63 protein-coding genes, 3 tRNA genes and 2 pseudogenes (2 of these 68 only partly in view) are annotated in these 56,040 nt (G+C 48.3%); 32 read left to right on the top strand and 36 right to left on the bottom strand.

The window, feature by feature from the left end; all coding sequences use genetic code 11:
• The 5 genes from uraD to ACPXXB_RS03090 form a co-directional block, all read left to right on the top strand.
• Positions 1–17 carry the end of a 2-oxo-4-hydroxy-4-carboxy-5-ureidoimidazoline decarboxylase gene (gene uraD, locus ACPXXB_RS03110; RefSeq protein WP_423909210.1) on the top strand. It extends 493 nt beyond the left edge of the window, so the window shows 17 of its 510 coding nt (coding positions 494–510); its start codon lies beyond the left edge, outside the window; the stop codon is at positions 15–17.
• 31 nt (positions 18–48) lie between these two features.
• Positions 49–405: a hydroxyisourate hydrolase gene (uraH, locus tag ACPXXB_RS03105; RefSeq protein ID WP_423909207.1), complete on the top strand. Its 357-nt coding sequence runs from the start codon at positions 49–51 to the stop codon at positions 403–405.
• A gap of 172 nt (positions 406–577) precedes the next feature.
• A complete protein-coding gene (locus ACPXXB_RS03100; protein ID WP_423909204.1) occupies positions 578–1,081 on the top strand; it encodes a Spy/CpxP family protein refolding chaperone in 504 nt (167 codons plus the stop codon).
• A 264-nt stretch (positions 1,082–1,345) separates the two neighbouring features.
• The gene (locus ACPXXB_RS03095) at positions 1,346–2,020 is read left to right on the top strand and encodes a response regulator transcription factor (protein ID WP_423909202.1); all 675 of its coding nucleotides are present in this window, start codon (positions 1,346–1,348) and stop codon (positions 2,018–2,020) included.
• Between the two features lie 8 nt (positions 2,021–2,028).
• A complete protein-coding gene (locus ACPXXB_RS03090; protein WP_423909199.1) occupies positions 2,029–3,375 on the top strand; it encodes a sensor histidine kinase in 1,347 nt (448 codons plus the stop codon).
• A 91-nt stretch (positions 3,376–3,466) separates the two neighbouring features.
• Here the strand turns inward: ACPXXB_RS03090 and ACPXXB_RS03085 are convergent, their stop codons facing one another.
• Positions 3,467–4,300, bottom strand: a complete 834-nt coding sequence (locus ACPXXB_RS03085) for a DUF2797 domain-containing protein (RefSeq protein ID WP_423909196.1) — start codon at positions 4,298–4,300, stop codon at positions 3,467–3,469.
• A 199-nt stretch (positions 4,301–4,499) separates the two neighbouring features.
• Here ACPXXB_RS03085 and folE point away from each other — a divergent pair, with 199 nt between their 5' ends.
• The 8 genes from folE (at position 4,500) to ACPXXB_RS03045 (ending at position 12,770) form a co-directional block, all read left to right on the top strand.
• A complete protein-coding gene (folE, locus tag ACPXXB_RS03080; protein ID WP_423909193.1) occupies positions 4,500–5,060 on the top strand; it encodes a GTP cyclohydrolase I FolE in 561 nt (186 codons plus the stop codon).
• A gap of 32 nt (positions 5,061–5,092) precedes the next feature.
• Positions 5,093–5,911 (top strand): flap endonuclease Xni, encoded by an 819-nt coding sequence (gene xni, locus ACPXXB_RS03075; protein ID WP_423909190.1) that lies wholly within the window; start codon positions 5,093–5,095, stop codon positions 5,909–5,911.
• 150 nt (positions 5,912–6,061) lie between these two features.
• Positions 6,062–6,241, top strand: coding sequence for a hypothetical protein (locus ACPXXB_RS03070; RefSeq protein WP_423909187.1), 180 nt, complete (start codon positions 6,062–6,064; stop codon positions 6,239–6,241).
• Positions 6,242–6,412: 171 nt separating this feature from the next.
• Entirely contained in the window at positions 6,413–6,835 is a 423-nt protein-coding gene (locus tag ACPXXB_RS03065; RefSeq protein WP_423909185.1) for a hypothetical protein, read from the top strand.
• A gap of 263 nt (positions 6,836–7,098) precedes the next feature.
• The gene (locus tag ACPXXB_RS03060; protein ID WP_423909183.1) at positions 7,099–7,557 is read left to right on the top strand and encodes a YHS domain-containing (seleno)protein; all 459 of its coding nucleotides are present in this window, start codon (positions 7,099–7,101) and stop codon (positions 7,555–7,557) included.
• Between the two features lie 234 nt (positions 7,558–7,791).
• Positions 7,792–8,883 carry a TRAP transporter substrate-binding protein gene (locus ACPXXB_RS03055; protein ID WP_423909180.1) on the top strand — a complete coding sequence of 364 codons (1,092 nt, stop codon included), beginning with the start codon at positions 7,792–7,794 and terminating at the stop codon, positions 8,881–8,883.
• 138 nt (positions 8,884–9,021) lie between these two features.
• Positions 9,022–10,080 carry a TRAP transporter small permease subunit gene (locus ACPXXB_RS03050; RefSeq protein ID WP_423909177.1) on the top strand — a complete coding sequence of 353 codons (1,059 nt, stop codon included), beginning with the start codon at positions 9,022–9,024 and terminating at the stop codon, positions 10,078–10,080.
• A gap of 2 nt (positions 10,081–10,082) precedes the next feature.
• Complete coding sequence (locus ACPXXB_RS03045; RefSeq protein ID WP_423909174.1) at positions 10,083–12,770, top strand: TRAP transporter large permease subunit; 2,688 nt, start codon at positions 10,083–10,085, stop codon at positions 12,768–12,770.
• A gap of 404 nt (positions 12,771–13,174) precedes the next feature.
• Here the strand turns inward: ACPXXB_RS03045 and ACPXXB_RS03040 are convergent, their stop codons facing one another.
• The 3 genes from ACPXXB_RS03040 to metK form a co-directional block, all read right to left on the bottom strand.
• Entirely contained in the window at positions 13,175–13,315 is a 141-nt protein-coding gene (locus ACPXXB_RS03040) for a hypothetical protein (RefSeq protein ID WP_423909171.1), read from the bottom strand.
• Between the two features lie 299 nt (positions 13,316–13,614).
• Complete coding sequence (gene ahcY, locus ACPXXB_RS03035; RefSeq protein ID WP_423909168.1) at positions 13,615–15,045, bottom strand: adenosylhomocysteinase; 1,431 nt, start codon at positions 15,043–15,045, stop codon at positions 13,615–13,617.
• Positions 15,046–15,105: 60 nt separating this feature from the next.
• Positions 15,106–16,272, bottom strand: coding sequence for a methionine adenosyltransferase (gene metK / locus ACPXXB_RS03030; RefSeq protein ID WP_423909166.1), 1,167 nt, complete (start codon positions 16,270–16,272; stop codon positions 15,106–15,108).
• Positions 16,273–16,533: 261 nt separating this feature from the next.
• On the opposite strand from metK, the gene argB reads away from it, so the two are divergent.
• Entirely contained in the window at positions 16,534–17,448 is a 915-nt protein-coding gene (gene argB, locus ACPXXB_RS03025; protein WP_423909163.1) for an acetylglutamate kinase, read from the top strand.
• Here the strand turns inward: argB and ACPXXB_RS03020 are convergent.
• The 4 genes and pseudogenes from ACPXXB_RS03020 to ACPXXB_RS03005 form a co-directional block, all read right to left on the bottom strand.
• A pseudogene (locus tag ACPXXB_RS03020) lies at positions 17,386–18,471 on the bottom strand (DNA methyltransferase). The gene argB and the pseudogene ACPXXB_RS03020 sit on opposite strands and share 63 nt — an antisense overlap.
• An 11-nt stretch (positions 18,472–18,482) precedes the next feature.
• Positions 18,483–18,789: pseudogene (locus ACPXXB_RS03015) on the bottom strand (restriction endonuclease); the annotation flags it as partial.
• Positions 18,790–18,868: 79 nt separating this feature from the next.
• On the bottom strand, positions 18,869–19,111 hold the full coding sequence (locus ACPXXB_RS03010) for a hypothetical protein (protein ID WP_423909161.1): 243 nt from the start codon (positions 19,109–19,111) through the stop codon (positions 18,869–18,871).
• Positions 19,112–19,378: 267 nt separating this feature from the next.
• On the bottom strand, positions 19,379–19,720 hold the full coding sequence (locus ACPXXB_RS03005; protein WP_423910908.1) for a DNA methyltransferase: 342 nt from the start codon (positions 19,718–19,720) through the stop codon (positions 19,379–19,381).
• Between the two features lie 12 nt (positions 19,721–19,732).
• On the opposite strand from ACPXXB_RS03005, the gene ACPXXB_RS03000 reads away from it, so the two are divergent.
• Complete coding sequence (locus ACPXXB_RS03000) at positions 19,733–20,044, top strand: hypothetical protein (protein WP_423909158.1); 312 nt, start codon at positions 19,733–19,735, stop codon at positions 20,042–20,044.
• Here ACPXXB_RS03000 and ACPXXB_RS02995 read toward each other — a convergent pair.
• A complete protein-coding gene (locus tag ACPXXB_RS02995) occupies positions 20,041–20,169 on the bottom strand; it encodes a hypothetical protein (RefSeq protein WP_423909155.1) in 129 nt (42 codons plus the stop codon). The genes ACPXXB_RS03000 and ACPXXB_RS02995 overlap by 4 nt on opposite strands.
• 522 nt (positions 20,170–20,691) lie before the next feature.
• Here ACPXXB_RS02995 and ACPXXB_RS02990 point away from each other — a divergent pair.
• Positions 20,692–21,729 (top strand): polyprenyl synthetase family protein, encoded by a 1,038-nt coding sequence (locus ACPXXB_RS02990; protein WP_423909152.1) that lies wholly within the window; start codon positions 20,692–20,694, stop codon positions 21,727–21,729.
• Positions 21,730–21,788: 59 nt separating this feature from the next.
• Here ACPXXB_RS02990 and cysK read toward each other — a convergent pair whose 3' ends face one another.
• From cysK to lpxK, 3 genes are all read right to left on the bottom strand, one after another.
• The gene (gene cysK, locus ACPXXB_RS02985; RefSeq protein WP_423909150.1) at positions 21,789–22,700 is read right to left on the bottom strand and encodes a cysteine synthase A; all 912 of its coding nucleotides are present in this window, start codon (positions 22,698–22,700) and stop codon (positions 21,789–21,791) included.
• Between the two features lie 466 nt (positions 22,701–23,166).
• On the bottom strand, positions 23,167–23,934 hold the full coding sequence (kdsB, locus tag ACPXXB_RS02980; RefSeq protein ID WP_423909148.1) for a 3-deoxy-manno-octulosonate cytidylyltransferase: 768 nt from the start codon (positions 23,932–23,934) through the stop codon (positions 23,167–23,169).
• The gene (gene lpxK, locus ACPXXB_RS02975) at positions 23,934–24,959 is read right to left on the bottom strand and encodes a tetraacyldisaccharide 4'-kinase (RefSeq protein ID WP_423909145.1); all 1,026 of its coding nucleotides are present in this window, start codon (positions 24,957–24,959) and stop codon (positions 23,934–23,936) included. Before lpxK ends, kdsB begins: the two co-directional genes overlap by 1 nt.
• A 245-nt stretch (positions 24,960–25,204) precedes the next feature.
• Here lpxK and ACPXXB_RS02970 point away from each other — a divergent pair, with 245 nt between their 5' ends.
• Positions 25,205–26,737 (top strand): trimethylamine methyltransferase family protein, encoded by a 1,533-nt coding sequence (locus tag ACPXXB_RS02970; protein ID WP_423909143.1) that lies wholly within the window; start codon positions 25,205–25,207, stop codon positions 26,735–26,737.
• 179 nt (positions 26,738–26,916) lie between these two features.
• On the opposite strand, the gene ACPXXB_RS02965 is transcribed toward ACPXXB_RS02970, so the two are convergent.
• The 3 genes from ACPXXB_RS02965 to ACPXXB_RS02955 form a co-directional block, all read right to left on the bottom strand.
• On the bottom strand, positions 26,917–27,150 hold the full coding sequence (locus ACPXXB_RS02965; protein WP_423909140.1) for a DUF2442 domain-containing protein: 234 nt from the start codon (positions 27,148–27,150) through the stop codon (positions 26,917–26,919).
• 32 nt (positions 27,151–27,182) lie between these two features.
• Positions 27,183–27,404, bottom strand: a complete 222-nt coding sequence (locus ACPXXB_RS02960; RefSeq protein ID WP_423909137.1) for a DUF4160 domain-containing protein — start codon at positions 27,402–27,404, stop codon at positions 27,183–27,185.
• Positions 27,405–27,823: 419 nt separating this feature from the next.
• Positions 27,824–28,117 (bottom strand): hypothetical protein, encoded by a 294-nt coding sequence (locus ACPXXB_RS02955; RefSeq protein ID WP_423909134.1) that lies wholly within the window; start codon positions 28,115–28,117, stop codon positions 27,824–27,826.
• 307 nt (positions 28,118–28,424) lie between these two features.
• Between ACPXXB_RS02955 and ACPXXB_RS02950 the strand changes: the two genes are divergently transcribed.
• Together ACPXXB_RS02950 and ACPXXB_RS02945 are read left to right on the top strand one after the other, a co-directional pair.
• Positions 28,425–29,492, top strand: coding sequence for a hypothetical protein (locus tag ACPXXB_RS02950; protein ID WP_423909131.1), 1,068 nt, complete (start codon positions 28,425–28,427; stop codon positions 29,490–29,492).
• 10 nt (positions 29,493–29,502) lie between these two features.
• Positions 29,503–30,453, top strand: a complete 951-nt coding sequence (locus ACPXXB_RS02945; RefSeq protein WP_423909128.1) for a DMT family transporter — start codon at positions 29,503–29,505, stop codon at positions 30,451–30,453.
• 42 nt (positions 30,454–30,495) lie between these two features.
• Here the strand turns inward: ACPXXB_RS02945 and ACPXXB_RS02940 are convergent, their stop codons facing one another.
• The 16 genes from ACPXXB_RS02940 to ACPXXB_RS02865 form a co-directional block, all read right to left on the bottom strand.
• Complete coding sequence (locus ACPXXB_RS02940; protein ID WP_423909125.1) at positions 30,496–32,526, bottom strand: ASKHA domain-containing protein; 2,031 nt, start codon at positions 32,524–32,526, stop codon at positions 30,496–30,498.
• Positions 32,523–32,906 (bottom strand): GFA family protein, encoded by a 384-nt coding sequence (locus ACPXXB_RS02935; RefSeq protein ID WP_423909123.1) that lies wholly within the window; start codon positions 32,904–32,906, stop codon positions 32,523–32,525. Before ACPXXB_RS02935 ends, ACPXXB_RS02940 begins: the two co-directional genes overlap by 4 nt.
• Before the next feature lie 38 nt (positions 32,907–32,944).
• A complete protein-coding gene (locus ACPXXB_RS02930) occupies positions 32,945–33,847 on the bottom strand; it encodes a dihydropteroate synthase (protein ID WP_423909120.1) in 903 nt (300 codons plus the stop codon).
• Between the two features lie 94 nt (positions 33,848–33,941).
• Positions 33,942–34,256: a virulence factor gene (locus ACPXXB_RS02925; RefSeq protein WP_423909117.1), complete on the bottom strand. Its 315-nt coding sequence runs from the start codon at positions 34,254–34,256 to the stop codon at positions 33,942–33,944.
• A 49-nt stretch (positions 34,257–34,305) separates the two neighbouring features.
• Positions 34,306–34,932, bottom strand: coding sequence for a DUF1638 domain-containing protein (locus tag ACPXXB_RS02920; RefSeq protein WP_423909114.1), 627 nt, complete (start codon positions 34,930–34,932; stop codon positions 34,306–34,308).
• A 61-nt stretch (positions 34,933–34,993) separates the two neighbouring features.
• Positions 34,994–35,689, bottom strand: coding sequence for a corrinoid protein (locus ACPXXB_RS02915; RefSeq protein WP_423909112.1), 696 nt, complete (start codon positions 35,687–35,689; stop codon positions 34,994–34,996).
• 299 nt (positions 35,690–35,988) lie between these two features.
• On the bottom strand, positions 35,989–36,552 hold the full coding sequence (locus ACPXXB_RS02910; protein WP_423909109.1) for a phosphoribosyltransferase: 564 nt from the start codon (positions 36,550–36,552) through the stop codon (positions 35,989–35,991).
• Positions 36,553–36,629: 77 nt separating this feature from the next.
• Positions 36,630–36,717: transfer RNA gene (locus ACPXXB_RS02905), tRNA-Leu, on the bottom strand.
• A 27-nt stretch (positions 36,718–36,744) separates the two neighbouring features.
• Positions 36,745–36,818, bottom strand: a tRNA-Cys gene (locus ACPXXB_RS02900).
• Between the two features lie 20 nt (positions 36,819–36,838).
• Positions 36,839–36,914 (bottom strand) — tRNA-Gly (locus tag ACPXXB_RS02895).
• Positions 36,915–37,128: 214 nt separating this feature from the next.
• Positions 37,129–37,506, bottom strand: a complete 378-nt coding sequence (locus ACPXXB_RS02890; protein WP_423909106.1) for a hypothetical protein — start codon at positions 37,504–37,506, stop codon at positions 37,129–37,131.
• A 59-nt stretch (positions 37,507–37,565) separates the two neighbouring features.
• Positions 37,566–37,748 carry a hypothetical protein gene (locus ACPXXB_RS02885; protein ID WP_423909104.1) on the bottom strand — a complete coding sequence of 61 codons (183 nt, stop codon included), beginning with the start codon at positions 37,746–37,748 and terminating at the stop codon, positions 37,566–37,568.
• Between the two features lie 73 nt (positions 37,749–37,821).
• Positions 37,822–38,070, bottom strand: coding sequence for a hypothetical protein (locus tag ACPXXB_RS02880; protein ID WP_423909101.1), 249 nt, complete (start codon positions 38,068–38,070; stop codon positions 37,822–37,824).
• A gap of 106 nt (positions 38,071–38,176) precedes the next feature.
• The gene (pgsA, locus tag ACPXXB_RS02875; protein ID WP_423909098.1) at positions 38,177–38,800 is read right to left on the bottom strand and encodes a CDP-diacylglycerol--glycerol-3-phosphate 3-phosphatidyltransferase; all 624 of its coding nucleotides are present in this window, start codon (positions 38,798–38,800) and stop codon (positions 38,177–38,179) included.
• Between the two features lie 87 nt (positions 38,801–38,887).
• Entirely contained in the window at positions 38,888–40,714 is a 1,827-nt protein-coding gene (gene uvrC / locus ACPXXB_RS02870; protein WP_423909095.1) for an excinuclease ABC subunit UvrC, read from the bottom strand.
• Complete coding sequence (locus tag ACPXXB_RS02865; protein ID WP_423909092.1) at positions 40,707–41,360, bottom strand: uracil-DNA glycosylase; 654 nt, start codon at positions 41,358–41,360, stop codon at positions 40,707–40,709. Before ACPXXB_RS02865 ends, uvrC begins: the two co-directional genes overlap by 8 nt.
• A gap of 143 nt (positions 41,361–41,503) precedes the next feature.
• Between ACPXXB_RS02865 and efp the strand changes: the two genes are divergently transcribed.
• The gene (efp, locus tag ACPXXB_RS02860) at positions 41,504–42,064 is read left to right on the top strand and encodes an elongation factor P (protein WP_423909090.1); all 561 of its coding nucleotides are present in this window, start codon (positions 41,504–41,506) and stop codon (positions 42,062–42,064) included.
• A 139-nt stretch (positions 42,065–42,203) separates the two neighbouring features.
• On the opposite strand, the gene ACPXXB_RS02855 is transcribed toward efp, so the two are convergent.
• Positions 42,204–43,070 (bottom strand): endonuclease/exonuclease/phosphatase family protein, encoded by an 867-nt coding sequence (locus ACPXXB_RS02855; protein WP_423909087.1) that lies wholly within the window; start codon positions 43,068–43,070, stop codon positions 42,204–42,206.
• A gap of 105 nt (positions 43,071–43,175) precedes the next feature.
• Between ACPXXB_RS02855 and ACPXXB_RS02850 the strand changes: the two genes are divergently transcribed.
• The 6 genes from ACPXXB_RS02850 (at position 43,176) to ACPXXB_RS02825 (ending at position 49,038) form a co-directional block, all read left to right on the top strand.
• The gene (locus ACPXXB_RS02850) at positions 43,176–43,994 is read left to right on the top strand and encodes an SAM-dependent methyltransferase (RefSeq protein ID WP_423909085.1); all 819 of its coding nucleotides are present in this window, start codon (positions 43,176–43,178) and stop codon (positions 43,992–43,994) included.
• Between the two features lie 78 nt (positions 43,995–44,072).
• On the top strand, positions 44,073–45,386 hold the full coding sequence (locus ACPXXB_RS02845; protein ID WP_423909082.1) for an ABC transporter substrate-binding protein: 1,314 nt from the start codon (positions 44,073–44,075) through the stop codon (positions 45,384–45,386).
• A 144-nt stretch (positions 45,387–45,530) separates the two neighbouring features.
• Positions 45,531–46,457, top strand: a complete 927-nt coding sequence (locus ACPXXB_RS02840; RefSeq protein ID WP_423909079.1) for a branched-chain amino acid ABC transporter permease — start codon at positions 45,531–45,533, stop codon at positions 46,455–46,457.
• 180 nt (positions 46,458–46,637) lie between these two features.
• Positions 46,638–47,552 (top strand): branched-chain amino acid ABC transporter permease, encoded by a 915-nt coding sequence (locus tag ACPXXB_RS02835; RefSeq protein WP_423910905.1) that lies wholly within the window; start codon positions 46,638–46,640, stop codon positions 47,550–47,552.
• A 7-nt stretch (positions 47,553–47,559) separates the two neighbouring features.
• A complete protein-coding gene (locus ACPXXB_RS02830) occupies positions 47,560–48,291 on the top strand; it encodes an ABC transporter ATP-binding protein (RefSeq protein ID WP_423909076.1) in 732 nt (243 codons plus the stop codon).
• A gap of 15 nt (positions 48,292–48,306) precedes the next feature.
• The gene (locus ACPXXB_RS02825) at positions 48,307–49,038 is read left to right on the top strand and encodes an ABC transporter ATP-binding protein (RefSeq protein WP_423909073.1); all 732 of its coding nucleotides are present in this window, start codon (positions 48,307–48,309) and stop codon (positions 49,036–49,038) included.
• 204 nt (positions 49,039–49,242) lie between these two features.
• Here ACPXXB_RS02825 and pncA read toward each other — a convergent pair whose 3' ends face one another.
• From pncA to ACPXXB_RS02805, 4 genes are all read right to left on the bottom strand, one after another.
• A complete protein-coding gene (gene pncA / locus ACPXXB_RS02820) occupies positions 49,243–49,893 on the bottom strand; it encodes a bifunctional nicotinamidase/pyrazinamidase (protein WP_423909070.1) in 651 nt (216 codons plus the stop codon).
• A gap of 64 nt (positions 49,894–49,957) precedes the next feature.
• Entirely contained in the window at positions 49,958–50,863 is a 906-nt protein-coding gene (locus ACPXXB_RS02815; RefSeq protein WP_423909068.1) for an EamA family transporter, read from the bottom strand.
• Between the two features lie 118 nt (positions 50,864–50,981).
• A complete protein-coding gene (locus tag ACPXXB_RS02810) occupies positions 50,982–51,116 on the bottom strand; it encodes a HalD/BesD family halogenase (protein ID WP_423909065.1) in 135 nt (44 codons plus the stop codon).
• A complete protein-coding gene (locus ACPXXB_RS02805) occupies positions 51,103–51,237 on the bottom strand; it encodes a HalD/BesD family halogenase (RefSeq protein WP_423910903.1) in 135 nt (44 codons plus the stop codon). Before ACPXXB_RS02805 ends, ACPXXB_RS02810 begins: the two co-directional genes overlap by 14 nt.
• Positions 51,238–51,720: 483 nt before the next feature.
• Here ACPXXB_RS02805 and ACPXXB_RS02800 point away from each other — a divergent pair, with 483 nt between their 5' ends.
• The 6 genes from ACPXXB_RS02800 to ACPXXB_RS02775 form a co-directional block, all read left to right on the top strand.
• On the top strand, positions 51,721–53,286 hold the full coding sequence (locus ACPXXB_RS02800) for an ABC transporter substrate-binding protein (RefSeq protein WP_423909063.1): 1,566 nt from the start codon (positions 51,721–51,723) through the stop codon (positions 53,284–53,286).
• A 188-nt stretch (positions 53,287–53,474) separates the two neighbouring features.
• A complete protein-coding gene (locus tag ACPXXB_RS02795; RefSeq protein ID WP_423909060.1) occupies positions 53,475–53,624 on the top strand; it encodes a hypothetical protein in 150 nt (49 codons plus the stop codon).
• Between the two features lie 141 nt (positions 53,625–53,765).
• Positions 53,766–54,401, top strand: coding sequence for a nucleotidyltransferase domain-containing protein (locus ACPXXB_RS02790; RefSeq protein ID WP_423909057.1), 636 nt, complete (start codon positions 53,766–53,768; stop codon positions 54,399–54,401).
• Entirely contained in the window at positions 54,395–54,730 is a 336-nt protein-coding gene (locus tag ACPXXB_RS02785; protein WP_423909054.1) for a hypothetical protein, read from the top strand. The genes ACPXXB_RS02790 and ACPXXB_RS02785 overlap by 7 nt, the downstream gene beginning before the upstream one ends.
• Positions 54,727–55,344, top strand: coding sequence for a hypothetical protein (locus tag ACPXXB_RS02780; RefSeq protein ID WP_423909052.1), 618 nt, complete (start codon positions 54,727–54,729; stop codon positions 55,342–55,344). Before ACPXXB_RS02785 ends, ACPXXB_RS02780 begins: the two co-directional genes overlap by 4 nt.
• A gap of 120 nt (positions 55,345–55,464) precedes the next feature.
• On the top strand, positions 55,465–56,040 hold the 5' portion of the coding sequence (locus tag ACPXXB_RS02775) for an ABC transporter permease (RefSeq protein WP_423909049.1). 411 nt of this gene lie beyond the right edge of the window; the window shows 576 of its 987 coding nt (coding positions 1–576); its start codon is at positions 55,465–55,467; its stop codon lies beyond the right edge, outside the window.

Raw genomic sequence — 56,040 nt, 5'->3', positions numbered from 1 at the left:
TTATTGAAGAAGAATGAAACGCCCTACGAGACAACCGGCGAGATAACCATGAGCCAAATCACAACTCACATTCTTGACACCGCTCAGGGAAAACCCGCATCGGGAGTAAAGGTCGAACTTTATCAAGGCTCTGTATCTGACGAGACCGAAAATCTGTGGCTGCTAATTGGCGATGGGGTGACCGATTCAGATGGACGTGTTGCCAAATTGCTTTCCCAAAATGCCGCCCTCCCCGCCGGTAGGTATAAACTTCGATTCGATACCATGACTTATTTTAACCGCATCAAGCGGTCGTCATTTTATCCTTTCGTTGAAATCGTTTTTCAGATCGAAGGTGATGGCCAGCATTATCATGTGCCGTTACTTTTAAATCCGTTCGGCTATTCAACTTATCGAGGAAGCTAAAAACTTCGCGGTCGGGCTGTTACATCGGGTTACACAATGTTACCAGATAGAAAGGATTGGTTACTCTTCATTTCGTAGAATCAGTTTTCCGCTCAGTTTAATTCGATCAGATTGTTTGATTCGGTAATGTAATTGAGTCATTTTATTCAGTAATTTTATTAGGAGAATTTCAATGCGTAAACGTTCTATCATTCTTATTGCAACATTCCTGTCTTTGGGAATTGTCGGCAGTACTGCTGCTTATTACAGGCACCACGGCGGATATGGCCATGACAGATATGGAAGTCATTTCACGAAACATATTGAGCAAAACCTGGCTGAAAAACTGGCATTAAACGAAACTCAAAAGGTTGAACTTAGCCAATTGACCCAGTCGTTGATGACAACGTTGATGGCGGGCAGGAAATCTTTCGAGGAACAACGGATTTTTGACTTGAATGAGATTTTTTCTCTGCTTGAGGCGGACAAATTTGATCAGGAAAAAGCGCTGAAAATGGTGCGAGAACGCCTTTCAATGATTGAGTCTTATGCCGAAGAAATGATTTTATCGGCATCCGGTTTCACCGATAGTTTGACCGGCGAACAACGCGGAAAACTGAAGGAAATAATTGAACGGCGGATGTCCGAGCGACACCACCACCGCCACAATCAAGAGTCTCATCAACAGGAGTTCTAAATGATAGGGCGAGAATCGGCCAGAATTGATATTAGAGGGGAGGATTCGGGGCCGGTTCTCGCTTATTATCCATCGCCCTAGCCATCGCCCTAGCCATCGCCTTGGCCCGTAGTTCTGTATTAACACTTTTGAGTCACGTACATCTCAACACAGGGTGCCTCAATACAATTAAAAGCTTTTCGCGACTTAATGACTCGTCATCCAACGTATAGCTGATGTGCTGGCTGATGCCGTTTCAGCCCCCCGGCAATGATAAAATGCCCCATGACCTCAATATTAATCATTGACGATGACGACCGTCTCGCAACACCGCTAAAGGCGTATTTCGAGCGATATAATCTGGCTCTGACCTCCGCAACACACCCTAAAGACGGACTTGCCTTGCTTAAAGAAAAAAACTTTGAACTGGTTATTCTGGACATCATGCTGCCGGACCAAGATGGATTTGATGTTTGCAAAACCATTCGTAAACAAAGCGACATTCCCATTGTGATGTTAACTGCGAGAGGAGAAGTAATGGATAGAGTGGTTGGACTTGAATTAGGTGCGGATGACTATTTGGCAAAGCCTTTTGAACCTCGGGAACTGGTTGCACGAATTCAAAATATATTGAGAAGACGTGAGCCATCCCGGAAAACCAACTCGATTCTTGAGTTCAAGAATCTACTTATTGACCAGAGTCGGCAAGAGGTTATTGTTAATGGCAGTAAGGTTAGCATTACCGGTAACGAATATCAGCTATTGGTACTGTTAGCGGCCGCCCCGGGAGAAAAATTCAGCCGCGATGAAATACTAAACAAACTGAGGGGCATTGATGCCGAACTGTTTTCCCGTGCGGTGGACATTCAAATCAGCCGACTGCGGCAGAAACTCAAGCCAACCGACTACATAAAAACGGTGTGGGGTTCAGGTTATCAATTTGTTGCGCCTGATGTTTAACCGCTAACATGCTAAATCGAATACAACATTCGCTGTCCGCAAAATTAATTATATTATTTATATGCGCCGGCGTCGTGTTGTTATTGCTGGTAGGGTCAATCATGGGGAAGGGATTGTCACGCCACTTTCGGTCCAGCATCCAGCCGTTCATGATTCACTATATCAACCTTATGCAGCAGGAACTGGGCTCTCCGCCTGATTTAGAACAAGCGAAAGCAATTACCCGTGATATTCCAGTGGATATCCACGTATTTGGGCCCGAACAAAATTGGTCAACAGCGGACTCGCAACTAGACAGAAGCGAATTAATTGAGACCTTCGAGCAACGCCGAAGCGTTAATCCGAAGACCGGCGCTCGAAACGCTCTGTCACGGCTTGACCGGCGTTTTCGTTTAAAAAGAGTGGATGGCGACCTTATTTTGCATACCGTGGAGGGCGACTACGATATTTATTTTCAAATTCGCCATCGCCGCGATATCAGGCGCGGTGGGTATTTCAGCTTTTTTGTCTTGTTTGCAATACTGGGGGTCTTACTACTCATTTACTATGCGACCCGAGCATTATTCCGACCCATTGAAGACATTGATCGCGGCGTTAAACAATTTAGCGTCGGTAATCTTACCCACAGAATATCAAAGCGCAGAAACGATCAGCTTGGAGATTTAACCGACAGCGTTAACCAAATGGCGGAAGATATCAGCAACATGCTGGAAGCAAAACGTCAATTATTATTAGGCATCAGTCATGAACTTCGCTCTCCGCTCACGCGCAGTAAAATCAACCTTGCGCTTATGGATGACTCCGCCTCAAAGTCGGAAATAGAAAAGGATATACAAGCGATGAATCAGTTGATTAACGAGTTACTGGAAAGTGAGCGATTGAATTCACCCCACAAGATCATTCAACCTGAGATGACTGATTTATATTCGCTCATAGAAGAGGTGATTGAATCAGAATTTGCTAATCAAACAATTTCTGTTGAGCTTCAATCCGTTACCGCAAATGTTGATCCGGTTCGCATTAAGCTGTTGGTACGAAATCTTTTACAGAATGCCATCAAATACAACGACAACAAAAAATCAGCGCCGAAAGTTTCGCTCACCGTGAAATCGCAGCGATTTACAATAGCAGTACGAGATTATGGCACTGGAATTGCTGCGCAACAAATTCCGTTCTTAACCGAACCATTCTATCGTGCAGACCCATCCCGACAACGAATGACCGGTGGATATGGATTGGGTTTGTATCTATGCAGAATGATTGTGGAAGCCCATGGCGGGCATATCGAAATTGAAAGCAAACAGGGGAAAGGCACACGGGTTCGATGCAGTTTTCCATTATCGGGAGAAAATTAAAAGCAACCTGCGGGACACAATCCACCGCGCACGCTCGAACAATAGATTGGCGCTAATTACTTTGGGATTCGCTACAGTTTGTCGGCTCAGATTAAATGACGGATACGTTATAACCCGCAAACTTCCTGATATTCAGAACACCACAATCCAAAATTAGATACTGTCCTTTAATACCCTGCAATTCCCCTGAAATTTTAGCTGTCTTGTCAAAATTCAAGCTGGTGACTTTGTCAGGATAATTTTGAACTGGATAGGTCAAATTGAGCGGCGCTTCATCGAGCTGCTGCCATTCGAGGCCAGGATTCACTCGCTGAATGTTTTCTAAATCCGTTTTCGCGTTATCCAAAATTTCATCTCGCGCAGCCACCAAGTCTGTGAATTCCGCCTCCCCTTTCAGCATTTTTCTCCAATTGGTACGGTCGCTCACGCGCTTTTTCAACGCCACCTCAATCAATCCGGAATGCAAGCGGTTTTTAACCTTGAATACTGCAATCGCCTGAGTGGCGCCCTGGTCAATCCAGCGAGTGGGAATTTGGGTGCCTCGGGTGATGCCCACTTTAATCGCCGAGGAATTTGCGAGATAGACATAATGATCTTGCATACAATGGCGGTCACCCCAACTGGAATCACGGCAGGTTCCTTGGTGGTAATGACAGGTTTCTGGTCGCATGATACACATATCGCATTCGGCCAGCGACTTAAAACAAGGGAAACAATACCCCTGAGCAAAACTCTTGTTGGTGGATCGCCCACATGCGATGCAATTAATTTCTCCAGTGAATTCAAGATTTATTTGTTGCCCCAACTTTTGATCGATTGGAAATTCCGTGTCACCTACGGGGAGTTTATAACTCACCGGATGGGTGGCTTGTACCCGCATTTTGCGCAGCGCACCCGAGCAGGCCGCCGAATAGGCTTCATGCATTTGCACTCATCCGGAATCATTCCGTGGCAGTTTGCCATGCTGGCATCCATTCATCGATATTGTCGATTCTGTCATCGCGTTAACCTTGATGTATTCAATTTATAGACTATGCTCGTTAAATTTTTTACCGATGAACTAATGATACAATATACCACTTGGTCGTGGTTAATATTCAGACAACAGACATCATCTAACAAACATGAGCAATGTTAATAAAATCGCGGATCACTATCATGCTCTGCTGGAATTGGTTGGTGAGAATCCGACCCGTGCAGGGCTTGCCGACACACCCGGACGAGCCGCTAAAGCTCTGGCGTATGTTACCCAAGGGTATCAGCAAAACCTGGATCAGGTGGTGAACGGCGCGATTTTCGAATCCGACAACGATCAAATGGTGATCATAAAGGATATCGAGTTATATTCGATTTGCGAACACCATATACTGCCGTTTGTCGGCAAATGCCATATCGCCTATCTCCCAAATGGAAAAGTGATTGGGCTGTCAAAAATGGCGCGGATAACGGATATGTATGCACGCAGGCTACAAATTCAGGAGAACTTGACCGAACAAATCGCTAAGGCTATTGAGCAAGTTACCGAAGCCCGCGGCGTCGGGGTAATCATTGAAGCACAACATTTTTGCATGATGATGCGCGGGGTTCAGAAGCAAAACTCGGTAATGAAGACCTCCATGATGCTCGGTACATTTCGCACCGACCACCGCACCCGCACTGAATTCCTCACGCTGGTCAGGGACTGATACCGGTCATGCTACTGACAACGCCGCATTGAATGAAAGCGTTATTAGTAGATGGCCTCAACCTGGTACGGCGAATCTACGCCGCAGTCCCGAACAATCCTGAGCAGAGATCCGCTCAGGATGCAGACGCGAATTCAGATGTTGGGCACATAAATAATGTGATTCGCTCGGCATGTGCTTCGTTACATCGCGCGTTAAAAAAGCATAACCCAAGCCACTGCCTGGCAGTTTTTGAGCAAAGCGGTAAAAATTGGCGGCATAAATTATTTCCCGACTATAAAAAAGATCGCTCACCGATGCCGGCGGCATTGCACAGTGCTATGGCGGATTTTGAGTCGGCATTTAGTGACCTCGGGGTCAGGACATTCTCGTTACCGGGCCACAAAGCCGACGATGTTATCGCAACTCTGGCGAATAAAATTGCACTGCGTGGCGGTCATGTTGTTATTCTTTCAACCGACCGAATTCTTTGTCAGCTCCTAAACAGCTGGATTCGGGTTTACGACCATTTCGCCGACCATTATCTCGATAGTGAAATGATCAAGAAAAAGTTCCAGGTCAAGCCCGAACAAATTCCGCATCTGCTGGCACTCGCCGGCGACAGCAGTTTATCGATAACGGGCATAAAATCCATAGGAATACGCACCGCATCTCGGCTCATAAACGATCACGGCAATCTTGAAAAAGTTTTAGCCACCGCAGACAACATGCCGGGAAAACTCGGCAGCAAACTGTATAGCGGAAAAGAGGATGCCCGCCTTGCATACAAATTATTCACATTGAAAACGGATATTGAATTAGGCGTCAATCTAAGCCAATTTCGGTATTCCGCTACGACTGAATCACAATGAAACTGATTCGATTGTTTTCGTATGTGTTATGCTTGATTATTGGTTACGTTTAAGCGAGTAAAAATAAATTCCGCCGACAACATTGACCCCAACACATTGACCAAGCGTCGCATACTCCTTATAACTTATATTGGCAATAAAATACGAAACATGGAAACCTGGGAAAAACTGGTGATCGGCGTTTTCGCCTTGATTATTATATTTTGGTTTTCCCCCGGCATTAAAACCATGCTGGAAAAAAGCAAGGATGCCCCAAAAGATTGGGCCGGCGTACTCATACCCGTTGGCTTGGTCGTCCTGTTTATACTATTTCTTATCTCTACGCTCTAAATATTCCACTCATCGGCGCTCAAGGCTATTATCAAGTGATGTCCGGTTAAATAACCAACGCGCTCGCAAATTAAGAAAATCAAACAAGCAGGTAACATCACCATGTTTGGCGGTGTTGCGTGTACCAGCTCAGATACCTTTGGCACCCCCTCTCCAGCATGAGCGGTAACAATGCTTCTTCACGCGCGCAACTTGCCATATGGTGCTGGAAATGCGGGCGATTTGGTCAAGCACGGTGCGCTTGCGGTGTTTGTCAAGTGGTTTTTGAAAACCCGTAACAATATCCGTTGCGCGGATTCTTTCGGTGGATCTCAGCGCCATAATCTTGTCGGCAAAGAAGAGTTTTGCCGCCGTTTAAAGATTCTCTCTGGTCGAGTGCATGCATTCGCTGACGCGCAACCTGATTGGGAAAGGAAAAATGATTACGGCAGTAGCCGCATGGTGTGGAACATTGCGCATAAATCGCAAAAAACGGCCGATATTTTTGCACCCGACACGACAGGGAACCCCGGCAGATCGTGCGCCGAATCGTACTGGCTAAACCCGTATGGTTTCTTTTCGTCTCCAGTGAACCACTTTAATCAATACGCTTGAGGCGAAAGGCTCGGTTCAAGCGCGGATAAAGGGTGCCATGAGCGTCACCCTTTATCCGAGGATGCGTTTTTACGGTGGCGGCGCCGTCGATGACTGGAGGAGTTAGGCTTGCAGGGCGGGCTCCTTCCATTTTAAAATCAAAACCCGCTGGGGCGAACTTTATGGCATCGAATCGGTCATAGCCGTATAGCTGACGAATTTTATTCGTGATATTCGTGCCAGAAATTATCCACCAACGATTTTAGACAACCGGGAAACCGACCATGAAAAACTATCTACGCAATCTGACTTATTTGTTCATGCTGGCGGCAATGACGTTGCCGGGGCCCGCCTGGTCAGGGGAAGACCCGATCTATACAACCTATTTCAGTAGTGTTGCCGCCGGTGGTTATGATGTTACTTCCTATTTCAGCGAAGCGCAGCCGATCAAGGGGGAAAAGGCGTTCAAGATGGAATACATGGATGCCGACTGGTATTTTGCCAACCAGGAAAATCTCGACAAGTTTATCCAAAATCCACAAAGGTACGCGCCGCAATACGGCGGCTACTGCGCTTGGGCGGTGTCTCAGGGGAGTACTGCCAGCGGCGACCCGCTGTTGTGGACTATCCACGAAGACAAGTTGTACCTGAACTATAATCATGAGATCAATCATCGCTGGAGCAGCGATAAAGAGAGGTTGATCGTGGAGGCTGATAAAAACTGGCCTACGGTATTGAACTAGGTTTTTAGATCACTGGGAGGGTTATAAACCTTCCCCTACAAGGCTCAAAAACGGTGAGTAGTATCTGCCGCAATATCCGCTATTACTTTCCCGCTTTACTGAACATGTAATATGGGTAATAATACCGTTCAAGCGGTTGGCAAATACGTCAATCGCCGCCCTTATCATTTTTTTGGGTAATTTTTTAGACACTAACCAACTGGTTAATCAACACTGTTTGAGGAGAATATTATTATGAAACGTCGTGATTTATTGAAAGGCGGTGCTGCTGCGGCAGTTGCCGCTGGAGCATCCACCCTGGCGGCCCCAGCCATCGCGCAACAGCGCATCGAAATTACCGTTGTTTCCACCTGGCCGCGAGATTTTCCCGGTCTGGGTACCGGCGCTCAGCGTTTCGCCCAACGGCTGATCGACATGAGCGATGGTCGATTTGCAGTGACCTATTTCGCCGCTGGTGAACGGGTTGGCGCGTTTGACTCCTTTGATGAAGTGGCATCGGGTAACGCGCAGATCTATCACGCGGCGGACTATTATTGGAAAGGCAAGCACCCCGCTTGGGCCTACTTCACCTCGGTGCCGTTTGGCTTGACCTATACTGAAATCAATGCCTGGATTCGCTTTGGCGGCGGCCAAGCGCTTTGGGATGAGCTGGCCGCGGATTCTGGTCTCAAAAACCTGATGTGTGGCAACACCGGCGTACAAATGGGCGGCTGGTTCCGTAAAGAAATGAACTCCGCTGATGATTTTAAGGGCTTGAAAATGCGTATCCCTGGTCTTGGCGGCGACGTGTTATCCAAATTGGGCGCGTCACCGGTATCTTTGCCGGGCGGACAGATTTATGAAAACCTGATTTCTGGTGCGATTGATGCGACAGAATGGGTTGGCCCCTGGAACGATGCCGCGATGAAGTTCTATGAAGCGGCCAAGTATTATTACTATCCCGGTATGCACGAGCCTGGCGCTATGTTGGCGGCGGGCATCAACAAGGATTTTTGGGAAGGCTTGTCAACTGCGGATAAGGCAATAATTGAAGCCGCCACGTCCATGGAAAACGATGTGATGATGGCTGAGTATAACGCCAAGAATGGCGCATCATTGGTTAAGCTGATCAATGAACAAGGTGTTCAACTGCGTAAATTCGGTGATGACATCTACGATTCATTCGGCCAGGCTGCCGAACAAGTTTTTGCAGAAACCGTCGCGCATAGCGATTTAGCCAGACGCGTCCACGAGAGCTTTGTGCAAGCGCGCACCGAAGTGGGCGGTTGGACGAAAATTTCGGACCAGGAATATTTACGTCAGCGAAATCGCGTTTTAGGCGTTTAATATCCCTCGTATTTTCAATTGAAACGGAGCCCTTAGGCTCCGTTTCCTTGTTATAGGGGGATTCAGGTTGGGCCGTGGGCACATGGATTGCCGCAGTGGCAGAAAACGCATTCAATAGCAACCACAGAAAGGGCAACCATGAAAGGGCTATCTGTTCTTACAAGTTTCATTATTTGGGACCTCGTCCTTAGAACATTAGCGGCATTGATGGTAGTGTCGCTGTTGCTGTATTTGCTCGATAACACGTTGATTTTCTGGTTCGATTGGCCTGGGATTAGAAAGATGATTACCCATTTCGGCGGGTTAATTAACGCTGGCAACGCTGGTCAATCTTTCAAATCATTGTCAACCGCCGAGGTTGTTCGGGGATGGATTCAATTGTTGGCATTCCTTGGCAGCTTTGTCGTTATCTTTGTGCTGGTAGCGCGCACATATTCCCGCCAGCTGCGCCAAGACGCAAAATTATATTCTCGAATCGCCGCATTTATTGTCAGGGCCGCTTTCTGGTCGGTATTTCTGGTTGGGCTTACCGATATGGTGATCTCGTTCTTGCGCGTGGAAGAATTTCTTACTATTTTTGTTGGCCGCCATTTCACCACGCAGCTTGGAATATCTACCTTTCGTGGCACCTACATTCACTTCCCTTTGATACTACTTTCAATCGTCATTGCCTCATTTACCCGCACTCTGGGATTCATTTGGCTGGCTTTGTTAATTGTTGCTGCGGAGTTTGTCATCGTTATTACCCGCTTCATATTTTCCTACGAACAGGCCTTTATGGGGGACCTGGTCAGGTTCTGGTATGCCGGATTATTTTTATTCGCAAGCGCATATACCTTACTCCACGACGGCCATGTGCGCGTCGATGTGCTGTACACCAACTTCAGCGAAAAAGGCAAGGCGTTATCCAATACATTCGGCTCGCTACTGTTCGGCTTACCGCTTTGTTGGAATATACTTATTCAGGGCATGTCCGGGAAAGGCAGTATTATTAACAGCCCACTACTAAATTTTGAAATTTCCCAAAGCGGGTTTGGCATGTACACCAAGTACCTCATGGCATCCTATTTATTAGTTTTTTCAGCCAGCATGATCGTTCAGTTTGTCAGTTTTATATTGAGCAACGTCGCCAACTATCGCGGCGATACAGATCCGGTTAATCAAGCATTATCCGGGGAATTATCTGAAAGCGATTAGTCATGGAGCTTGTATTTCTGGCGGTACTAATTCTGCTAATGATTATTTCATTAAGCTCAGGATTTCCCGTTGCCTTCGCCCTTCCAGGCTCAGCAATAGGCGCAATCGGGCTGGCCGCAATTTGCGGTTATCTATTCGCCGGCGATGCAAGCGCATACTTCGCTCAGGATGGACCGGTGCAGTGGCTGACTGCGGGGGTAACCAACTTTCGCAGCCTATATTGGGAAGTGGAACGGGATACCTTGATAGCGATACCGCTATTTGTTTTTATGGGTATCATGCTGCAGCGTTCGAAGGTTGCTGAAGATCTCTTGGTTGCTATGGCGCAATTATTCGGGCCAGTTCCGGGCGGACTGGGTATTTCCGTGGTATTTGTAGGCGCGCTTTTAGCGGCAACTACCGGCATCCTCGGTGCCACCGTCATTGCAATGGGCCTGATATCACTGCCAGCGATGCTGCGAAATAATTATTCAAAACCTCTGGCCTCAGGCATTATATGCGCATCAGGAACCCTTGGCCAAATCATTCCGCCTTCCATTGTGCTGATTATTCTGGCCGATCAACTGGCCAATGCCGCTGAGCAGGCGAGGACGTTGCGCGCCGCGGATTACAAGGAAGCGACCGGAGAATTCACCATGCCCGCAGCGCTCGATATCACCTCCGCCAGTGCCGGCGACATGTTTATGGGCGCACTTGTTCCGGGGCTTATTCTGGTCGGCTTGTACATGTTGTACATCTTGATCACCGCGATACTAAAACCGGGGACTGCGCCACCAGTACCCTATACAGGGAAATATGATCGTCAATTCGCATCTAAGATCGGGATTGCTCTGATTCCGCCGTTGACCTTGATTTTTGCCGTACTGGGTTCCATCGTAACCGGCATCGCAACGGTCAATCAGGCCGGTGCCATTGGTGCGGTGGGCGCTATTGTGATGGGCGGTTACCGGTTGTTTGAACCGAACAAACATCGCTATACCCCGCTGTTGATCGCCATCGGCTCGGGCCTGATTATTCTGGTGTTGTACAAATCATTCGATCTGAATATAAAAAATATCAGCAGCCAGCGAGATTTTATCGGTGTGATTTTAGCGGCGGCAGCGGTTTTGATGTTAATCGGCGCCATCGTTTGGAGCGGTTGGCGAACCTTTAAAATCAATGACACTTTAGTCGGGGTGATGATCGATACTGCGAAAACCACCTCCATGGTTTTCATCATCCTCATCGGCGCCGCCATGCTCACCGCCGCGTTTCGCGGATTTGGCGGTGAGCAATTGGTGCGCGAGTTTCTTACCGGGCTGCCGGGTGGATTTTGGACCCAGTTCACGGTCGTGATGATAGTCATTTTTCTGCTTGGTTTCTTCCTTGACTTTATAGAAATTGCAGTCGTAGTGGTGCCCATCGTCGCGCCGATTTTGCTGGCCGACCCAGCCGCAAATATCACAGCGGTTTGGTTGGGCGTAATGATTGGACTGAATATTCAAACATCATTCTTAACCCCGCCATTTGGATTTGCGTTGTTTTATCTTAGAGGCGTGGCGCCCCTGAAAGTCAAGACCACCCATATCTATAAGGGCGCGGCCGCATTTATCGGATTACAGTTGGTGGGCCTGACTATCACCGGGTTTTTCCCGGGCTTGGTCAACTACATGCCAAACCGGACATTTTTAACCGCGGAAACCGCGCCGCCGCCGGTAAATCCAAAACTGCAATTCTGTATCGAGAATCGAGTATTTTCCGAATACGCCAACGATGAAACGAACATACGAAACAGCATTGCCAAGGCGCGCGACAACGATTTCAGCGTATTGCCTGATGAATATCGGCAACCATTAATTGCAAGTTTTGATCTGGCTGAAAATACTTTCGATTTAGTGGCTCAGGTTAATGTCGTGGCTGCTGAACTGGCGGCCTATTCGCTTGAATTCAAGCCACTGCATGCCGATATGCGTAAACTACGCAACCAGCTAAAGTCCATCAATAATATTCTGGAGGAAGCGCGCAAGAAGCATGACCGAATTTCGAGAAACCCCGCAACCACTCGACCACAACTCGACTCTCTCGAAGTCAATATTTTTAAGCTGGAACAGGAACTCAAAGCCGCCGAACAGATTATTCCGTCACATTGGGATGAGGCAAGTACGGCCTACCAGCAATTAGCGATAGCTGAAAAAAGTGCGCGCCTTGCCTATCGACGTAATGTTGATGCCGCATATCAAGCATTGCAAAATACACTATTGGTCATAGGACAACGAAATGATTTAGCCCGGTTTGAAACGCCCCTATTGGATCTGCGTCTGCACATTGAATCCGCGGCGTCTATCGACAAAAATCCAGAGTCGGCTATCGAAAAAATCAAGTCTGTTGAATCTCGACTAAACGAGTTGGCTGGAGTAGCCGAAATCAAGTCGAAATTGTCCAAGTCCCGACGCGCACTGAAAGGCGATTCTCCTGATTTTACCCCGGATTTCAATGACGCCAAAGAATTTCACCGCCAAGCAATCGATCTGCTTAACCTTGAACTTGCTTGGCGAAGCCGTGCAACCGCGCTGCTGGATGAATTAAATCAATACGATAACGCCATCAAAACCAATATCGGTCTTCGACTGCAACCGAGATTAACCAAATCCCAGGCAAAAGATATCGCTGCTTGCCAATCTTCACACCGCGATATTTCGCTTAATTTTTAGCATATCCTTATTTCGTTTCCTGTGAATGATTGACGCAAGTTATCTAGGACTAGCAATCAGGCCACTCGTCGCTACCTTGGGGCAGATAGCTACGACCGCTTAATATAATACCAACCGTGATAATAAATCCCTTTTGTTCCACTCGTTTTCTTCTGACAAGCAAAATGCTCGCCATTAGACAAGTAACCAGATACGTTGTCCAGTTTATCAGTTACAATTTTTAAGAGACCTGAAATTTGAGTCATGCTTCTGAGGCATTCCCGAAGCGTTGTAAATTCTGCGTTCATTGCTTGACCGGGTTCGCCACACCCTACGACCGATAAAACCGCTTACTGCACACAATATGGCATTTCTGCTTGATATGTTCATAACCGCTTCCGCACTCATTTGTTCGGCAAATGACATCAGCCCTCAAGATAGTCCTCATTATTTGGATTGTGGGCATCTGCCCAGTCATCCATATCCGCATCATTGTTCGGGTTGTTAATATCCGACCAAATATCCAGAGCTTCCTGGCTCATGCCATCGGTATTCGGCCCTTTCATTTTTTCCCCCTCTTATCGCCCCGATTTGGGTTAATCTGTTTCCCGCGATTCCCTTGTGCTTGATCATATTGACGATTTGTTCCGTCAGTACCCTTATTTCGATTCTGCTGGTTGGCGCGATTATCGCCGAGTTTAATCTTGGCCATCGTGTACTCCATCATTAGTTAGTGAGTTAGTGAAAACCTGCTAAACACCAGGCATATTGAACGCCCAGCGGGTAACCGATAGTTGAAATGTGCCAGAAATGCCATGGAAAAACAACCCTTATTTTTCAAACAATTTGCCTTTACCAGCACCGCTCAATACCGATAATGCTCGGCCTTGTAGGGACCGTCAATCGGCACGCCGATGTAGTCGGATTGTTGTTGGGTCAATTCGGTCAGGCGGGCACCGATTTTTGAAAGATGAAGTCTGGCAACCTCTTCGTCCAGGCGCTTGGGCAGCACATAAACCTGGTTGTCGTACTTTTCACTATATCGCCACAGTTCGATTTGAGCAAGAACCTGATTGGTAAAACTATTGGACATCACAAAGCTTGGATGACCGGTTGCACATCCCAGATTCACCAATCGCCCTTCGGCAAGCAAGGTTATGCGGTCGCCATTTGGCAGAATGATTTGATCGACCTGCGGCTTGATATTTTCCCATTCATATTTTTTCATCGAGGCAATATCGATCTCATTGTCAAAATGGCCGATGTTACAAACGATCGATTGGTTTTTCATTTGCACCATATGGTCATGGGTAATCACATTGAAGTTACCGGTTGCGGTAACAAAAATATCAACCTCGGAACACGCATCATCCATACGCACCACCCGAAAACCTTCCATTGCGGCCTGTAATGCACAAATCGGATCAATCTCGGAAACCCAAACCGTGGCGCCGAGGCCGCTCAATGATTGCGCACAACCCTTGCCCACATCGCCATAACCCAACACCATGACAATTTTGCCGGCAATCATCACATCGGTAGCGCGCTTGATGCCATCCACCAGCGATTCACGACAGCCATAGAGATTGTCAAACTTGGATTTAGTTACCGAGTTGTTGACGTTTATTGCCGGAAATGGCAACCCGCCCGCCGCCGCCATTTGATATAATCGGTGAACGCCAGTGGTGGTTTCTTCGGTAACGCCCTGAATGTTTGGCAGGCGAGCGCTATAAAAGGTTGCTTCATCCTGCAATTTAGCCTTAATGCTGTTGAATAACGCCACTTCCTCTTCGCTTGAAGGACTATCCAACACCGAAATATCCTTTTCAGCTTTGGCGCCCAGTATCAGCAACATCGTCGCATCACCACCATCATCCAGAATCATGTTGGGGCCACCGCCGTCAGGCCATGCCATAATTCGATGGGTGAAACTCCAGTATTCGTCCAGTGATTCTCCTTTGAACGCGAAAACCGGAATACCTTTGTCAGCCATTGCGGCTGCGGCATGATCCTGAGTAGAAAAAATATTACAAGATACCCAACGCACCTCAGCGCCAAGCGCTACCAATGATTCGATAAGCACTGCTGTTTGGATGGTCATGTGCAGCGAACCGGCGATGCGCGCACCTTTCAACGGCTGCTCTGCGGCATACTTTCCCCTGACCGACACCAGACCGGGCATTTCGGTTTCTGCGATTCCGATTTCTTTTCTCCCCCATTCAGCCAGACTTATATCGGCAACATGAAAATCTTGCGTCATATTTTCAGCGGGGTTTTCAGCGGCTTGTGTGGACATAATAAATTCCTAATAAATAATCGTTACAAAACAGGCACCAACAAAATTTTAATGGGCAAATCAAATATCTGCCGCCGCTTTCAATGCGTCTGCTTGGTCGGTTTTCTCCCAGGTGAATTCAGGCTCGGTACGGCCGAAGTGGCCATAGGCTGCGGTATTGCGATAAATTGGGCGCAACAGCGCCAGCTCTTGAACAATTGCTTTTGGACGCAGATCAAAATGCGCATTGATTAAGGCGCTAATTTTTGCGTCTTCAATTTTTCCAGTGCCAAAAGTATCAACCATGACAGAAACCGGCTGTGCCACACCGATTGCATAGGCAACTTGCACCTCGCATCGGTCCGCTAAACCTGCGGCAACAATATTTTTAGCGACATAGCGGGTGGCATAAGCGGCGGAGCGGTCTACCTTGGAGGGATCCTTGCCGGAAAATGCACCGCCACCGTGATGAGCCGAACCGCCGTAGGTGTCAACAATAATCTTACGCCCGGTCAATCCACAATCTCCTACCGGCCCGCCGATTACAAATCGGCCGGTTGGGTTGACCAGGAATCGCGTATCTTTAGTGACCATATCAACAGGCAGCACCGGTTTGATAATTTCCTCAATGACTGCTTCGGACAGTTTGTCATGGGCGATATCATCATCGTGCTGGGTGGATAACACCACGGCATCGATGGATACCGGGCGAATTCCTTCGTAGCGCACGGTAACCTGGGATTTTGCATCGGGGCGCAGCCACGGAAGCAGTCCGGCTTTTCGGACTTCGGCTTGCTTTGCAACCAGGCGATGGGCGTAGGTAATTGGAAACGGCATTAAAACATCGGTTTCGGTACAGGCATAACCGAACATCAATCCTTGATCTCCTGCGCCCTGGTCGAGATCAAGCCCTTCTCCTTCATTGACGCCTTGGGCAATATCAACAGATTGCTTGTCCAGTGATACCAGAACAGCGCAACTCTTGTAGTCAAAACCCATTTTGGACGAGTTGTAGCCAATTTCGCCAATTGTGCGTCGCGCTACTTCCTGAAAATCCACTACCGCCTTGCTGGTGATTTCTCCAGCAATTACCACCATGCCGGTAGTGATCATTGTTTCACAGGCAACGCGTGACTTCGGATCTTGTGTAAACAGCGCATCGAGCACGGCATCTGAAATTTGATCCGCAACCTTATCGGGGTGCCCTTCTGAAACGGATTCTGATGTAAACAAGAAAGATTTTGACATTATTTTTTAGCCTCAAACTAGTCATCGCTCAGAATCGAATTCGTGACTGAATCGAGCGGCATGAAATAGTGGATATTGGGTTTATTCAGTTCATCTCGCGAACTAATATAAAGATTTCTTTATATGTTTCAATGTTATCATATTTGCGCACTCATAACATAGCGGAGAAACCAAAAATTACGTAGGCCACCGATTTTTCTCACACTCTTTGGGTTAAAATACCGTTGCCCACTAATTTCGCCTCGTTTTGTCTGCAATTCTATGCACCAGAATCACAACAGCGCCCAAAATATCGCTCGGATTCTAACCGAAGCCTTGCCCTACATCCGTCGCTATCAGGGGAAAACCATCGTTATCAAGTATGGCGGCAATGCTATGGTGGACGAGGATTTGAAGAGAAGTTTTGCCCGCGACATAATCATGATGAAGCTGGTCGGCATGAACCCGGTAGTGGTTCACGGTGGCGGCCCTCAAATCAGCGAAGTGCTTGAAAAAATAGGCAAGGAATCAACCTTTGTCGATGGCCTGCGCGTAACCGACAGCGAAACCATGGATGTGGTGGAAATGGTATTGGGTGGATTGGTGAACAAGGAAATCGTTAATCTGATTAACTCTCTGGGCGGACGCGCTGTCGGTCTGACCGGCAAGGACGGCAATCTGATTCGTGCGCGCAAACTGAATGTCAAGAACAATGATCCGGTGCTGCAACGACCGGAAATAATCGACTATGGTCATGTTGGCGAAGTTGAATCCGTTGACCCTGGAATAGTACAACTACTGGAAACTCAGGCATTTATTCCTGTCATTGCACCCATTGGCGTGGGACATGATGGCCAGACCTATAACATCAACGCCGATCTGGTTGCCGGGAAATTGGCGATTACCCTGCATGCGGAGAAACTGATGTTATTGACCAATACTCCAGGAGTTTTGGACAAAAATGAGCAGTTGGTCACTGAACTGAAAGAGCATGAAATTCCTGATTTAATCGCAAACAAAACTATTGCGGACGGCATGATTCCTAAAGTCGAATGCGCGCTGGATGCGATTCAAAACGGGGTGAACTCGGCGCTTATTCTGGATGGCCGGGTCGAACATGCCTTATTGCTCGAGTTATTTACCGATTCTGGCATTGGCACTCAGATTGAGCCTCAGGGGCTCGGAAAGATAATTTAAATTTATCAATTCATATGTTGATTTAGGCATCAAAAGACTGGCTTCCAACCCTTCGATTTTTTTAATCGAGGCTTTAATTGCATATTCTGATTGGTCTATTCCTATCCAGTTTCTATTAAGCAAATGTGCGGATTTTAACGCCGTTCCAGAACCACAAAAACAGTCTAAAACGATACTTCCAGGATTAGAAGAAGTTTTAATTATCATATCCAGCATATCTTGGTTCTTTTCAGTTGGGTAAGCTGGATATTGAGGATCTTTGTATTCCCAAATGTCTTGGACTCTTTTCCCTTCTCGTTCATCGGCGAATATAATTTTTCTTGGGTTGTTAGTTTTTAACCATTCTATCAGGCCATCTCTATCCCATTGCTCTAATGTTTCCACATCTGTTCACCAATGCCTGCCCTGGGGTGGCATTTTCCCTTTGAATGGCTGATTGGATTTCCCGTTTTCTGTTTCACCCGGCGCATGAATTGGCACGGTTGTATATCTTCTGCCCCGCTTATTCTTTGGAAATAATTTTTCAAGATCTTTCTCAGTGTATGTTTCTTTAGGCTCATTCCAAATAGGCTTGGATGACTTAGAGTAAAATAAAATCAAGTCTTTTATATTTTCATATCCGGTTCGCTTGAAGTTTTTAGGGTTACATTTTATCCTTGTGATGTCATTCTTGAAATTTTCGATGCCAAGAACTTCGTCCATCATTATTTTTACATAGCGTCCAATCTTGTAATCAATATGCAAATAAATAGAACCTTGTTTAGATAACAAGTCTTTCAATAAAAGCAATCTTTCTCTTAAAAATTTAATAAATTCCTTGCCTGTGAGTTTATCGGAATAAGCAATATCGCCATGTCGGGAATTGCTTATGGTTGATGCCTTGCCATCCGTAATTGTAAAACGGCCATTCGTGGCAAAAGGAGGATCAATATAAACTAAATCAATCTTGCCTTTCAAGTTGCTATCATTAAGAAGATATTTAAGCCCTTTTATATTCTCGCCACGGATAATTATATTTTTCATTTTCCAACTCTTCATAACTGATACAAAAATTCCCTTAAAACCAATGAACTCATTGTATTATAGTCGTCTGGTTTTTCTGTAATGCTGCGATACATCTTGTTCCTGCCTTTGATGTATAAAACCTCGTCTAAAATGGCAATTGTTACTGCATTAACATCTGTTTTGACTGTGCTTATTGCGTCATTAAACTGTGCGTTTTGATGCTCGCCGAAGTCAGTTAAAAACTTTGCCTCCCCAATTACATATTTACCGTTAAACCTTGCAACAAAATCAAGTCCTTTTATCATGGTTGTAGTTTAAATGCTCCTTTGCAAATTCCATGCTTAGCTTTGTCCAATAATTCATTTATCCCTTGTTGCTAATTTTGACACCTGGCATTTAGTATAAAAAATGGGAATCATACACTTGACACCGGATAGACCGAGCCGGAGAGGGGTATGATTGCGGAGGCGGTCGAGGATTGGCGGGCTTGCAGGCTGGTCGCCAATTCATTGTATTCGCTTTGATTGGCGAGCAGGCGTCCGTCCAATCCCGCAATGTCGCCATCGGCGATGTTGCTTGATACTCCGGCGGCCTCATCGGACAAGGCAGGCAAATGGCATTCGGCATTTCGGCGCACTTGCCGCAGGGCGATGCTCAAGGTCCGCCTGCTTGTATCGCTCCCGCAGCGACGCCTTCATCGACAAGACCACTGGCTGTTTGGGGTCATAACACACAACATTGAAGTCGGCGTTTGGCACAAGCGCAAACCGCGCTTGATAGTGGAAAGGGACAACCCCCGCTCGCGCCAACGTCCCGCAAACCAGACACTCAAACACCCGGCCGTTGACGCTGGGATTGTTCTTGTATGCGTCTAGATAGCGACGACAGGCTTCTCCGATAAACCCGGATGGCGTGATGCAGTCGGTTATATTGTCCAGCAGGGCAGTGTGGCTCGCGCCGCTGTCTCCGCTGATGATGTCTCTAATTTCGCTCCGAATTCCTGGTTTATTCGATTGATTGCCAAGCGGCAGTGTTTAGTCTCCAACTCGATGCCGAGAGCAACGCGCCCATGCGCCATTGACGCAATCATCGTCGTACCGCTCCCGACAAATGGGTCTAGTGCAGTATCGCCGGGGAATGATGGCGGTTTTACCAGGCGGCGGGGCAATTCAAGCGGGAACGGCGCCTCGTGTCCGATGCGCTTGCCGCTCTCGCCGGGGAATGACCAGACGCCCCACGCCCAATCCTTAAACTCGTCCGCGCTGATGTCGCTTGCGCCTTGCCGCTACCGCTTCCATTCGTCTTTGCACAGGATGATGATTGTCTCAACTGGCGCGATAATGCGCGGAGCGCTGGCGGACTTCCAACTCCCCCAAGCTGCGCGGCGACTAATGTTGCCCTGGTTCCATATTACAGTGGCGTGGTATTTCCAGCCGGCGTTAATGGCGGCGACGGTGGTTCGGCGCTCAACGGCTGCTTGCCGTTGCGGTTCTTGTCCAACGACGCATTGACGCATAACCGGCCGGTCAAGCGCGTCCAATGGCAACGGTTCTCCAGCCGCTTCCCGGTGAACTTCAAGTATTCGGCCTAGGATTTCCCGTCATCCTCGCCGTTGCCATTATACGCCTTGCCGATATTGCAGGGCGGACTGGTAATCACCAAGTCGGCGCCGCCGATAACGGTCTGGCCTACGGCAGCAGGTCGCCTTTGACCCACCGATGGTTTTCACGCATAACCCCGTCGTGCCGCCTGCTGATTTGAGCTCGGCATTCAGTGACGGTTTCCTCATTCGATCAATTGCGGGTTCACTGGCGGTATCGGCAATCGCCCAACTGCGGACCGGTTTCCGCTCCTGCAAAACCTGCATTTCCGACATCCTTGACGGTCATATGATTGGATACGCAGGCTGTTGATCTGCATCGGGCGGGCGTCTGTGATGTAAGTGAATTGATTTCACCTCAGACTGCCCGATTTTTTATCCTCTTAATAGTCTCATTTGTGTCTGAGACCGGACAAATTACAAAATGCTTCATAGGCACTGTATCGCAGTACTGTATCGTTTTCTGTTTACAAGAGGTCGCCCTAAACCATAAGAAAATACAGCTTTTTCATGTTTTAGAGCTGTTCTCAAGGCTAACCTCTGACTTAGAGCATACTGGAGGTCTTATATTTCAGGGAAACTGCAAACCACCTGGAATCTCGGCTAAAATCGCCAGTTCAAAATATACATAAGCATTCATGTCCGATCTCAACTTGCCACGGGATTCTGAAAATCTTGAGGCGCCACCAAACTTACCGCCGGCAAAATTGCTGCTGGAATCAGCGTTATCGCTGGTTGGCGAAGATCTGGATGCAGTCAACAATACCATTCAGCAACGACTTCGATCAGACATTGCGCTGATCAATACCCTTGGGGCATATATTGTAAAAAGCGGTGGTAAAAGGCTACGCCCGTTGATTTTATTGCTGTGTGCCCGTTGCTGTGGATACCAAGGCAAAGATCATATTTTACTCGCTGCCGTCATTGAGTTTATTCATACCGCGACTCTACTGCATGACGACGTGGTAGATGCCTCGGCTACCCGAAGAGGACAACCCACCGTCAATGACGTATGGGGCAATCAGGCCAGCGTCCTGGTTGGGGATTTTTTGTATTCCCGCGCTTTCGAGATGATGGTTGAAACTGAAAATATGGATGTCATGCGCATTTTGGCCAACACCACAAATGCGATTGCTGAAGGCGAGGTCTTGCAACTGCTTAACGCCCATTCTCCAGATACATCGGAACAGCAGTATATGGATACTATTCATCGAAAAACCGCAAAATTATTCGAATCCGCCGCCTGGTTAGGCGGCATTATCGCCGGTGAGAACGCCGAAAGATGCAACGCCATGGCAAGTTACGGCATATATCTTGGAACCGCTTTTCAGTTGGTGGATGACATTCTGGATTACAACGCCGATAGCGCAGACCTCGGCAAGGATATTGGAGATGATCTGGCTGAAGGCAAACCGACATTGCCCTTGATTTACGCCCTGGAACACGGAAATACCCAACAAAAAGCAATTATTACCCAGGCTATCGAAAACGGCAAACGTGAAAAAATTTCCGCGATTCTGGAAATTGTGCAATCTACTGGGGCACTGGATTATGCGCTGACCCAGGCAAAAGACCAGGTTAAATTGGCAATATCCGCACTTTCGCCTCTAAACGACAATAAATATAAAGATGCACTGGCACAACTGGCAGAATTTTCAGTGATTAGAGGACACTAAATCACGCTTTGGCGGAACAATGCCGGCGGAATTCCGGTTCTGATAATTTCCCGGCCGAGCTATTTCCAAACATCGGTACTCAGATAACGTTCGCCGGTATCCGCCAAAATCGCCAGTATGGATTTCCCTTTATATTCGCCGCTTGCAGCCAGTTTGACCATTCCAGCTACCGCGGCGCCGCAGGATATTCCGCAGAAAACGCCTTCTTCCTGTGCCAGTGCAGTGGTCGTGGAATACGCTTCCTGCGTGGTGATCTGGATTATCTCCTCATAGGCATTGGTATCGAGAATATCAGGAATAAATCCTGGAGCGGTCCCCATGATTTTATGTTTACAGGCAATGCCCTGGCTCAAAATTGGGGAATCAGCCGGCTCGGTGGCAATGATCTTGAGGCGCGGATGCCTCTGCCTGAGATATTTCGATAACCCTGATATGGTGCCGCCGGTGCCAGTGGTGCAGACAATAGCCGACAACGTGTTACCGAAATCATCCCAAATTTCATCCGCGGTTTTTTTATGGGACCTGGTGTTAGAGGGGTTGTAATGCTGGCCAACGAAAAAATAGCCATGCTCCGCGGCCAACCGTTTTGCTTCTTCGATAGCGCCTACAGTACCTTGCTCCGCTGGCGTGAGCACTACCTCTCCTCCGTAAGCCTTTAATATAAGCTTGCGCTCTTCACTCATATCTTCCGCCATGACAAATACTGAGCGATAGCCCTTGACCGCCGCGACCATGGCCAGGCCAATTCCGGTGTTGCCGGATGTGGGCTCGATAATGGTGTCCCCGGATTTTAATTTACCCTCAACTTCGGCATCTTCAATCATTTTCAGCGCAGGGCGGTCTTTCACCGAGCCGCCTGGATTAAAACTTTCAAGCTTCACCCATAACTCGGCCCCGCTGTCCACGCCCAGACGGTTTAATTTGACAACCGGGGTCTGACCGATTGTTTCGAGGATATTCTGGTATTTCATAATGGATTTCCGCAAGACCTGAAAAACAAGATTATCATACCGTCTGATGAATATGTTGAGCCATGCGTAAACCGCCATGCACAGACCTGGCTCCAATACGCCTTGCATCCACGACGGGCTGGAGGAGCGAATTGCATCCCTTATCAAGTCTTTCTATTTTCTTTACGCTGCCCTGTGAGTTTTTAGGACTGTATTTATTCGAGTTTGACAACCCTTCCCCCCGCTTTTGATCTGCATCGGGCGGCGGCTCCGGTGATTTAAGTGAATGGATTTCACCTCAGACTGCCCGATTTTTTTATCCTCATACAGTCTCATAGGTGTCTGAGCCCGGACATATCGAAACTTATCGCCAATCTGAGGATGGTTAATTAAAAGCATCCTTTTTGAGCTACGTTGCCGAATATTCCGGGCCAGCGGCGACCTAAACAAATATAGCCATAACCAAATATAGCGCGCGGATAATCGGCTAACGCAATAATTTATCCACGTTCTGCCTGGCTCTTTCAAGGTCTGCTTCAGTATCTATTCCCGCTCCCGGCGCTTCCACCGCATCAACGCAACAAATTTTATCGCCATGCCACAGCCCACGGAGTTGTTCGAGTTTTTCCAGATTTTCTAATTCACAACTTTGCCTGGACGCGAATATCCGTATGTATCCTGCGCTATAGGCGTAAATCCCAAGATGCCGTCGGGCATAATGCTGTGCATGGTGCGCGAGATCTAAAGAATTTTCGCCACGCACCCAGGGAATAGCAGCTCGGCTAAAATAAATGGCGTAGCCGCTTTTATTAGTGACCACTTTAACCACCGACGAGTCGGTCAACTGGGACACATTATCTAAGGGGGCACAAGCGGTTGCCATAGCCGCATCGGCATCATTAGCCAACGCTTGTGCGACCTGGTCAATCAACGCAGCGGGCATGTCGGGCTCATCGCCTTGCACATTGACGACCATGGCATGGTCTTTTAAGCCAAGCGCTGTGGCTGCTTCGGCAATACGATCACTGCCTGACCGATGATCCGGAGAAGTCATCACGACTTCGCCGCCAAAGCCAGTCACTGCATCAGCAATACGATCATCATCAGTCGCAACAATGACGCTTTCAGCGGCACTTTGATTACACCTTTCGAGCACATGCTGGAGCATGGGTTTTCCGCCGATATCGAGCAGCGGTTTGCCGGGAAGTCTGCTCGATGCATAGCGCGCAGGGATGATGATATGAAAGCCCGCCATTACCGATAACCTTTGCTGATAAGCGCTTCGATTCGCTGATAGAGATCTTCATCGACGCGGAGTTTAGCGGGTACAACCCAAATATTTTTTGCAACCGACATGCCGCGGCATTTTACCCCATCTTTTTCGGTCATCAGCACCTCGCGGTTATCGGCGAAAGCCAAATCATTCTCGGTAAATTTATGGTGGTCGGGGAAAACTTGGGGGGTGATGTCAATGCCCGCATTTTCAAGTTGGGAAAAAAATCGAATCGGATTACCGATGCCGGCCACCGCATGTACCGGGTAGTTTGAAAATTCCGACAATTTTCGACGGCGTTTATCCATAAGATTATAAGCCTCCTGCAACTCCATGCCCATGCAATAGACCGGGCAACAGCAAGGTATGCCGCGCAGCAATTCTCCGGTTGATGGGCCGTTGATTACCACAATATCTGCGCGCTTGAGCGCGGATTTTGGCTCACGCAATGGGCCCGCAGGTAAACACCAGCCATTTCCGAATCCGTACTGACCATCAACTACCGCGATATCAATGGTGCGCTTTAGTGCAAAATGCTGGTAGCCATCATCGCTTATCAAGATATCGCAATTGCCGTTGCAATTCATGTCATCAATCAAATAATATCCGTTTCGCACTCGGTCTGGACCTGTGACTACTGGAACATCGCACTGCTCAAAAATCAATTGTGGCTCGTCACCAACAAGTTCCGCGGATGTGGTTTGATCCACTGCTCTTGGCCAAAACGCCGACTTACCGCCATAGCCACGGGAGATTACCCCCGGTTTAAAGCCTTTTTCCTTAAGATGATTGACCAGTGCAATCACCAGCGGAGATTTACCGCTTCCGCCTACGCTGATGCTGCCGACAATGATTACCGGCATGGGAAGCGTACTGGATTTGAATATTCCGGCCCGATAGCATTGGTGCCGTAACCTTGCCAACAACATATAACACCACGAGATTGGCACCAGCAAATAGTTCAATAACCGGGGTCGCCGCCACCCCTGTTGTAGTTTATCCCACATTGCGCGACATTCTATTGCGCTAATTTAATTGCCGGCGAGTCAATTTCGGTTGAGGTCTGCTGGGGTTATTGGTATTTTTATCGGGCATCAATCAAGTCATAAACACGAGTGCAACGCCGATTATACATGCCTGACTGGTGGCCTGACTGGTCGCATTCGGTTATACCGAGGTCGCGATATGACCCACGTTGCTTTATCATCCCATCATACTTGCAGATTCCCTCAAAGCAAATTACAATAATTTCATGTCACAACGAGCAAAAAAAAGAGGCGGTCGACGTGGCCGACAGAAAGTCGAAAAAAACGCGGCACCGACAATAACACCGTTCATCACGCGCGAGATTCCTGAGTATGAATTACTCGGAGAGGAAGGGCTATCGTTAATCGAAAAAAATGCAGACACCATACTGCGGGAAATCGGCATCGATTTTAGATATGAACCCGCCTTAAAGCTTTTCAAGGAAGCCGGCGCGGATATAGATGGCCAGCGGGTTCGGTTTCCTGCTGGCATGTGCCGAAAAATCATTCAGGATTCCGCGCCGGCAATCTTTGAGCAAAAAGCGCGCAATCGTGATCGGAATGTCACCATCGGCGGTAAAAATACCGTGTTTGCACCGGTTTATGGCCCTCCATTTATCCGCGATCTGGATAGTGGGAGACGCTACGCCTTGATTGAAGATTTTCGCAACTTTGTGAAATTGACCTATATGCTGCCGACGCTGCACCACTCGGGCGGGACCGTTTGTGAACCTACCGACCTGCCGGTAAACAAACGTCACTTTGACATGGTGTACAGCCACATCAAGTACAGTGATAAACCGTTCATGGGCTCGGTTACCCAACCAGAGCGCGCGCAGGACACCGTAGATATGTGCAAAATATTATTTGGTGAAGCGTTTGTCGATGACCATACCGTGGTGGTCAATCTGATCAATGCAAATTCACCGATGACCTTCGATGAAACCATGCTGGGCGCATCCGAGGTCTATGCCAGAAATAATCAAGCCAGCATCATCTCCCCATTTATACTGGCTGGTGCGATGTCGCCAGTCACCGCAGCCGGCATCATGGCGCAAATCCTGGCAGAGGCGATGGCGGGAATGGCATTCACCCAACTGGTCCGCCCCGGCTCTCCGGTTATATTCGGAACCTTTGCAAGTTCCATCTCAATGCAATCCGGCGCGCCGACATTTGGCACACCAGAACCTTCCTTGGTGCTTAACGGATGTGCTTCTATGGCGCGCCGCCTGGGTGTGCCGTTTCGGAGTGGTGGTTCACTGTGCGGCTCAAAAGTTCCCGATGCCCAAGCCGCCTACGAAAGCGCAAACACCCTTTTACCGACGGTCACTGCCGGGGTGAATTTCGTGCTGCATGCTGCAGGATGGCTTGAAGGCGGATTGGCTTCGAGTTATGAAAAACTGGTGATGGACGCCGATCAGCTGGGCATGATGCAGGTCTTTGCACAGGGCGTTGACCTGTCGGAAAATGCCCAGGCGTTAAGCGCTATTCGGGAAGTCGGGCCGGGCACTCATTTTCTCGGCTGCGAGCACACTCAAAACAATTTCAAGACCGCTTTTTATCGTTCCAATATCGCCGACAACAACAGTTTTGAGCAATGGCAATCCGAAGGCTCAATGGACGCGGTCATGCGCGCAAACAAGTTATGGAAACAAATGCTGAATGATTACGTCGCCCCGGAACTTGACCCTGCGATTGACGAGGCGTTGTTGGAATTTATCGAAAAGCGCAAGAACTCATTCGAGGATTCAAATTTTTAGCGTGCTAATAAAACATGAATTCCGAATTACGACATAGAGTAGAAAGCGGGACTTTAGTCACCGTTGTTGGCACAATCCTTATCGGGCAACTAATTACTCGTCCTATTTGCAAGGATCAAAAATCGGTGACCTATCAATTTAAGGGGACAACAAACCACGAGATAAGTCTGTCCATCTTGTCAGTTTCTCACTTTATCATATAGCGTTTCAGGTGCGACATCTGCGCCATTCGACCATGCTATCGTTCCTCCTTCTATCATCGCTTGCTTAAAAAATGCCTTATTTCCTAAAGGCGAGAATATGTGTCCTTTTTCGATATACTCAGAGAAGTCAATATCGCCCGACACCCCATTGTCGAATGTAATACGGTAGATATACTCGCCTTTATATTCTATTTTCGTCACATCATTCATATTCCACATAACACTTTCCCCAAGCCAACAGATTAGTTCAACGGTTCGATTTTTCTAATTTCCTTGCTCTCCCTTGCAAGCTGCCAATTTTCTTCAAGTTCAGGTATGTGAAGGTCAATCCATTCTCGCACAAGCTTGGTTGCTGTTCTTGATGATAGATTTCCTTTGATTGCATTTCCCTGGAAATCAAATACTGCCTTGTTTCCAGAATATTCCGCATGGAAATGCGGTGGATTATGTTCATCATAAAACATTCTGGTGGTGAGTATCCAAGTTTTCCCGTCAAAGTATCCATAAGAAAGGTATGTCGTGATGCGAGACCGGACGTGAATATCGAGAATCGAGGTTTATTTGCTTCGATGGATTCTAACCCGACGACTTCCAGCGCCCCCCAAGTCGATCCTCTGTCAGAGCCTTTGAGCAACTGATGCACTCGACCAGTGAATCGATCAAGACGAAACGTCCACTTAGCGGCGAGTTCAGATTGCACGATTTCGTATCTAGCATCAAGAGGCGTCGTTGTCGATTGATGCAGGTTATTGGATTCGGCATAGACAAAAAGGGGCACGATGGCCAAAACTACGATTAGTTGAATATATTTCATGGTCTCCAACGACATGGCCCAAACTCAGCGGTGGCGTAGCCGTCTTCAGGAGTGTTTTGTTAGAATTACTTACCATCTGGTTGATTCTTTTATAACGTTTCCTTGATTATCCATAACGCCGATTGTTGTCCCTTCTGTTTTCTCTAGTGCTTTTGACACTGCTTCTTGATTGGTGCCGGCAATGTAGACAGGCTTTTTATGCCCCTGCAATTGTCTAGGCGCATCGCTAACGGTCTCATGAGTCTCAACCTCAACAGCAATATCTCTTGTTTGAATATCAGCACCTTTTCCTTTGTTATATCCAGCATGAAATTTGCTTGCAATTCGATTTGCAGTGGTTTTATGTGATTTGCTTTCAGACATTTGTCTCTCCTAAGGGTAATCATCGTCAACATACCTGTCACTGGCACAATTTTATAATGTGTTCTATCGGTTTTTGAAATTGTGGCCGCTTGGTAATTCAATGCCACATCTGCTTATGCTACAAATAAAGTCATATCATCAATCGCAGATTCAACTCGTAAGTGCAACTCATTATTCGGAATAAAAGGCAATCTCGAAAACAGTTTCCAGCATCAATCATATTGGAAAAGACTGGATGAGCGCATAGAATATCGGTTTGAATGATTGTAGAATAACCTGATGCATACCATCGTAATCCCCCCCCTCTTTGAACGACCTGATAAAGGAACTTGATCAACACGAAACTGACATTAGTTTCGGGCAAGACATTGATGTTGCTCACAAGGAAATATTCTCATCAGGAAACAGCGCCGAATCTACCAAACAGTCATTCCTAAAATGGATTTCCAGATATCAGCCTTGTCTTTTCGGCAGGCTCGGCGCAAAAGGGCAACGAGGAGTTGCTTATGATCTTTGCTGGCTTACTACCGACGATATTGAGCAAGGGGACCACCATTTAATCAGTAAAATTCAACAGGCTCGTCGGGCTTGGAAAGATCGTGCTTATTCAGGACTTACTAGTGGTTTTCTTATAATGTTTTGTGATTTGCGCCTAGCGCGTGCGAAACCTGGCGAAAAACTTCTTGATGTTTGCCAGAAACTCTCCGAGCTATATATTATTGAACACGCTGCGCTCGAACGCGATACCATTTATACAGAAGCTATACCGTTGGAGAACGATGGAAAACTCGGCATATTCAAGGCTGGTATCAATGTCTTCTACCCTTCCGCACACCGTACCCTGAACCATGATCGACGTGTGCCTGGAGGAATACTTATTTCAGTGAACTCGCCGGGACATTTAGCAAATTCATTTGTAAAGCGCGGTATAGCACCTTCTCTAACTCAGGCAGTAGAGCAAATATTTCAACTTGCCATGCATTCTATTGGAAATGGCGGCATTGGGTATAAAACAACTGGAAGTTGTAGTTGGCACAATATTGAAACTGATAAAAAAACTTTGGGGAATCGGCGCCCGATTGCTCATCGCCCTTCCCACATACCAGAAAATTACTCTAACCGGGTTTATTCAGCGGTATATCATACGGATGTGCTTTTACCGACAGAGGTTACTGTTACAGCAAATCTAGATTCCGATACCAGTAAGGCCGAAGTTTGGCAGTGGTTGGTAATTGATTACATTTCTGAAGAATATGTACGGTCAGATCATGTGAACTATGCCTTGTTCCACCCGCATCCGGTTGTAGAGGAAGCGCGTTATCATAATCCATGGCCGCCTCGCCGTGCGCGGAATCCCCCCTTGTTTGACTATTAAGGCGACCAGGATGCTGTTAATGAGGATGCCTGCAACCTTTTCGCCGGGGGCTGTTTTAGCGATCCTGGCAGCACTGTGCTGGGGTATTGCGACGGTGATGTCAAAGAGTCTGCTTGATTCGTTCTCACCGGTTTTTCTGTTGGTCGTGCAGCTTATTGCCAGTGTGGTGTTGCTTTGGGCTTTTATTCTGATACGACAGTGTTCCGTAGCACGGCCGACTTTGACAACGCCGGCGCTTGCGGATGTTGCAAAATTCGCATCGCTTGGTTTGCTTGAACCCGGGCTTGCCTATCTTCTTTCGTTAACCGGTCTGGCAGAGACAGACGCGAGCAGCGCTACGCTTATTCAGGCTACCGAGGCAATCATGATTATCATCGTTTCGGCGTTGCTATTTCGAGAGAGACCCACCATTCAATTTATATTGTGGTCGGTTATGGCAGTAGGCGGTCTGTTCATCGCGCTTGGTGTATTTTCTGGCAACGATGGCGATAGCCGTAGTTTTGTCGGCGATGCCCTCATTTTCGCAGGCACGATGGCGGCTGCCCTATACGTTGTATTGTCCAGTCGATTTGCGACCAGAATCGATCCAGTATATATCGTCGCCTGGCAACAAACCGTGGCACTTGGCTTTGCATTGTTGCTGCTTCCAGTTGAATGGTCACTGCATCCAGAAATTCAGGCGACAGCAATAGCAACAATACCGCTCGGTATTTGGTTGTTGGCTGCTATATCGGGCATTGTGCAGTACGCCTTGGCTTTTTCTCTGTACATCTCCGCACTCAGGACGATAAGCGCAAATTATGCCGGCAGTTTTTTGAATTTGATCCCCTTGTTTGGTCTTGCTGGCGCCTTTGTGTTCCTTCACGAAAAGTTGTCCTTGTTACAGCTTACCGGTGCCGCGATTACCGTTATTGCGGTTACCTATATCAATTTGAGGGAGCAACAACATGGCGTGGAATAAACCTGTTGATCCGGTCGGTGGATTCCACGAGAACTGCGGCAGCTAACGGCGTTTTCGGCGGCGCGCTCGGCCGCCATTTTTATCGTCGTTGCCGACTTGCGAAGGCGCGGGAAGGTCAACCACTTTTTTTAGATTGACGAAGTTATCTGTTTTGTGGGGAATGGCAAGGGCATCAACAAAATAATCCTGGAATTTGGGCTCAACCGCGGTTTCAACCTTCTGAATGCGTTTTACCACGCCTTCTATTTCATGCCGAGCGGCGGTGTCGAGCAGAGCAATCGTAGCGCCGGCACCCGCCGCATTGCCGGCCGAAGTGACGTGTTCCAATTTACAGTCCGGAATCATGCCCAGCACCATCGCGTACTTGACATCAATGTGCGCGCCAAAGGCGCCCGCTAATCGAATCCTGTCAACCGCATCTATATTCAGCTTATCCATCAACAATCGGGATCCCGCATACAATGCGGCTTTGGCAAGTTGGATGGCGCGAACATCGTTTTGGGTGATCACCACTTTTACCTTGCCTTCATCATAAAGGTTGTAACTCCAGGTTTTTTTATCAGCGACTACCCTGGCGGATCTAGCCGCGAGTGAACCGTCGATGACGCCATCGGTTTTAATCAATCCGGCAAGAAACATTTCGGCAATGACCTCGATGATGCCCGACCCGCATATTCCAGTGACACCGATTTTTTCGATCTCCTGTTTGAACCCCGATTCATCCGACCATAGCGCGCTGCCGATCACCCTGAATTTAGGCTCGAGTGATTCATTGTCTATTCGCACTCGCTCAATAGCGCCCGGCGCCGCTCGCTGGCCGCCGCTGATTTGCGCGCCCTCGAATGCCGGGCCGGTGGGGCTGGAGGCGGCGACCATCTTTTTGTTGTTACCCAGAACGATCTCGGCATTAGTGCCGACATCAACCAATAATGTCAGTTCGTCTCTCTCATAAGGTGCTTCGGACAACGTCGCAGCCGCGGCATCAGCACCCACATGCCCGGCGATACAGGGCAAAATATAAGCCCTCGCGCCCGGGTTCATGCCAAAATCATGACCCAAATTCAAATCGCTGGCTTTGATATTCAACGCCTGGTCCGTGGCCAATGCAAATGGCGCGCCGCCCAATTCCACCGGGCTAATCCCAAGCAAAAGATGATGCATGACCGGATTGCCAACCAGCGTCATATCCAACACATCGTTGATATCGATGTCCATTTCTTCGACCAGCTCTTTTATTAACCCGTGAAGCGCTTCCTGGATTGCGCGAGTCATGTCCGTTTCGCCGCCAGGATTCATCATCACGTAGGAAACCCGACTCATCAAGTCTTCGCCAAACCGAATTTGCGGATTCATTCTTCCAGCCGAATTTATCGCTTGACCGCTAATCAGATCACACAGATGGGCCGCAATCGTAGTCGAGCCGACATCAATTGCGACGCCATAGATTTTATTTTTTATTCCCGGCCAAATTGCGATGGCCTGTTTTTCATTGTGAATGGCGAGGGTTGCTTTCCAGTCACCTTCCCGCAATATCGACTGCAATGATCCGAGCAAATGGAAATCAATGTCTATGCCGGTTAATCCCCAGTCAAATTCCAGAGCATCCAGCAGACGTTGCGAATCACCGCTGGGGTCGTGCATGTTGGGTTGCGGGACTTCGACGTAATGCAGCCGAACGGCAGGGTTCAAGGTGATGTTATGCACATCCAGCCGCTTGCGAACCACTTGACGGTGCGCCTGGCTTTCCGGCGGTACATCAATGACCACATCGCCGAACAATTTTGCCTGGCAGCCCAGGCGACGAGTGACAACTGTCCCCTCGGGGAAAAATTCCTGCTCGCTGGCACTCAGCGGCGACAAATGGTCGGGGTTGGAATGAATTTTAAACTTGGCAAACTCGCCGACGCTGTGATCAATCTGACAACGATCACAAATCCCTCGTCCACCGCAAACCGTATCGAGATCGACGCCGAGCTGTTGTGCCGCTTCCAGGACAGACTTTCCGACAGTAATCGCCCCTCGCTTTCCAGACGGGGTGAACACCACCTGGACAGTATTGTCTTGATCGCTCATTTCAAAACCGGAAGGTCGTGATAGTCACTCTTACCTTCGACAAAGATATTGCGGGTTGTCGCAAGGCAGGTCGGTTTGTCCAGTGTCCCCGCAGTAATGCTGATAGTTTGAGCCCCTTTTCTCTGCCAAAACAAACTGCTGCCACAACGATTGCAAAAGCCACGTTTCGCCACATCCGAAGATGCATACCAACTTAAGGTCGCATCATTGACTAATTCAAACTGACTGAGGTCCGCTTCGGTCGCTGCAAAATGATGGCCCGAGGTTTTTTGACACTGGGTGCAAAAGCAATTGGTAACGTCTCGCAGTTCACCGACCGTCTTATACCGAACACCTTCACATAAACAACCACCGGTTCTAACTCGATCGACTTCGGCCATTGTTCAGATCGCTGTTCGGGTGTTGCGTGCGAAAGGATTTACGCCCGACGACGGCGTCTGTTTACGCGCGCTCCGCCGGCGCTCGCATTTTCATCGATCGGTTGCCGATATTTTTTCAACCACTTGGCGCAGTTATTATCATGGCCCATAACCACATCCGCGCTCATTACCCCTTGCATGACTTCCTCGTGCAGCGGATTGGTTATCGCACAAGTCATGCCGGCGCCGATAGCCATGCTCAAGAAATGCCCGTCCATGCCCTTTCGATTAGGGATGCCAAAACTAAAATTCGATGCGCCACAGGTGGTGTTCACTTTCAATTCTTCACGCAACCGCCTGACCAGATGCAAAACCTGCCGGCCTGCACTATTAACCGCCCCGACCGGCATCACCAATGGATCGACAACAATATCGCTATAATGAATACCGTGATCGGCCGCCCGCTCGATAATCTTCTTGGCAACATCAAACCGATCATCGGGGTTTTCTGAAATGCCCGCTTCGTCATTTGAGATAGCCACAACCGCACAGTTGTACTTTTTCACCAACGGCAATACCGCTTCCAAACGCTCGTCTTCCCCGGTCACCGAATTGAGCAATGGCTTGCCCTGATACACTTCCAGCCCGGCTTCCAGCGCCGCAACAATTGATGAATCAATGGACAGCGGCACATCGGTAATCGATTGCACCAGTTGAATCGCTTGTGCAAGAATCCCCGGCTCATCCGCTAATGGAATTCCCGCATTGACATCAAGCATCTTTGCCCCGGCCGCTACTTGTGCAAGCGCATCGCTCTCGACTCGACTGTAATCACCATTTTTCATTTCCTCCGCCAAAATCTTGCGGCCAGTTGGATTTATTCTTTCGCCGATAATCACGAACGGTTGTTCATGCCCGATTTTTAATTCTTTTGTTGCTGAACTGATAACTGTATCTGTCATACTGCTACTCTATAAGAATGATGAATGTCGGCATTAAGATCGTCAAATATTGCCGGTTTTGCACTATCTCAATAACGCTTGAATATATCAGGGCTCAGGCTTGAGATGCGGTTTCGGGCTCATTGCCTTGATTGCGAATGAGCGCCATGAGCCGGTCTTTGTCATAATCTGCTTCCAGTCTAGCGGCTGCGGCTTGCGCTTCAGTACGTAAATCATCTCCGCAATTTACACTAGCCCTGCTCCATTGTTCGAGATACGCATCCGAGCCGATCAATCCAGCACGCATCGCCGCGCGGTCAATGGCATCGGCAAAACGTTCGTTTAATACAATTTTTTCAGATTGACGACGTTCTTTGGCCATCACCTGAGCCGGGATGTCGCGCCAATAAACGGTTATCAGTTTCGCCATTGCAAGTCCTTAAAATAAGTCCTCAAATTTGCTGAGGCATTAAGACATTCTAATGCCGGACACTGCCAATTTGCACCGACAAGGCAGCTTCAAAGTGTTGATCACGGGTCAAAACTCGCTGGTATTCCAGTTCCAGATAATTGGCCGCGTTGCGGGCTTTTTTATCAATTTCCATATCATCGAGTTGTGCCAGATAGACCAGCTTCTTGTAATTGTTGAAAAATTGATCTTTTAGTTGAGGGAATCGATCCAGCGCCAGGCCCTTGATAATCAGGCGGTCGAAATGCGTGACCAAAAAATCAGTCAGATAGAAGGTGCCTAATTCGGCCTCGTGCAGCGCCTTGAATTTCTTTGCGCCAGAAAACATCTCGTAGCAATGCGCTCCGGGCAATCGCTCAATACCGTACTGTTGCAAAACCGCATCCAGCAGTCCGCCCGTGCCGCAGTCCGAATAAGCGACAAAAATACTGTGATATTTGTGCCGGTTTTGTTCGATCTTGTTTCGCACCGCCTCGGGGATTTTCTGAGGATGGTTGTGCAATTCGGCAGGCAGGCATTGGATGTCCATATGCCGCCACTGGTTGAGCGCTTTTACGCGCACCAGATCGTGCGCCAATGCACCACAGGCAATCACTAAAACCGACTGCGCCAAAACCTGCTGAGGGTTGGAGGACATCGCTGGATGTGCCTGCGGTGATTCTGGCAGTTGAAAACGGGGCCGCTTCAATCGAATTAAATCAGGCGGCGCGTTTTTCCGCCATCTTCGCCTGAGCGGTTTCCACCGCCACGGCCGCATCCCGGCAATAGGCGTCAGCGCCGATAGCCGTGCTGAATTCCTCGTTCAGCGGTGCGCCGCCAACCAGGACGATATAGTCGTCGCGCATGCCTTTTTCGACCAGAGTGTCGATGACCACTTTCATATAAGGCATAGTCGTGGTTAATAATGCCGACATACCGATAATATCGGGCTTATGCTGTTCGATGGCTTCAAGATAATTTTCAACCGGATTATCGATACCGAGATTGATGACTTCAAAACCCGCGCCTTCCATCATCATTGCCACCAGGTTTTTACCGATGTCATGAATATCGCCTTTCACCGTGCCGATGATCATTTTACCGATCGGTTCGGCACCGGTTTCCGCCAACAACGGGCGGAGGATTTCCATGCCGCCCTTCATTGCATTAGCCGACATTAAAACTTCGGGCACAAATAAAATGCCGTCACGAAAATCAATGCCGACAATACGCATGCCCTCCACCAATGCGTCGTCAAGGACTTTCGACGCGGTCCAGCCGCGTTCCAGCAAGATAGTGGTGCCTTCTACAATTTCGTCGCGCAACCCGTCGTAAAGATCATCGTGCATTTGTTCGACCAGCTCGTCATTGGGCAACGAGGATAAATCCAGATCGTCGTCGTATTCATCTACCATGGTAAAATCTCGCTAAAGAAAGATGCCTATTCTAGGGTGATTTTTTCTCGGAAGTAGGTTCTACCTGCGACAAAAATTCACTAATTTATTACGTTTAGGTGTAAAAACCGTGGCTAATTCTATTTACTTCTAACGCCAACCGATCAGATGAATGGTATATTGGCATCGTGGCTATTCGCAATCCGAATAGTCATAAAATTGGGTTTGCTGTTAATATTGCTTCAGCGCCATTGATTATTCATAGGCGTATTCGGGGCTGCCATAATAACGAAAAACCGACAACTTTGTTTCTGAAAATTTTAGTTTTGTACGCTTTGGATTATATCGTATAGTTTTCCTTTGCCGGATTTTAATTCTGCCTTGCTCAAACCCTGAACTTCGTGTGGAAACACCAACCATTTGTCAGTGGTATGCAAATAATAATCGGGTTCTCGGTCGGTTTTATTATTACCGGGCTTGAACCACGGTGTGGCTACTTTTATTTGGGATGGGGTGTTACGCCGGGTTCTTTCGCTAAGTTGCTCAATGACTGCCTGGATACTTCGCCCGGAGTCATAAACATCATCAACGATCAACAATGCATTTTCAGCGTTTAGATTTTTGGTCAAATATCCCAAACCATGCACTCGCACCTCGTTGCCGGAAGCGGATATTCCGGTGTAAAGCGAGGTTCGCACACTGATATGGTCGGTAGGGACACCAAAATATTCCAGCATTTCCTGTATTGCTATGCCCACCGGTGACCCGCCACGCCAAATCCCGACTATAAAATCCGGCCGAAATTCACTTTCCAAAATTTCCACACCAAGTTGGTACGAGTCTTCTAGAAGTTGCTGTGCGTTGATATAGTGTTTTTCAGTCATTGCTATTGCCAATTATTTGCCATTACGTCCATGTAAATAACCGATGTTGTATGATGATGCATAATACTGAAAAGGAATGGTACCCGGAGCCGGACTTGAACCGGCACGATGTTGCCATCGAGGGATTTTAAGTCCCTTGCGTCTACCAAATTCCGCCACCCGGGCAAACGACGCCTGCTTAGTTATATGACCTGGAGGCTGAGCCCGGAATCGAACCGAGGTCAACGGCTTTGCAGGCCGCTGCATAACCACTCTGCCACTCAGCCCCTGACCAGAAAATCCTGTATGGAGCGGGAAACGAGACTCGAACTCGCGACCCCAACCTTGGCAAGGTTGTGCTCTACCAACTGAGCTATTCCCGCATATCCGACATACCGCCATAGTGAACTTCATGGGGTGTTGATTCTATTCAAGCATAGGGTGGTGTCAATAGCAAAGTCCAAAATTTCCCTACCGCTTGAGCCTGCGGCGCATTAAACGGAAGCCAAATTGTTAGGAAACATTGTTCAACTGATATTGGATTAGGTATGCTTTGCTAAAGGGCGGCCTTCCCCACTGAATAGGAAACCCTAACATTCAAAAATAGTCTGAAGCGAAAACCTGACTCACAAAATCCTTATCACGGCATTTTTCAAGCAGTTCCCAGTTATTTTTCGCTCCGGGTATTTTACGTATAGATATGCTCTTTTGTTTTATCTGCTCAATATAAAGCGTAGGAACAAAGTAAAAATTGATTTCCTTATCCCCATTGGAGCGGGTAGATCTCACGCCAACCACCACATCAGAAGTTTTTGTGTTTTGAGTATACGATTTAACACCGGACTTATATTCTCTATCCACGCCTCCGCGCGTTCCCCCAGTAAAACGCACGGACCCACTCGGACTAATCGTTTTAACTTGCACCCTAATAATATCGGCATGTTGCGTACTATAGACAGGTTGCGCAAGTTCCACAACAATATCGTAAGTGGAATGAGGTAAATCAACCCGTGAAGCATTGTAGCCACGTTCAATTACGTAGCAAGCAGGCGATGTTCGCAGACAATTTCTGTAGCAGTATCCGCCATATCAACCGACTCGACAGATAAATCTACACAGCACATACCAAACACGCCATGTCTATCAAATTTTAGCAACCAAAAATTTATGCATTGTCCTAACACGGACGATTCAAGATCGGTCGTGTCGCTATCCATGAACGTGTCTAATACCTAATCGTTTTGTTGTGAATAACGCTGTATCAACCAACGCGGCAATTCAGGGAAAAACTTAGACTGTGGGTGCTGGATATTTATGAATATTGTGGGTGAATGATTTTTGGTCCTTGCTAATAAACAAGAACTTGCTACCGTCGTGTACATCTAAATCAACCGGAATATCGCCAACTATTTTGATGGTTTCATGCTTTGTCTTGCGTTTTGTTGCATGCTTTATCAGCGTCGAATCTACAACATCTTTTGATGCTGTCTCAGCAAAAGCCGGGGCTGGTATATTTACGAGGTTATCAAGTGTTGACATGTGATTGGGTTTATGGGGAATGAAAAATTTGGTACCGTACGTGGGGGCAGTGTTGTCCATAAACCACGATATGTCAATAAATCGGGCGAACATTCCAGGATTTACGCTACTCAGGCGGCTTTTCCAGTAGATAGGGCATCGCTGACTTCAAATAAGCCCACATCGACCACAGGGTGAGCAGGGCTGCAAAATAAAAAGCGATCTCACCGACACGAAATATCGGTATTCCCATTATTGGCTTGGCGTACAACAAAAGCCCGATGGACACCATTTGAAATACGGTTTTGACTTTTCCCAATACACCCACCCCCACCATGCCCCGTTCCCCGAGTTCCGCCATCCATTCGCGCAAAGCGGAAATTACAATTTCTCGTCCAATAATGATACATACCGCAACCGCAAACGGCATCGGGTGGAACACTCGGGCAAGCACCCCGGAATCCGAAACCAACAGCACCAGCGCGCTGGAGACGATCAGTTTATCCGCCACCGGATCCAGGAAAGCACCGAGCATCGAGGTCGCATTCAGCTTTCTTGCAAGAAATCCGTCCAGCCAATCGGTTACTGCCGCGAGCACAAATACACTGGTGATTATCAGCTCTCTTTTTTCCGATGACCAAAAGTAAGCAATCACTAATACCGGGATCAGCAAGATTCTCAGCAATGTCAGGCTGTTCGGGATATTTAGCATGGTTGTTTTGCCACTGTCGTTACGCTCTTTCCCAAACATTTTGCCAAATATCTTGGATGCTTGATTTTAAAGCAGCGAGTTTAAGAGATTCTGGCCAGATCGGGAATGGCGCCCTTATTGATGGCGCTAATCATGCAACTGGTTATAAATTCGCTGCGCCAGTGTCGGACTAATTCCCGGAACTTTGGCCAAGTCCTCAATGCCAGCGTGCGTTATCTCGCGCAATCCGCCAAAGTACCTTAACAGATTGCGGCGTCGTGTATCGCCCACACCCTCGATTTGTTGCAATGGCGACTCGGTGCGCGCCTTGGCACGGCGTTGGCGATGTCCAACAAGGGCAAAGCGATGTGCTTCGTCGCGAACGCGCTGTATCAGGTGCAACGCCGACGACGTTCTGCCGGGCATTATAGCGCGAATGTTGCCGAACAGGTGAAGCTGTTCTTCGCCAGGACGGCGGGTGCGGCCCTTGGAGACCGCCAATAACACCACCGAACCCAAAATCTGTAATTCCTCAAATACCCGCGCGGCCACGTCCAACTGACCCTTGCCGCCGTCGATAATGACCATGTCCGGCAGCTTGCCGTCGTCCTGCAACACTCGTTTGTAACGACGTTTCAGGGTCTGTTGCATGGCGGCATAATCATCTCCCGGTTCGATTCCTGAAATATTAAATTTTCGATAATCCGATTTAACCGCGCCCTGATGGTCGAACACCACGCACGACCCTACTGCGCGCTCGCCCATGGTGTGGCTGATGTCAAAACATTCAATCCTGGCCGGAACTTCGTCCAAAGACAATAAATCAGTCAACGCCACAAACTGCGCATCGACCTGGCTTCGCTGGTTGAGATGGCTGCGCAGGCGCTCGACGGTGTTGACGCGCGCCGATTCTATCCAGCGGGCGCGATGGGCGCGACAGAGGTGCTTGATTTTAACCTTACGTTTATTCTCAATTGAAAATACCTGTTGCAAAGAACTTCTGCTTTCAATTTTTTCGCTAAGCAATATTTCCGCCGGCATGACTGTCCCGAAATAATTCTGCGGCAAAAACGCTTCCAGCAACTCAGCGGCGATCAGATCCATCGGGTTTTTTTGGATATGGAAACGGCTGCCGAGATTGCGCCCGTGGCGGATCGATACCACCCCAAAACACACCCTGTCGGACTCAAGCGCCACCGTGACCACATCGGCGTTACCGCTGCCGGAGGAAACATATTGCTTAGCCGTGGCACGTTGCAGTAGCGCGATACGGTCGCGGTAGTGTGCCGCGGTTTCATAATCCAGTTTGGTTGATGCGCTTTCCATTTTACCTGCCAGTTCATCAAGCAGAGCAAAATCCCGGCCGCTCAGCATGGCTTTCGCCTGACGCACGTCTTCAAGATAGTCTGCGCGCCCAATGCGCCCGACACATGGCGCGCTGCATCGCTTGATTTGATACTGCAGGCATGGCCGCGAACGGTTGCGAAAAAAGACGTCGTTGCATTGCCGCAGGCGGAATATTTTGTGCAGTTGGGCGAGCATTTCGCGCACCGCAGTAGCGTTGGGATAGGGTCCGTAATACTGGTGTGGGCGCGCGCGCCGGCCACGATAAAAAGAAAACCTTGGAAACAGATCTCGTTCGGTTAGGCGAATATATGGGAAACTTTTGTCGTCGCGCAAAGAGATGTTGTAACGCGGTTTCTGCTCCTTGATCAGATTATTCTCCAGCAGCAACGCCTCGCTTTCGGTGCGGGTTTGCTGGGTTTCGGCGTGGTGAATTTTCGACACCATCAAGCGCGTCTTCGCACTCAGCCCGGTACTTCTAAAATAACTTTTCAGGCGTTTTTTTAAGTTGCCGGCCTTGCCGACATACAAGGTTTTTTCATCCTGGTCCGAGAAAATATAAACCCCGGGTTTTTCCGATACCGTGTCCAGAAATACTTTGGAGTCAAAATTATTGCCGGCTTCAGTCACGCGCAATTTTCGCTAACTCATAATGGATGCGTTGAAAAACGTCGTCAAACATCGGCTCGGTTAATCGACGGGTGTGCGTATTATAGCGGCTGCAATGATAACTATCGATCAGGATTAGGCCGTTGTCGAGTGCGTGACCGGCGTTGTGGGCAAATTGATATTGGCTTAATTTAAGGTTGAAGGCGCGTAAGATGGCGCGATGAGCGAATTGACCGAGGGCCAGGATTACATGCAAATGCGGTTGCATCACTTCCGCTTGCAGAAAGTGATTGCAGTTTTTTTGTTCCTCTCCGAGCGGCTTGTTTTGCGGCGGTAGGCATTTCACTGCGTTGGTAATTCGGCAATTATATAACTGTAATTCATCGTTCGCATGCGCCGACACAGGCGCTGAAGCGAACCCAAATTTATACAATGTTTGATACAGCAAAATACCGGCATGATCGCCGGTGAATGGTCTGCCGGTGGCATTGGCGCCGTGCTTGCCGGGGGCCAGCCCAACGATTAACAATTGCGCTTCTTCTTCCCCGAAAGGCGGCACCGGTTTACATGTATAATTTTCATGCCGCGCTTTAACTGCCTGTAAATACTGAACCAATCGAGGGCATTGCCTACAGTTTTGGTCATACCATTGTTTTGGCCACTTCACCGTATTCGCCTCATGTTAAATGTTGCGGGCTAATTGTTCCGGGCTAATTGTTCCGGGTTAATTGTTCCGAGCTGATTGTTTTCGGGTAGTATATAATTCATGCTCTTATCAATTCCCATAGTCGCCCACAATTATTTTGCAAAATGAAAATTTCGGCCTTTGATGCGCGCCTCGGCAATCTGTTGGAATATCACGACAAACTATGGCGCGTGCTCAAGAAAAACCATGTCAAACCCGGCAAAGGCGGGGCCTTCGTCCAGCTTGAGATGAAGTGTATCAGTGATGGCACTAAACTCAACGAGCGATTTCGCTCCGAGGATAAAATCGAGAAGGCCCGGGTCGAGCCACGCCGGATGCAGTATTTATATGCCGACGGCGTGTCGCATGTTTTTATGGATGTCAAAACCTATGAACAAATCGGGCTGGCGGCGGAAGATTTTGAAGCCCAGTCGCCTTTCTTGTTGCCGAATACCGAAGTGCACATCAACTTTCACAACGACATTCCCATCGGGGTCGAGCTACCGACCACGGTGGTGCTGCAAGTGAGCGAAACCGACGGCGCGGTAAAAGGCCAAACCGCCTCGGGCGGCGGCAAACCAGCAACCCTCGAAACCGGCCACAAAGTAACCGTGCCGGTGTTCATCAACGTCGGCGAAAAAGTCAGGGTGAATACCGATACCGGCGCGTATATGGAGCGTGCTTAGGCGGGGGGAAATCGCCTGAAGCGATTTTTATTCGTCTCGCCATTGAGACTCATCCCGCGCCCGTTGAAGGCTGGAATAACGGCGGGGGTCGAGACCGTTGCTACTGAGTGAACCGGTGTCGGCCAACCCGGCGGGTCGGTTACAGGTCAATTTCAGTGCACAGCGGAAAGTGATCGGATGCGATGGCGTTGTCATCGACATAACAATCGTGCACCCGGTGTTGTAGCGAGTTGCTGACAAAACAATAGTCCAGCCTGACTGGTTGATCGTTGACACCGCTGGTGAAACCGCCGCCGAGGTCATGCCCGGCGGCGCACCACGCATCGACAAAACCCTGGGGATTGGCAATGCGTCCGCCGTAGTCGCTACTCGGCCCGACTAGTAGATCGTACTCCGGAGAATCCGGCTGAAAGTTGAAATCGCCCAGCATAATCGCCTCGTCCGGGACTATTTGCGAACCGGCGCTCACGTCATTTGCCCAATCGAAACTACGCAAGTCGCCGGAAATTGGCGCGCCTTCAAACACGGCGTTGCGATGAATAGACAACAACGCCTCAACCTGCGGCAACCGGGTGGCACTCGACAGGTGGGTGAGATGAACCGAGTACAAACGCAACAGACGAGTGCCGCATTGCACCGTAGCCTCAATCGTTGAACGCTGAATGCTTAACGCATCGGTGCTGCCGTACTTTGGCAACAGGTGGTGTCGTGAAGTCAGAATCGGCTGGCGACTCAACAGCATATTACCAAACTGGCAGCGCGCGTTTTGCGTCGGCGTGCCGCCGGCAACGTGCAAATCCACCCCGGCCCCATATACCCAATAATAATCGCGCAAGCCCTCGGCGATAACTTGCGCCTGATCGACATTGCCGCGGTGCGGACACAACCGCTCCACTTCCTGCAAGGCGATGATGTCGGCACCGGCGATCTCATTGATGCTGCGTTCGAGATCGACTTGACCGTCCTTTCCCTTGCCGTATTGAATATTGTAGGTGACGAATTTCATCGGTTATTCATGTCTGCACACTTGTCGTCGAAGTGTATATAATATCGGCTTTGGCAGCGCAAATATACAAAAAATATACGGTATCTCGCTGCGAGCATAAAATCCATGAATATAAAATCCATGAAACTGTATTCGCATATTGATCGCGTGTACAACGAGCTCGCGGAACTCGGCAAATCTGGCGACGTTCCATTAACCGCTGCCGAAATCAGCGAATTCGATCAATTGCATTACCATGGTACCGAAGCCGTGGACAATGCCATTCAAATGATCGGCATCGGCAAAAGCACCCGGGTGCTGGAAATTGGCTCTGGTTTCGGCGGGCCGGCCAGGTATATCGCACATAACACCGGCGCGCGGATTACCGCATTGGAATTGCAGCCTAATCAAAATCAGATGGCTTCCGAGCTTACTGAGCGATGTGGTTTATCGACAAACCTGACTCATGTCTGCAGTGACATTCTGACCCACGATTGGCAACAACAACAATTTGATGTCATCGTTAGCTGGCTGGCGATTTATCATATACCTGAGCGCAAGCGACTGTTGGCGCTATCCAGAGATTTACTGCCATCGGGCGGGGTTTTTTACACCGAAGATCTGTTCAGCCGCCAACGGTTCAGCAATGAAGAGCGAGCCGAACTGGCCAGTGGACTTTATGCCAGCCATCTGCCTGATCTGGAAACTTATCAATCAGAATTCAAACAAGCCGGGTTCTCGCTTGAGCGAGTGGATGATATGTCAGACGACTGGACAGATTTCACCACCGAGCGACTGAATGATTATCGTGCCAACCGGGCTCGGCATGTTCGCGTTCACGGAGAACCGACCTACTTGGCCATGGAAGAATTCTATGAATTGGTGAGTCGTCACTTTTGTTCTGGTAAACTTGGCGGTATTATCCTGTTGGCACGAAAGCCTTAAACTATAGACTGAAACGACAGTAGGCACATAAAATATATGTTCCGACAACAGAAATTATTCGCTATGTAGGAGAAAAATATGACCGCCAAACAGAAAAAACCATTGATTGATTCCAATCGCCGCTCTACCCTTAAACAACTTGGCGTGCTGGCAGCGGCCGGCGTTGCTGCACAATTTTCTCTTGGCATATCAAGGTTTGCCCATTCGGCGAGCGGCGAACCGATCAAAATTGGCGCGCAAATTCACCGCACCGGCATTGGCGCGTCCTATGGACGATGGTATGAGCGGGTAACCACTGCGGCGATCAAGCTGATTAACGAACAGGGCGGCATCAATGGGCGGCCAGTGGAATTGATTATTGAAGATGACGGCACCGACCCCAAGCGCGGCGCGGAAGTGGTGGAAAAATTCGCTGCGCTGCACAAGGTTGACGTTGCTTACGGAACTTTGTTTTCCCACGTCGTCATCGGCTCTTCGCCGCGCGCCGGAGAATTGAAACTGCCCTATGTGGTGGTCTCGGAAGGTCACCATGTCGCATCGGGCAGCCTCAATCGATATGTTTTCCAGCCCGGGATTACCGATGTTAAGTCTCAGGTCATTTCCATGGCGCCGTGGATTTCCCGGAACCTCGGGAAAAAAGTGACCATGATTTTTCCTGATTTTGCATTTGGCCACAATCATCGAGATTATTTTTCAGCCGCAATCAAGGCGCAGGGCGGCGAGGTTGTGGAGCGCATCGCCATTCCGCCCACCGAATCATCATTCACCCGTTATTTTCCTCGGATTCCTGCTTCAACCGAAGTGCTGTACCATGTGATGGTGGGTCCCGGCGTGCTCACATTCGTTAAGGAACTGGGCCAGCATTTTGGCAATAATCGACCGGAAATATTCGGATTCATTGATTCCCTGGAAGCGGTTGACCTGGCCACGCCGCAACTCGAATTCCTCGAAGGCACGCACTTTTGGGAAGGCCATCCAAGATATGCTCAGCCCAATCAAACGGTCCATGATAAATTTTATCGAACTGCCGTTGGTGTTGATAACCATGGTGCCAGCATTGCTGAGCCTGAGGATATTTCAACTTACTCACATATGTTCGGCTGCTGGGAGAGTCTTTTTATCATCAAGCAGGCAATGGAAATGAGTGGTTATAACGGTCAAACCGCCGCGGATAAACGGGGCTTTGTCGAGGCCATGGAGTCGTTGACCATCTTTGAAGAAGGTCGCGAGCACCCGCAGGGCAGGAAAATTTTTAACGGTAAAATCCATCAGTGTTTTGGCCATCAACACATTTCCAAAGTCGAAGGCGGTCGTCTTAATGTGGTGCATACCACCGCGATTGAAGACAGCTTGTACGAACCAGAGGCGGATTACACCAAGATGGCCTTATAACCCTGGATTAACTGATTCCAGTGAGTAGTTGATGAGCCATCCCGCTACCCACGCGTGGACTTCTGCTGGATGCCGGATCAAGTCCAGCATGACGCCGCCGGATTGGCCGGATCGCACTGATAAATTTTATACAAGCAATTTTCATTGGATTTCGGCCCTTTCCTTTTTCTAGCAAGCCTTGAAGGGCTGGTACAGGCGGCAGTGCTTTGCCTGACCGCGCTGGGGCTTTGCCTGGTTTTTGGGGTAATGCGGGTGGTCAACGTTGCCCACGGCGAGTTTTTTATGTTGGGTGCGGTATTGGCATGGTGGATTACCAGTCTGATATCCACACATCCCGCCCTGGGATTTGTGGCCGCTTTGATTATCGCGCCTCTGATGGTTGGCATAATCGCATTTTGCGCGGACCGGTTAATACTCAAACGCTTGAGCTACAACCCTGAAGCAACCATTATCGCCACTATTGGCATTTTATATGTCATACAACAAACCGTGTTAATTACATTTGGCGCCGATGCCAGAGCGGTCGATACCCCTTTTTATTTCCGCATACAGTTTCCCTGGTTTGGTTATTCCGGCTATAAGCTGTTGGTCATTGTCGCGGCTGCGATTATTTTACTGGGCGCCTGGTTTGTTATCACCCGCACCCGGGTTGGACTGATGATGCGCGCAACCCAGTATGACCGGGAGATGGCGCAGTCGTTTGGCATTCCGGTGGAACGCGTTTATACCGTGGTGTTTGCCGTCGGCGCCATGTTCGCTGCGGTCGGGGCGATTCTGGTAGTCCCGATACGACAAGCGCACTATCTCATGGGACTCGACCCATTGTTGCTTTCGTTTATCGTGGTCATTATCGGCGGCCTTGGCAGTATTCGCGGTACCGTGGTTGCGGCACTATTGATTGGCATGAGCGACGGGATCATATCGGTATTCTTTTCCCCGACCCTGGCAAAAATGGTATCGACCACACTGGTCGCCTTTATCCTGGTATTCAGGCCGGAAGGTTTGTTTGGTCCTTCTGCTGTCTATTTTAGGATAGGGCATAAACGTCACCTTCGATTAAATAAAAAATAGACTTACAAAGGGTTATGCGTAATACAAAGAGTCAAATGATTGAAGCGGGCTCCAAATCAAGATGACCTCAACATGACACCGGCCAAGATAAACAGCGGCGCAATACACAACGGTAGCAATGGAAAAATAATTGCCGGGAAAATACTTGCCAGAAAAATACTTAGTGTACATTTGGCGGTCATGGTGATTTTGTTTTTATTGCAGTTCATACTGCCTGAATATCATCACCTGACCATGACCAGAATTATGATTCTGGCCATATTTGCCATGGGTTATAACGTGTTATTTGGCTACATCGGTTTGCTCAGCCTCGGACATGCCATGTTTTTTGGCGCCGGGCTTTATGGCGCGGGCTTGACCGCCTATCATCTGGGTTGGAGTGTGCCGCTGGCGTTTGCCAGCGGCATCATCGCCGGTGCGTTGCTGTCATTGATGGTCGGATGTATTGCCTTGCGTACCACCGGGGTGGCGTTCATGATTGTTACCATGATGCTTTCTCAGGTCGCCTACCTGGCGACGCTCTATTTCACAAGTTATACCCGCGGCGATGAGGGATTAGTGCTGCCTGAAGCCGCGCGAAGTTTTGAGTTTTTCGGCGCCACCGTGGATCTCGCCAATCCATCGACCAGATACAACCTGTCCCTCGCATTGCTTGGCATCGCCATGCTGATCATCTATCAATTGGTGCGCGGAAAAACCGGACGCGCGTTAGTCGCTATTCGGGAAAACGAGTCGCGCGCGCAAATGCTCGGATACAACACCTTTGCGATTAAACTGCAAGCGTTGCTGGTATCCGGCACCCTGTCCGCCACTGCCGGAGCCGCCTTTGCATTGCTGTTTGCCTATATTGGATCGTCCTTTGCCACCATCCAATACTCCATCGATGCATTATTGTTCACCTTGTTGGGCGGCCCGGGAACGGTGCTGGGCCCGGCGCTCGGCACATTCCTGATGTTTTACCTGGTCGATATCGCCAGCCAATACACCACCGCGTATTTGCTGGTCACGGGTCTCGCGCTTATTTTTCTGGCGCTTTATTTTCCCAAGGGAATTCTCGGCACGATCAAACACAGGTGGCTGCCGTGGCTGCCGTGAATTTGCCATGAAATTATTAAGGGCGCGCAATTTATCGAAGTCGTTCGGCGGCGTGCAGGCCGTGCAAAATGTGGATTTTGATCTTGAACAAGGTGAAATACGCGCCATCATTGGACCCAATGGCGCCGGCAAAACCACCTTTGTCAGCCTGTTATCGGGGCGCATAACCGCAACCGCCGGCACAGTCGAATTTCGCGGTCAGGATATCACCGGCTTGCCGATTCACAAAAGAGTGCGTAAGGGTATCGCCTATACCTTTCAAATCACTAGTATTTTCCCCAACCTCACGGTGCTCGAAAATGCGGCGATTGCAGCGCAAAATCGTTTCCACGCCAGCCCAGCTGCAATTCCCACGGACGGCCACCCGGATATTTACCGTGACGCTAACGCGGCATTGCAGCAGGTCGGCATCGCCGCTCTGCAAGATGAGTCTGCAGGCGCAATCGCCTACGGGCATCAACGCTTGCTTGAAGTGGCGATGGGGTTGGCATTAAATCCATTGTTGCTAATCTTTGATGAACCCACTCAGGGTTTGTCCGATGCTGAAATCCAGGATTTTTGCACGCTGGTTAAACAGATTAATCAATCTACTACCGTGTTGTTGATAGAGCATAATATGTCTGTGGTCATGTCATTGGCGCATCGTATCACGGTGTTTGATCGTGGTCAGGTATTGGCTCAGGGCAACCGCGACCAAATTCGCAACAATGCCAATGTGCAGGCAGCGTATCTTGGTTGATAATGATAACCGCGCATGATGCTAAAGATTGAACAGCTCAATGCGTATTACGGTGCGGTACAGGTACTGCGCGACTTTAGTCTCAGTCTAAACACCGGGGAAGTGCTTTGCCTGTTCGGACGCAATGGCGCCGGCAAAACCACGGTATTGAAATCGATTATGGGATTGGTGCAACGCACCGGCTCAATCGCGGTGGAGGGTGAAGATATGGTCAATCTAGCGGCGCATTTAATTCCCAGGCGCGGAATCGGTTATGTGCCTCAAGGACGGCGGCTGTTTGCCGAGTTGACGGTGGCGGAAAATATGGCCATTGGTTTAATGGCGCGGGATTTAATGACCACCCGCAGAGCCGCCGAAACCCGCAAAAAAGTGCTGGCATTATTTCCGCCGCTGGCATCCCGCCTGGATCAGGTTGCCGGGACGCTAAGCGGGGGTGAACAGCAGATGCTGGCAATGGCGCGCGCGCTCTGTCTTGAACCCGGTGTGTTGTTGCTGGATGAGCCGACCGAAGGGCTGATGCCGTCGATGCTGACAACGATACGGGAAGTTATCATGGCGCTTCGCCATCGGGGTGTGGCGATATTGCTGGTCGAGCAACGGGTCGAAGCGGTATTGCCGGTTGCGGATCGGGTCGCGTTTATCGAAAATGGGCGTATCAGAGATGTGGTTGGGGTCGAACAATTCAGCGAAAACCGCGAACTGTTTCACAAAAAATACATCGGCAAATACGTCGGCATCAGTCAATAATTTCAGCGCGACATTTTTATCAGTCAAAAGAGTTCCTTCCACCGCATCTCCGCCGTCGCGGGGGCGGGGTCGCAGGAACCCAGTTAACGATTGCGACTTACCCCCGCCATATAGCCGAATTGCTGCGTTAAAAACAAGTAGAACAATGGTGTAGATTATACATAAACCTCCGTGTTTTACGTATTTTGTCATTTTTTCAACAAGTTATAAAGCATCTACTACGCGCACCCCGGCTTGTTGCATCGCTTTTAGTTGCGCTTGAAAGGAGCCTTCAAGGTCGATGGCGGCGCAGGCCGACAACACCACGGTCGCATCAAGACCGAGGCGCGCGGCATCCAGTGCAGACCAGGCAACGCAAAAATCCGTTGCCAGCCCGGTCAGCACCAGTTTCGAAATCCCTCTATCCTTCAAGTATCCGTGCAGTCCGGTTGCGGTGGATTGATCGTTCTCATAAAACGCCGAATAACTGTCGATTTGCGAACGAAACCCTTTTCGCACCACCAATTGCGCTCGGCTGCGATCCAGATCAGCATGAAATTCAGCGCCGTGGCTGCCTTGCACGCAATGGACCGGCCACAGGGTCTGCCGCAGAGTTTGACTGCCATAGGATAAGGTTATGGTTTCAAAGGGCGATTTTCCAGGCTGATTGTCGGCGAAACTGACGTGCTCCGCTGGATGCCAGTCCTGGGTCAGGATGATGTTGGAAAACAGGCTGGATAATGCGTTGATTGGGGCCACCACCCGATCGCCATTTGCCACCGCCAGCGCGCCCGCCGGGCAAAAGTCATTCTGAACATCAACGACTATTAATGCGGTATCCGTGCTGGATGGGTTGATTAGATGTGGATCGATCATGAAACTGGCCTGTTCGATTTTTTAATTATGACGAGTAAAATATTATACGTCAGTTATACTGGCCTCAACTCGCTGGCTGATTGCGCCGGCCCTGATTCTCCCAGTCGAACAGTAGCAGCACTACGGATATTAAAATGATGCAAATGGCAATGTATCCGTTAGTCGAAATAAATTCACCCGCAAAAACCAAACCAATAAAGACCGCCACAACTGGATTAATATACGCATAGGACCCGAGCAAGGCAGAACTAATGTGCTGATTACATAGATAGATGTAGGATGAAAAGGCTAATATGGATCCAAAAAAGATCAAATAAATTATGGCAACAACAGGAATAAAATCCAGGTGCAAGTAATACTCATTTCCTGTCAATAGAAATATAATAGCAAAGGAAATGGAAGCTGAAAACATCTGCAAACATGCTGATACTATAGTATTGACTGGATTTTCAGGCGCTACTCGTCTATGCAGTATGCTCCCAAGACTCCAGGATAGTGGCGCAATTAAGCAGAGGGTTATGGCTAAAAAATTATAGCCTTTAATCTCATAATAGTTAAGCATTATAATGCCCATAAAGCCTATAGCAATAAATAGAGTTTTAGTTTTCGATAGTTTCTTTTTGTTTATAATAAAATCCAATGCTAATAACCAAATAGGAACAGTGGCGATAACGATGGCAGCAAGGGCAGATGAAATCCATTTTTCAGCAAAAGCCACCGAACCCAATCCCCCTAGAAGGAGTAGGTTGCCAATAATAAACTCCCAAAAATAAGTTGTTTTATTTCCGGGAAACTTAATTCGTTTCACCAGACAAAACACACCAATAATGAGCGCCGCGATGAAAAATCTTACAGATAGCATAAGCAATGGAGGCATAGCATCAATGGAGAGTTTTATCGCATAATAGGTTGTCCCCCAAATTAGATAAACAGACAGCAAGTTCATAACCAATAGTCTGTTTATGATCATTCACGCCTCATAATATAAGGCCATCGAATCTAACTTGAAGTTAGACAGGGCCGCTTTCAAGTAATAAGTGCAATTCTGTATCTCCATGATGAGATTATTTGATTGAGTTCTCATATTATTAAACAAATGCTTCGGTCATGGAGCCTCTATCAATCTCATCTGCATTCCGAGTATCATTGGCACTGGCCCAACAAGTATTAATAATCACACGTTCTGCCCCATGAACTATTGGCGTAGCTCTATGCAGAAACATTGCTCATTTGTCGAAACGTATTGTCTGTGGTTTTTATAGTGACATCTCGTCTAACTTTATTTAACTCTAAAAGCGCAAACGCTTCCGTGCGCATTTCTGCTAAAACAAAATCACTGAAAATTGTAGATTTTTCAATCTTCAGATATCCGTTTTAGAAAATTCATTTGCGGCAACCCTAAGGCATTCTTTGTCATGTAATGCTTTTTGGCAATCTTCTTCAAGTCTTGTTTTAAATTCAATCACTTTTTTATCCTATGGAAACAATCAAAATAATATCCGACGCTAAATAATATCACCGGCATGATTTTAATCCATCATTTAAATCAACAATTTCTTGTACCATTATGCTCTCATAAAAGATGGCTATATCCGACTTTCGCAAAACCCCGATTCGCATTATCATAATGATACGATGGTTTTGCGAACGAGCATAGGAGAATAAAAGTTTTTTGCCAAGCAGGTCCAGCCACCATTGACCGTGTTTGTTGCAATAACCGCACTTGTGCGTTGGCGAATTTTCAATTTATAATGAGTAAAATATTGTACACTGAATTGCCTTTAAGTTTTTTATCACTGAACCCAGAAAACACCGGAGAACACCAATATGACCATCCATTATAAAACTCGCCGCATGATAAAACTGGCGGCATTGTCGGGCGTGCTGCTCGCAGTGCCGATTCACGCCAAAACCCTCAACTTGGCTTACGATGCCGACCCGGTTTCCCTGGATCTGCATGAACAACTGTCGGGCGGTACGTTGCAACTTTCCCATATGGTGTGCGATCCTTTGCTTCGCTGGAATCAGGATTTAGGATTCGACGCGCGGGTTGCAAGCAGCTGGAAACGCCAGAACGATACCACGGTGCGATTTAATTTGCGCAAAGGCGTTAAGTTTCATTCGGGCCGAGAAATGACCGCCAAGGATGTCAAGTTCACTTTTGATCGATTAAAAGAAAGCGATGATTTCAAGGGGATTTTCGCCAATTTTGTCGATGCCAAAATCATCGACGACCACACCATTGACCTGGTCACGGACGGGCCGTATCCGCTGGTGGAACATACCGCAACCTACATTTTCCCTCTGGACGCTGAGTTTTATACGGGCAACGACGAGCGCGGCCGAGATAAGGGGGAAATCGTCAAACACGGCGATTCCTTCGCCTCTGCCAACATTTCCTGCACCGGCCCCTACACGGTCTCTGCGCGCGAGCAAGGCGTCAAAGTGGTATTTGATCGTTTCGCCGATTACTGGGATACCGATTCACCGGGCAATGTGGATCGGATTGTGTTCACCCCAATCAAGGAAAATCCAACCCGGGTTGCGGCGTTGTTGTCCGGCGACATTGATTTTGCCGCACCGATTCCGCCGACCGATCTGGAGCGTATCGACAGCAGCGATGCCGTTGACCTGGTCACCATGAGTGGTACCCGCATCATCACCTTCCAACTGAATCAGGAGCGCAAGCCGGAATTTGCCGATGTGCGGGTGCGTCAGGCGATTGTGCTTGCGATCAACAACGCCGGCATTGTCGAGAAAATCATGAAGAACTTCGGCACCGCCGCGGCCCAGCAAAGTCCCAAGGGCTACCTCGGTTACAACGCCGCGCTGACACCGCGCTATGACCTGAAAAAAGCCAAGGCGTTGATGGCCGAAGCCGGCCATGCCGATGGTTTCACCGTCACCATGATGGCGCCCAACAATCGCTACGTGAACGATGCCAAAATTGCCGAAGCGGTGGCCGGCATGCTGGCCAAAATCAATATTCTGGTCAATCTGACCACCATGCCAAAAGCCCAGTACTGGCCGAAGTATGACGAGCGCGCTGCGGACATTTTAATGATTGGCTGGCATTCCGACACCGAAGACTCGGCAAACTTCAGCGAGTTCCTGACCATGACCCCGGACGAGGAAACCGGCTACGGGCAATACAACAGCGGCAATTACTCCAACGCCGAAGTTGACCGGCTGGTACTCGACAGCGCCAAGCAGACCGACGTCGCCGAGCGCGCACAAATGCTGCAACGGGTCGAGCAAATCCTGCACGACGAAGCCGCGTTCGTGCCGCTACACTGGCAGGATCGCGCCTGGGCCGCGAGAAAAGGCGTGCATATTGACAAGATTGTCAACGTCATGAATTTCCCCTATCTCGGCGATTTGGTGATGGACTAGATCAAACTGTTTTCTGGTGGGAAGGCGTGCCGATGGTGCGCTTTCTCACGATTTTTATTCAGCGCATAAGCATGGATTTGTCCCCCATCGTTCACGTTCAAACAACATAAGTCGTAACACCATCCATGCCAAGAGATGGAAAAGGCATGTATGAGGAAATGTCTGGATAGGCGAGGGTCATTAAATCAATGAAACCCGCAACCGTTAAGTATTTCCTATATCGGTGCATGTCAAGAAAAATGCGCTGCCTGCTCTCGGACAAAACCGCGATCGAGGGTATGTTTCGCGAGGTTTTGGGGCAACAGTTCGGTGAGCAGATGAGCGGAGCCTCTGGATAACTAAAGACCTTTGCATAATTACCGGAAGTGCGGCTTTAGCCGCGCAAGATGATTGCCGATGGCGGGACTAAAGTCCCACTTCCGATAGTATTTTGAATTATGCAAAGGTCTCAACTAAAAACAAGATACAATAACAAGGTTATGACGTATTCAGAATGTTTGGAAAATCACGCGAAACTTCAGCAAAGAGTGGCAAATTCAGAATTGAAGTTAGAATCTGTTTGCGAAGCGGTTTCAGAACGCTTGGTAAAAAAGCCAAGGCATTATAGTGTTTTTTGTTGTGGCTCTTTGAGTAGAGGAGATTTTGGTAAAACCTCCGATTTAGACATTTTTGTTTTCTCGGAAAAAAGTGAGGATGAGCGGACAAGGCTAAGTGACATAGAACTGCTTTACGAATTAATTTCCGTAAACAAAGAGCTAAACTTTCCTGAATTCAGCAATGATGGGATGTTTCTGGAAACTCTTTCTTTTCCTGAAATGAAAAAATCGATAGGGTGTCCCAAAGATGATGAGAAGAATCTCTTTACCAGCAGAATGTTAGTGCTGTTAGAAAGCAAACCGCTGTTCAACGATGCTCTTTATGATTTTCAAATGAATGAAATTGTTGGTTGGTATTTTCGTGATGACGTTGACCGGAGTTCTTTTAAACCGCTTTTTCTGTTGAATGATATTCTGAGGTTTTGGAGAACCCTATGTCTTAATTATGAAATTGTCAGAAATGACATGACAAAGCCTTTTCGTAAAAAAATATTAATCTCAAATTCAGCCGAATGTTAACCGTATTTGCGACAATCCTGCCCATCATATCTAAACACCAGTGTAGTAAAGAAGATGTGTTGAGTCTTTGTAAACAAACGCCATTGCAACGGCTTGCTGTTGGGCTGGACACTATGGGGGATAGTAAACTGCTTGCTGAATTTGGCGCGTTTTTAGATCATTACGAGTTTTTCCTGAGTCAAAAAGAAAGTATGTCAGACAAAACAGACATAGAAACCAAAGAAAAAGATGAACTAAATGCAACGGCTGTAAAATTTTCAGACTTTTTGTACAAGTGCTTAAGCCATTGCAAAATCCAGCGAGAATACAAGAAATATTTGGTTTTATGAGCGGAAATAAATTCCTGTTTATCGAGATTCTTGACGAAGAATTAGTGACCCTATTTCAGGGGTTGAAATCAATTTTCAATGACCAGGAAGCAACTTCGCCGGTCCATATTACGATTAAAGGGCCACAAAAAAGCAATTTCAAAGTAACATCATATAATAAATTTTCTGACAGCGACTATCCTCTGGTCATCTCTCAAAGCAATTGCTTTTCTTACTCAAAAAAATACTTTGTCCATTTTAAAGTGCAGATACCTCAAATGGAAAAACACCAGCTGTGGTACAAACCCACGTTTCCATCCGAGAAAAATCCGCACATCACCGTTTGCGAAACAAGCGACGAGGATTTTTCCAACGATATTGTCAGTTTTTTAAATAAGGAAGTAGGCGATTTGTTATGCAGGGACTACGAATTCCTTCAATACATACCGTCACATCGTGACCTTGTTCGCGAAACGGGTTTAGAAAAAACGAGAAATATCGATGATGCAGGCATACCCAATTTAATTAATATTGGGAAAGTAAGGAAAGGATTGTTTGCAAGAGCTCACGAGATCAAGGCAAAATATATTGATCTCGCAAACCGTGAGAGGCTAACAACCCTTCATGCGAACTAAAAGACTGTGCAGAATTCTGTGTCAAAGTAAAACCGTCTAATCTATCTCATCACAGACCGGAGATATTCAAAAACACCTTTTCACTTAATCTTTTTATTCAAACCAGGAATAATTGAGTCCATGTTCGCATTTCTCGTCAGGCGGCTGGGGCAGGCCGTGGTGGTCATGCTGGTTATCAGTTTGCTCAGTTTTTCGGTCCAGGATGAACTGGGCGATCCGTTGCGCGAACTGGTGGGACAATCTGTCTCCGAAGATGTCCGTAATGAGTTGCGCGAAGAACTGGGACTGAATGACCCATTCCTGGTGCAGTACTGGGGGTTTTTAAGGAATGCGGTTCGGGGTGATCTCGGAACCTCCTATTTTTTCAAGCGCCCTGCCCTGGAGGTCATTATGGACAAACTGCCGGCAACCATTGATTTGGTGGTCGCGGCGACTTTCTGGATTCTGGCATTTTCCATCCCGGTCGGGGTTTTTGCGGCGATCCGACCTAACCACTTGTTTTCAAAACTGGCCATGGGCTTCAGCATCGTCGGTATTTCCATCCCGGTATTCCTGACCGCGATATTTCTGATTTACCTGTTTGCGGTGGAATTGGGGTGGCTGCCGTCATATGGCCGGGGAGACACGTTGATCATTTTTGGAGACTGGGAGACCAGCCTGATGACGATCGATGGATTGACTCATTTATTGTTGCCA

The organism is Candidatus Spongiihabitans sp. (genome assembly GCF_965237845.1).
Classification (GTDB): Bacteria; Pseudomonadota; Gammaproteobacteria; order Arenicellales; family Poriferihabitantaceae; genus Spongiihabitans.
This window is presented reverse-complemented; position numbering and strand designations above follow the sequence as displayed.

Excerpts from the sequence above, each read along its gene's own strand:
- uraH (WP_423909207.1), top strand. The coding sequence starts at position 49 with ATGAGCCAAATCACAACTCACATTCTTGACACCGCTCAGGGAAAACCC.
- ACPXXB_RS03100 (WP_423909204.1), top strand. The coding sequence starts at position 578 with ATGCGTAAACGTTCTATCATTCTTATTGCAACATTCCTGTCTTTGGGA.
- ACPXXB_RS03095 (WP_423909202.1), top strand. The coding sequence starts at position 1,346 with ATGACCTCAATATTAATCATTGACGATGACGACCGTCTCGCAACACCG.
- ACPXXB_RS03090 (WP_423909199.1), top strand. The coding sequence starts at position 2,029 with ATGCTAAATCGAATACAACATTCGCTGTCCGCAAAATTAATTATATTA.
- ACPXXB_RS03085 (WP_423909196.1), bottom strand. The coding sequence starts at position 4,300 with ATGCATGAAGCCTATTCGGCGGCCTGCTCGGGTGCGCTGCGCAAAATG.
- folE (WP_423909193.1), top strand. The coding sequence starts at position 4,500 with ATGAGCAATGTTAATAAAATCGCGGATCACTATCATGCTCTGCTGGAA.
- xni (WP_423909190.1), top strand. The coding sequence starts at position 5,093 with ATGAAAGCGTTATTAGTAGATGGCCTCAACCTGGTACGGCGAATCTAC.
- ACPXXB_RS03070 (WP_423909187.1), top strand. The coding sequence starts at position 6,062 with ATGGAAACCTGGGAAAAACTGGTGATCGGCGTTTTCGCCTTGATTATT.
- ACPXXB_RS03065 (WP_423909185.1), top strand. The coding sequence starts at position 6,413 with ATGCTTCTTCACGCGCGCAACTTGCCATATGGTGCTGGAAATGCGGGC.
- ACPXXB_RS03060 (WP_423909183.1), top strand. The coding sequence starts at position 7,099 with ATGAAAAACTATCTACGCAATCTGACTTATTTGTTCATGCTGGCGGCA.
- ACPXXB_RS03055 (WP_423909180.1), top strand. The coding sequence starts at position 7,792 with ATGAAACGTCGTGATTTATTGAAAGGCGGTGCTGCTGCGGCAGTTGCC.
- ACPXXB_RS03050 (WP_423909177.1), top strand. The coding sequence starts at position 9,022 with ATGAAAGGGCTATCTGTTCTTACAAGTTTCATTATTTGGGACCTCGTC.
- ACPXXB_RS03045 (WP_423909174.1), top strand. The coding sequence starts at position 10,083 with ATGGAGCTTGTATTTCTGGCGGTACTAATTCTGCTAATGATTATTTCA.
- ACPXXB_RS03040 (WP_423909171.1), bottom strand. The coding sequence starts at position 13,315 with ATGAAAGGGCCGAATACCGATGGCATGAGCCAGGAAGCTCTGGATATT.
- ahcY (WP_423909168.1), bottom strand. The coding sequence starts at position 15,045 with ATGTCCACACAAGCCGCTGAAAACCCCGCTGAAAATATGACGCAAGAT.
- metK (WP_423909166.1), bottom strand. The coding sequence starts at position 16,272 with ATGTCAAAATCTTTCTTGTTTACATCAGAATCCGTTTCAGAAGGGCAC.
- argB (WP_423909163.1), top strand. The coding sequence starts at position 16,534 with ATGCACCAGAATCACAACAGCGCCCAAAATATCGCTCGGATTCTAACC.
- ACPXXB_RS02990 (WP_423909152.1), top strand. The coding sequence starts at position 20,692 with ATGTCCGATCTCAACTTGCCACGGGATTCTGAAAATCTTGAGGCGCCA.
- cysK (WP_423909150.1), bottom strand. The coding sequence starts at position 22,700 with ATGAAATACCAGAATATCCTCGAAACAATCGGTCAGACCCCGGTTGTC.
- kdsB (WP_423909148.1), bottom strand. The coding sequence starts at position 23,934 with ATGGCGGGCTTTCATATCATCATCCCTGCGCGCTATGCATCGAGCAGA.
- lpxK (WP_423909145.1), bottom strand. The coding sequence starts at position 24,959 with ATGTGGGATAAACTACAACAGGGGTGGCGGCGACCCCGGTTATTGAAC.
- ACPXXB_RS02970 (WP_423909143.1), top strand. The coding sequence starts at position 25,205 with ATGTCACAACGAGCAAAAAAAAGAGGCGGTCGACGTGGCCGACAGAAA.
- ACPXXB_RS02965 (WP_423909140.1), bottom strand. The coding sequence starts at position 27,150 with ATGAATGATGTGACGAAAATAGAATATAAAGGCGAGTATATCTACCGT.
- ACPXXB_RS02960 (WP_423909137.1), bottom strand. The coding sequence starts at position 27,404 with ATGTTTTATGATGAACATAATCCACCGCATTTCCATGCGGAATATTCT.
- ACPXXB_RS02955 (WP_423909134.1), bottom strand. The coding sequence starts at position 28,117 with ATGTCTGAAAGCAAATCACATAAAACCACTGCAAATCGAATTGCAAGC.
- ACPXXB_RS02945 (WP_423909128.1), top strand. The coding sequence starts at position 29,503 with ATGCTGTTAATGAGGATGCCTGCAACCTTTTCGCCGGGGGCTGTTTTA.
- ACPXXB_RS02940 (WP_423909125.1), bottom strand. The coding sequence starts at position 32,526 with ATGAGCGATCAAGACAATACTGTCCAGGTGGTGTTCACCCCGTCTGGA.
- ACPXXB_RS02935 (WP_423909123.1), bottom strand. The coding sequence starts at position 32,906 with ATGGCCGAAGTCGATCGAGTTAGAACCGGTGGTTGTTTATGTGAAGGT.
- ACPXXB_RS02930 (WP_423909120.1), bottom strand. The coding sequence starts at position 33,847 with ATGACAGATACAGTTATCAGTTCAGCAACAAAAGAATTAAAAATCGGG.
- ACPXXB_RS02925 (WP_423909117.1), bottom strand. The coding sequence starts at position 34,256 with ATGGCGAAACTGATAACCGTTTATTGGCGCGACATCCCGGCTCAGGTG.
- ACPXXB_RS02920 (WP_423909114.1), bottom strand. The coding sequence starts at position 34,932 with ATGTCCTCCAACCCTCAGCAGGTTTTGGCGCAGTCGGTTTTAGTGATT.
- ACPXXB_RS02915 (WP_423909112.1), bottom strand. The coding sequence starts at position 35,689 with ATGGTAGATGAATACGACGACGATCTGGATTTATCCTCGTTGCCCAAT.
- ACPXXB_RS02910 (WP_423909109.1), bottom strand. The coding sequence starts at position 36,552 with ATGACTGAAAAACACTATATCAACGCACAGCAACTTCTAGAAGACTCG.
- ACPXXB_RS02885 (WP_423909104.1), bottom strand. The coding sequence starts at position 37,748 with ATGGATAGCGACACGACCGATCTTGAATCGTCCGTGTTAGGACAATGC.
- ACPXXB_RS02880 (WP_423909101.1), bottom strand. The coding sequence starts at position 38,070 with ATGTCAACACTTGATAACCTCGTAAATATACCAGCCCCGGCTTTTGCT.
- pgsA (WP_423909098.1), bottom strand. The coding sequence starts at position 38,800 with ATGTTTGGGAAAGAGCGTAACGACAGTGGCAAAACAACCATGCTAAAT.
- efp (WP_423909090.1), top strand. The coding sequence starts at position 41,504 with ATGAAAATTTCGGCCTTTGATGCGCGCCTCGGCAATCTGTTGGAATAT.
- ACPXXB_RS02855 (WP_423909087.1), bottom strand. The coding sequence starts at position 43,070 with ATGAAATTCGTCACCTACAATATTCAATACGGCAAGGGAAAGGACGGT.
- ACPXXB_RS02850 (WP_423909085.1), top strand. The coding sequence starts at position 43,176 with ATGAATATAAAATCCATGAAACTGTATTCGCATATTGATCGCGTGTAC.
- ACPXXB_RS02845 (WP_423909082.1), top strand. The coding sequence starts at position 44,073 with ATGACCGCCAAACAGAAAAAACCATTGATTGATTCCAATCGCCGCTCT.
- ACPXXB_RS02835 (WP_423910905.1), top strand. The coding sequence starts at position 46,638 with ATGGTGATTTTGTTTTTATTGCAGTTCATACTGCCTGAATATCATCAC.
- ACPXXB_RS02830 (WP_423909076.1), top strand. The coding sequence starts at position 47,560 with ATGAAATTATTAAGGGCGCGCAATTTATCGAAGTCGTTCGGCGGCGTG.
- ACPXXB_RS02825 (WP_423909073.1), top strand. The coding sequence starts at position 48,307 with ATGATGCTAAAGATTGAACAGCTCAATGCGTATTACGGTGCGGTACAG.
- pncA (WP_423909070.1), bottom strand. The coding sequence starts at position 49,893 with ATGATCGATCCACATCTAATCAACCCATCCAGCACGGATACCGCATTA.
- ACPXXB_RS02815 (WP_423909068.1), bottom strand. The coding sequence starts at position 50,863 with ATGATCATAAACAGACTATTGGTTATGAACTTGCTGTCTGTTTATCTA.
- ACPXXB_RS02810 (WP_423909065.1), bottom strand. The coding sequence starts at position 51,116 with ATGTTTCTGCATAGAGCTACGCCAATAGTTCATGGGGCAGAACGTGTG.
- ACPXXB_RS02800 (WP_423909063.1), top strand. The coding sequence starts at position 51,721 with ATGACCATCCATTATAAAACTCGCCGCATGATAAAACTGGCGGCATTG.
- ACPXXB_RS02795 (WP_423909060.1), top strand. The coding sequence starts at position 53,475 with ATGAAACCCGCAACCGTTAAGTATTTCCTATATCGGTGCATGTCAAGA.
- ACPXXB_RS02790 (WP_423909057.1), top strand. The coding sequence starts at position 53,766 with ATGACGTATTCAGAATGTTTGGAAAATCACGCGAAACTTCAGCAAAGA.
- ACPXXB_RS02785 (WP_423909054.1), top strand. The coding sequence starts at position 54,395 with ATGTTAACCGTATTTGCGACAATCCTGCCCATCATATCTAAACACCAG.
- ACPXXB_RS02780 (WP_423909052.1), top strand. The coding sequence starts at position 54,727 with ATGAGCGGAAATAAATTCCTGTTTATCGAGATTCTTGACGAAGAATTA.